Here is a 55,716-nt window from a genome sequence, read left to right on the forward strand (position 1 = left end):
GCCGATGGTACTGCAGGGGGGACCCTGTGGGAGAGTAGGACGCCGCCGAACAATCATTGTGGGAAAGCCCCGCACCAGCCCTTCACGGGCACGGTGCGGGGCTTTTCTGCGTTCCCGACCGGATACGAACGGCCGGCGGCGCCGGTACTCCGCCGCCTGAGTCTGTTGATCGTCTCATCGGGGGCGTCGCGGCGGTCAGGCCGGTGCGCGCTCGTAGTGTGGGGGTATGGGCTATGACCTCGTCATCTTCGACAACGACGGCGTACTGGTGGACAGTGAGCCACTCGCCAACAGCATCCTCGCCGGGTACCTGAGCGAGCTGGGGCACGCGACCTCCTACGAGGAGTCGCTCCGCGACTACATGGGGGCGGCCGTGCACCGGGTGCACGACCTCGTCCTCGAACGGACGGGGGAGAAGCTGCCGGCGGACTTCGACGAGAACCTGCACGCGCGGACCTTCGCCGCGTTCGAGCGGGAGCTCAAGCCGGTCGTCGGGGTGGAGGACGTACTCGGTGCGCTCACCGCGAGCGGTGTGGGCTACTGCCTGGCCTCCTCCGGCACCCATCAGCGGATCCGCGTCGGCCACCTGGCGGCCGGGCTCGACGGATGGTTCGAAGAGGAGTGGATCTTCAGCGCGGACGACGTGGGCCGGGGCAAGCCGGCTCCCGACCTGTTCCTGCACGCCGCCCGGCAGATGGGGGTGGAGCCCTCGCGCTGCGTCGTCATCGAGGACAGCCCCCTCGGCATCCAGGCCGCCACGGCCGCCGGCATGGACGTGTACGCGTTCACCGCGATGCTGCCCGCCGAGCGGCTCCCCGGAGCGACCGGGTACTTCGGGGACATGATGCAGCTGCCGGGGCTCCTGCAACTGCCCGTGTGATCGCTCTACCCACGGGTAGCCCCGGGGCCTACGCTGACCCGCCATGACGGATGATGTGCGGCTGCGCCGGGGGCGCGGCGCTCTGGGGCTCAGTTTCTTCGTACAGGGAGTCGCCTTCGCGCTGCTCGTGACCCGCATCCCGGCCATCCAGGACCGGTACGGGATATCCGACGGCCTGCTGCCCGCCTTCCTGGCGGCCGTGCCCGTGCTTGCAGGGGCGTCCAGCGTCGCCACCGAGCACCTGGTGAAGCGGGTACCGCCCAGCGTCGTCCTGCGGTGGGCGCAGCCGCTGGTGCTGCTGTCCCTGCTGGGGGTCGGGGCCGGGAGCCGGATGTGGCACGTGGCCGTGGCGCTGGGGGCGTTCGGGCTGGCCGTGGGTGCGCTGGACGCCTCGATGAACATGCTCGGGGTGAGTCTGCAGCACGCGTACGGGCGCAGCATCATGCTGGGCTTCCACGCTGCGTACAGCCTCGGCGGGATCGTCGGGGCGTCGGCGGCCTGGGCCGGGGCGCACTGGCACCTCGACCTGTTCGTGAGCTACCTGCCCGCGGTGGCGGTGCTGCTGCCGTCGGCGCTGTTCGGGAGCCGGTCGTACGTGGACCGGATGGACCGCGGCGGCGGACCCGGCGACGCGGCGAAGGGGCTCGGGCCCGGCGGCTTCTCGCTGCTGCTGCCGCTGTGCCTGGTGATGGCGTGCGCGTACATCGGGGACTCGACGGTGGCGAACTGGAGTGCCAAGTACCTCCAGGACGTGCTCGGGAGTTCCGAGCAGCTGGCGACCGTGCCCTACAACGTCTACATGGTGACCACCCTCCTCGGGCGGGCCGTGGGGGACCTGGGGGTGCGCCGGTTCGGGGCGGCGGCCGTGGTGCGCGGCGGGGCGGTGGTCGCCGCGGCGGGGTTCGCGGTGGTGGCGGCAGCGCCCGGGCCGTGGGTGGGGATGCTCGGGTTCACGCTGCTGGGGATCGGGCTGTGCGTGATCGTGCCCCAGACCTTCGCCGCTGCCGGGCGGCTGTTCCCGGGGGCTTCGGACACCGCGATAGCCCGGCTGAACATCTTCAACTACGTGGGGTTCCTGATCGGGTCGCCGCTCGTCGGCGGGATCGGCGACGCCTGGAGCTACCGGGGGGCGATGCTCGTACCGATGGTCCTGGTGCTGGTCACGCTGTTCCATGCCCGCTCGTTCGGTGCGGGGGAGGCCCGATACGGTGTCGGGCATGAGCGGGCGCGGGCTGTTGATGTGGGACGAGGCGGTCACGGGGTATGACTTCGGGCCGAGCCATCCGATGGACCCGGTGCGCCTGGCGCTGACCATGGGGCTGGTGCGGGCCTTCGGCCTGGACCGGGCCGTGGAGGTGCGGGCGGCGCGAGCGGCCGGTGACTCGACGCTGCGGCTCGTCCACCGGGAGGACTACGTGGCCGCGGTCCGCGAGGTGTCGGCCGACCCGGGGGCGGCGGACGGTTCGTACGGGCTCGGGACGCTCGACGACCCGGCCTTCCCCGGGATGCACGAGGCGTCGGCGCTGATCGCCGGGCAGTCCGTGGCCGGTGCGGAGGCGCTGTGGCGCGGGGAGGCCGAGCACGCGGTGAACTTCGCCGGCGGGCTGCACCACGCCATGCCGGGCTCGGCCGCCGGGTTTTGCGTGTACAACGACGCGGCCCTCGCCATCGCGCGGTTGCTGGAGCTCGGCGCGGAGCGGGTCGCGTACGTGGACGTGGACGTGCACCACGGGGACGGGGTGCAGGCGGCGTTCTGGGACGATCCGCGGGTGCTGACGGTGTCCGTGCACGAGCATCCCCGGACGCTGTTCCCGCAGACCGGCTGGCCCGAGGAGACGGGCGGCCCGGCGGCGGAGGGATCGGCGGTCAACATCGCGCTGCCGGCGGGTACCGGCGACGAGGGGTGGCTGCGGGCCTTCCATGCGACGGTGCCCGAGCTGCTGGCGGACTTCCGGCCCCAGGTCCTGGTGACCCAGCACGGGGCCGACACGCACTTCGAGGACCCGCTGGCCCACCTGGCGGTCTCCCTGGACGCCCAGCGGGCCGTGCAGGAGGCCTGCCACGAGCTGGCGCATGCGCATGCGGACGGGCGGTGGCTGGCGCTGGGCGGCGGCGGGTACGCGGTCGTCGACGTCGTGCCGCGGTCGTGGACCCACCTGGTGGGGATCGCGGCGCACCGGCCGGTGGACCCGGAGTCGGCGGTCCCGGCCTCGTGGCGGCAGGAGGCGTATGCACGGACCCGGCAGGTGGCGCCGGCCCGGATGACGGACGGGCGGACGCCGTCATGGCGGGATTGGGACGCCGGCTACGACCCTGCGGACCGTACGGATCAGGCCGTTCTGGCGACCCGGCGGGCCGTCTTCCCGTTGCGCGGAATGCTGACCTGACGGCGGGGTGTTACGCCAACTGTGGGGCGGTCGGCGTGAACTGATGATCCGCCAGGTGGGGTGGGGGAGCATCGGAGGGTGTTGAGCACCGGCGCGCTGCGTGCGCATCTGCTGGCCGCCCGGTTGGCCGGGCCCGTCGCCACCTCCCGGGAGGAGAGCCTGCGCAGCTACCGCCTGTTCGCGGCGCGGGACCCGCGGGTGCTGCTGGGGCTGGAACCCGAGCGGAACTGGGGCGAAGGTGATCTGCTGGGGCTGATGGCGCGCAAGTGCGGGGTGTCGGCGGATCCGGCGCACGTCAGCGGCCCGGACGAGATCGATCCGGAACGGACGGTGGCCGCGCTGGACGCCTTCGCCCGGCGGTTGCGCGCGGCGGCCGGGGCGCGCTCGCCGGTGCTGTTCGGGACGGGGCACCCGCATCGGCTCCTGGGGTTCTACGCCTGCTTGGCGGGTGCGCTGTCGGCGGCGGGATGTGTTGTCCTCACCCCGGCACGGGGGGCCGCTGTCGACATCGTGACCCGGTTCGGCGTACGCACGCACACCATCGATTACGTACGGGGGGTCGCACTGGTGCGTGAACCCGGCGTGCGGCGGCCCGGGAGTGCCACCGGCGTGCACACCCATTCGCCGCTGCCGGTGCGGGTCGCGCTGGGGGCTCTGGCGGAGGCCGGGGGGCCGCTGCCGGAGCTGGTGGTGGGGGACCACGGGTGGGTCTGCGGCGCAGGTCAGCTGGGTGTGGAGACGATCGGGCTGGCGGACACCGACGATCCTGCGCTGTTCGTCGCGGAGGCCGAGGGTCTGGTCTCGGTGACCGTCCCGCTGGATGACGCGGTACGTGCGGCCTTCTACAGACCGCTCACACGCTATGTACTCAATCGGGCCAGTCTGTCGGCCGGCCAGGAGTGGCTGTAGCTCCTCTTCCCCACTCGTATCACGCGCCCCTACTCTGGGGAGTGAGCGTGCGACGACGAGGAGTAACCGGAGGGGAAGCCGGTGCCCGTCATGCGCGGAAGGTCAAGGTGTGTCATGGCTGCAGGCGAGAGGCCTCTCAACGAGGTCGTGTTCCTTACCGTGGCGGAGGTCGCCTCGGTGATGCGAGTGTCGAAGATGACCGTGTACCGCCTGGTGCACAGCGGTCATCTGCCCGCGATCCGGGTGGGCCGGTCCTTCCGGGTGCCCGAGCAGGCGGTCCACGAGTACCTCCGAGAGTCCTATGTGGGGGTGGAGACGGCCTGAGACTGAAGCCCGGGGCACCCTGAAAGGGCTCGGATTACAAGCTCAGAGCTTGGGCGGGTAGGCTAGGCCGACGTAGGTCGTGTGGGCCCAGACGCCCCGCACCAGTGAAGAGAAGTGAGCGAGGGTAGTCGTGGGCTCTGTTATCAAGAAGCGGCGCAAGCGGATGGCTAAGAAGAAGCACCGCAAGCTGCTCAAGCGCACCCGCGTCCAGCGCCGTAACAAGAAGTAAACGGCAGCTGTACGTGTTCTCCGCAGCCCCTTCACCATCCTGGTGGAGGGGCTGCGGTGCAGCCTGGGGACTTCTTCTAGGGAGGCGCTGAGCTCGTGGGGAAGGTCGTGCTCGTCACCGGGGCCGCCCGGCAGCTGGGAGGGCGCTTCGTGCGCCGGATCCAGCGTGATCCCGACGTGGAGCGGGTGATCGCGGTCGACGCGGTGACGCCGCCGCACCGGCTGGGGTCGGCGGAGTTCGTCCGTACGGACATCCGGCAGTCGTCCATCGCCCGCGTGCTGGCCGAGCACGCCGTGGACACGGTGGTCCATCTGGCGGTCACCGGGGGCGGTGCGGGCACCGGCGGTGCGCACAGCACGGTGAAGGAAACGAACGTCATCGGGACGATGCAGCTCCTCGGGGCGTGCCAGAAGTCGCCGACGATACGGCGGCTCGTGGTGAAGTCCAGTACCAGCGTGTACGGGGGCACCTCCCGGGATCCGGCCGTCTTCACGGAGAACACGGAGCCCAAGTCCCTGCCCGCGGGCGGTTTCGCCAAGGACGCCGCCGAGGTCGAGGGGTACGTACGGGGCTTTGCGCGCAGGCGGCCGGACGTGGCGGTGTGCGTGCTGCGGTTCGCGAACATCCTGGGTCCCTACGCCGATTCGGCGCTCGCCGAGTACTTCTCCATCCCCGTCCTGCCGACCGTGCTGGGGTACGATCCGCGGCTGCAGTTCGTGCACGAGGACGATGTGCTGGACGTGCTGCGGCTGGCGGCCCAGGAGCCGCGGCGCGGGACGCTGAACAGCGGGACCTTCAACATCGCGGGGGACGGCGTCCTGCTGCTGTCGCAGTGCTCGCGGCGGTTGGGGCGGCCGACGCTGCCGCTGCTGCTGCCCGCGGTGACGTGGGCGGGATCGGCGCTGCGGACGATCGGGGTCACCGACTTCTCGCCGGAGCAGATAAGGCTTCTGACGCACGGCCGGGTCGTGGAGACCTCGCAGATGCGCGAGGTGCTCGGGTTCGAGCCGATGTACACGACCGCGGAGACCTTCGCCGACTTCGCGCGGAGCCGGGGCAGGGGACTGCTGCCGCCGGAGCGGGCGGGGCGGGCCGTGGAGCGGCTGGCCGCGGTGCTGAAGGCGGCCGGGGCGGGCGGGCTGGACAGGGGGGACGGGGTGGATCCGGACGTGGACGCGGTGGAAGGAGCGAAGCGCTAGTGGCGGACGCCAAGGTCATTCCCTTCGACGAGGACCGGCCGCGCAGGCGGCCCGCGGGGCGCCGGGTGCGGCCCGCACCGGCGCCCGACCCGGTGGCTCCGGCCGAGCCGGCCGAGCCGGCCGCGGAAGCTGCTGCGGCGGGCACGGCAGGCGCGGGCGCCGACGGCGGCGGCTGGGACCGGCGGATCGCCGGCGGTCTGGCCTTCCTGCGGCGCCGGGTCACCGGGGAGTACGAGGTCGACGACTTCGGCTACGACAAGGAGCTGACGGACCAGGTCCTGATGTCCCTGATGCGGCCGCTGTTCGAGAAGTACTTCCGGGTCGAGGTCAAGGGCATCGAGAACATCCCCAAGGAGGGTGGCGCCCTGATCGTGGCGAACCACTCGGGGACCCTGCCGCTGGACGGCCTGATGCTCCAGGTGGCCGTCCACGACCACCACCCGGCGCAGCGGCACCTGCGGCTGCTGGCGGCGGACCTGGTGTTCATGCTGCCGGTGGTGAACGAGCTGGCGCGCAAGGCCGGCCACACCCTGGCGTGCGCGGAGGACGCGCAGCGGCTGCTGGAGGCCGGGGAGCTGGTCGGTGTGATGCCGGAGGGCTTCAAGGGGATAGGGAAGCCGTTCGGTGACCGGTACAAGCTGCAGCGCTTCGGGCGGGGCGGTTTCGTGTCGACGGCGCTGAAGGCGGGCACGCCGATCGTGCCGTGCTCCATCGTGGGTGCGGAGGAGATCTACCCCATGGTCGGCAATGCGAAGACGCTGGCCCGGCTGCTGGGGATCCCGTACTTCCCGATCACTCCGACGTTCCCGTGGCTGGGCCCGCTCGGGGTGCTGCCGCTGCCGACGAAGTGGACGATCCAGTTCGGGGAGCCGATCTCCACCGCGGGGTACGCGGCGGAGGCGGCCGAGGACCCCATGCTGATGTTCAACCTGACGGACCAGGTGCGGGAGCAGATCCAGCACACCCTCTACAAGTTGCTGGTGCAGCGGCGCTCCGTCTTCTTCTGACCGTCCTCTTCTGACCGTCCTCGCGGGGCGTACGGATGCGGGCGTACGAAAGCGGGCGTATGGAAGCGGGCGTACGAAAGCGCCGGCGGGGCGTTCTGCCCGGCCGGCGCTTCCGTATGTGCTACTCGGTGTCCTCCGCCTTCAGACCCAGGCCCGGAAGCAGGCCGGGGAGCAGGGGCGGGAGGGTGATCTCCGGCTTGGGCGGGTCCGGGGTCACCGAGGGCGGCGGGGCCGACTGCCCCGCGGGCGGGTTCAGCAGGTCGCCCGTACCGCCCAGGAGGCCACCGGACGCCGGGGGCGTGGTGCTGCCCGAGGGGGACGGGGCGCTGCTGGTGCCCGACGGGGTGCCCGAACCCGAGGCCGGCGCGGAGTGCTGCTTGCCGCCGGGGGTGCTGGGCTTGGCCGGGGCCGCCGGGGTGCCCGACCCCGAGCCGCGGGTCTGTTCCGGGGGCTTGGGAAGCAGACCCTGGAGCGGCGCCACGTCATGGTCTATGGCCTGGAAGACCGATTCGACTTCCCCGCTCACGTCGGTGAGCTGCGCCGGGAGCTTCTCCCGGAGCCTGCCCCATGCGTCGCGGTGGGACTGGGCGAACGACGACAGCGTCTGGATCGGGCCGAGCGAGCCGTCCCGTTCGTACGCCGCCTGGAGGAGCCGGTGGCCCTCCGAGGCGTCGTGCCGCATGCCCGCCAGTGCGCGGCGGATCTCGCCCAGGGACTCGTGGTCCAGTACGCCCGTGCGGCCGCGCTCCATCAGCCGGCGGGCTTCCGAGAGGCGGTTCGAGGCCTGGTCGAGGAAGAGCTCGCCCCGGTCCGAATCGTCCTCGGCGAACCCGAGCTTCAGGTCCTCCATGCCCCGCTTCACGGGGTAGAGGTGGTCACCGGGCAGGGCGTCCGAACTGGCAGCGGCCACTCCGCTGAAGGCCCCTGCGGCCACACCCACGGTGAGGCCGCCCGCTGCGATGCCCTTGGACCAGCGGGAGCGGGGCCGCAATTTCCGGAGCGAGGTCGCCCGGTGGGCGCCGCGGCCGGTCCGCTGTTCGGGCACCAGAGGGTCCGAGGCGGCACCGCCCCCGGACCTCTCCTCCAGCACCATGGCTTCCATGGCTGCAACGAGCTGGGCTCGCTGCACCACTTTGACGTCTGCGTCCAGTACCGGGCGCGGCATTTCGCCGAGTGCGCTCGCCAAGGCCAACAGCCGGTCGTGGTCGGCAGGTTCGGCAGGTGCCTCGGACTGCTCGGCCGCCGGGTCCGGTTCCGGAAGATCGGACGGGGTCCGATCCTCCAGGGCCTGGGCGAAGGCGTTCGCCCGCCGGTGCGGAGTCACGTTCGCGATCACTGGCGGCACCTCCTCTCGTCATGACGATCGACTCCCCAGGGTGTCCGGAAGGTTGCCCTCCTTGAGCACATCCACCCGTTCGGGTGAGCGGCTTGGGGCAGGGCTTGTCCACAGGGAGCCTGCATTCCGCACAACGAGCGTCGCGGCACTTGGGTTACGGACGAAGGATGATCGGACCACAGCGTCATCGAGGGGTCACCGAGTGTGAGGTTGTGTTGTCGTGTCGGAGGGGTCAGCGGGCGTCTTCGGGGAGGAGGCGGGCCAGCGTGCGGACCGCCCGGTACTGGAGCGTCTTGATGGCGCCCTCGTTCTTCCCCATCACCCTGGCCGTCTCGGCGACCGAGAGGCCCTGCAGGAAGCGCAGGGTCACGCATTCCTGCTGCTGCGGGTTGAGCTTGCGCACGGCCTCCAGCAGGGCCGCGTTGGAGAGGGACTCCAGGACGGAGTCCTCGGGACTGCGCTCGACCTCGTTGGCGTCGAGCATCTCGCCGGTGGTGACCTCCAGCCGGAAGCGGCTGGACTTGAAGTGGTCCGCCACCAGGTTGCGGGCGATCGTCACCAGCCAGGCGCCGAAGTCGCGGCCCTGCCAGGTGAAGGTGGAGATGCGGCGCAGCGCCCGCAGGAAGGTCTCACTGGTGAGGTCCTCCGCGGTCGCCTTGCCGCCGACGCGGTAGTAGATGTAGCGGTAGACCGTGTCGCTGTACTGGTCGTAGAGCCGGCCGAAGGCGTCCGCCTCGCCGGCCTGGGCGCGTTCGACCAGGTCCATCATGCGGGCCTGGTCGCTGTCGGCCGTGGGGCGGCGGGGGGTGGTCTGCGTGCTCGTGCCGGCGGCCGCGCCCGAGCGGCCGCGTCTGCCCACCGTCGCGCCGCCGTCGGTCAGGGCATAGCAGGGACCGGCCGGGCCGAGGCCGGCAGGCACCGCGGCGGCGAAAGCGGGGACGGCGTACGCGGTGGGGACGAAGCCACGCAGGTGGTCGAGGACCGTTGCGCGCAGCGTAGCCAGGCCCGAGGCGTCAACCCCGACAGGTGGGTACACGGGACTCCCAGAGGCAGAGCTTCCATCACGTGCAGTGCGGGACCGTTCACCCGTCGTGGCGACAGATGACCGGTGGCATGCGTTTGAGGAGAATAACGCTTCGTACAGGCAGCGCTACACCCAGTTGCTCAAATCACCGGTTCCGACACTTCTGTTTCGTGTCGAGGGCATATTCGGTCGCAGTTGGTGATCGGTTCGTGATCACTTGGGTGCACGGAATGGAAGCTTCCACCGAGGGCCGCGACCGGGTCGGGCAGGCCGGAGTGCCGCGCCGGGAGGGCGGGTATGGCTGTGGGAATGCTTGGCCCCCGGCCGGGCGGGCCCGGGTGGCCCGTTCCGGGCCGTACGGGGCCTGCCGGGGCTACTTGCGGCGGCGGTGCAGGGCGACGGCGGCGGCCGCGCCGCCCGCGATCGCGCCGACGCCGGCGGCGGCCGGGACGCCGACCTTCACGGCCTTGCGGCCGGTCCGATAGTCGCGCAGCCGCCAGTCGTTGGTACGGGCATGCTTGCGCAGTTTTGTGTCGGGATTGATCGCGTACGGATGTCCGACCAGGGACAGCATCGGGATGTCGTTGTGCGAATCGCTGTAGGCGGCGCAGCGGGTGAGGTCGAGACCTTCCGCGGCGGCCAGCGCGCGGACCGCCTCGGCCTTGGCGGGGCCGTGCAGCGGCTCGCCGACCAGGCGGCCGGTGTAGATCCCGTCCACGGACTCCGCGACGGTGCCGAGCGCCCCGGTCAGGCCCAGCCGGCGGGCGATGATCGTGGCGGTCTCCACGGGGGCGGCCGTCACCAGCCACACCTTCTGCCCGGCGTCCAGGTGGGCCTGGGCCAGGGCGCGGGTGCCGGGCCAGATCCGCTCGGCCATGTACTCGTCGTAGATCTCCTCGCCGATGTCCATCAGCTCGCAGACCTTGTGGCCCTTGACGATGGACAGGGCGCTGTCGCGGGCGTCCTGCATGTGCTCGGGGTCCTCGACCCCGGCGAGCCGGAACCAGGCCTGCTGCCAGGCGAAGCGGGCGAGCTCGCGGCGCTGGAAGAACGCGCGCTTGTACAGGCCGCGGCCGAAGTGGAAGATCGCGGCGCCCTGCATGACGGTGTTGTCGAGGTCGAAGAACGCGGCGGCGAGGTCGTCGCCGGCGACGGGGAATGCGGGCTCGGCCGGTGCCTCGGGTGCTTCCGGTTCCGCTGCCTGCGCCGTCCCGGTGAGGGGTGGCGACTCGGCCAGCGCGGTCTTGCGGGCGGCCTCGGCCGAGGCCTCGCCTGCCAGAACGCTGCGCGCGGTGGCGGAGCGCCTACGGGGGGTGAGCCATCCCAGAGCGGCCATGACGCGAGCATAGCCACTGTGTTCGGGAGTTCCCGAACCGATGGGATGCGGGGGCGTGAACTCTGCACGGCACGGCCGTGACGCTCGGGCGCGCGAGAATGGGGCCATGACTCCTCTGTTGCGCCGCAAGGAAAAGAAGCGCCCCGAAGAGCGGCTGGTGACGCTGATCGGGAAGCCGGGCTGCCATCTGTGCGACGACGCCCAGGCCGTGGTGGAGGCGGTCTGCGCCGAGACCGGTGCGCAGTGGGAGAAGAAGGACATCTCACAGGACGAGGAGCTCTACCGGGCGCACTGGGAGCAGATTCCGGTGGTGCTGGTCGACGGCGAGCAGCACACCTTCTGGCGGGTGGACCCGGACCGGCTGCGACGGGCCGTGCAGGGCTGACCCGGGGCCGCGATGACCGTCGTGGGTGATTTGCGGGGCCTCGGGGGCGTTTCTGTGAGGAGTGTGTACGGTTTTGCCCCCTTCGGGATTTGAACGGGTTCGGCGGGTCGTCGGTTCCGGCGATCGGCGCCGGAGTTGCGTGACCCCGGTCACTTTGCGCGGACAAAACGGACACAATCTTTGTGCACGCGTTCACAAAGGCATAGCCTGCTGTCGACGGGGCGGTCCTGGGACAAGTGGCCGCCTGCAGCCCCGCTCATCCCGCAGGAGCATCGTGGCAACTGGCCGAACTCACCGACCGGCGACCCGCAGCCGAGGTATTCCCGAGGCCACTGTCGCCCGGCTTCCGCTGTACCTGCGCGCCCTCACCGCGCTCTCCGAGCGATCGGTGCCGACGGTGTCCTCCGAGGAGCTCGCGGCCGCCGCCGGAGTCAACTCCGCGAAGCTGCGCAAGGACTTCTCCTACCTGGGCTCCTACGGCACCCGGGGCGTCGGCTACGACGTCGAGTACCTCGTCTACCAGATCTCCCGCGAACTCGGCCTGACCCAGGACTGGCCGGTCGTCATCGTCGGCATCGGCAACCTCGGCGCCGCGCTCGCCAACTACGGCGGCTTCGCCTCGCGCGGTTTCCGCGTCGCCGCGCTGATCGACGCCGACCCCGCGATGGCCGGCAAGCCGGTCGCCGGGATGCCCGTGCAGCACACCGACGAACTCGAGAAGATCATCGAGGAGAACGGTGTCTCGATCGGCGTCATCGCCACCCCGGCCGGCGCCGCACAGCAGGTCAGCGAGCGGCTGATCGCCGCCGGGGTCACCTCCATCCTCAACTTCGCGCCGACGGTGCTCTCCGTGCCGGACGGCGTCGACGTGCGCAAGGTCGACCTCTCCATCGAGCTGCAGATCCTCGCCTTCCACGAGCAGCGCAAGGCCGGCGAGGAAGCCGCCGCTGCCGCGGCCGCCGGCGGTTCCTCCATGGGCGGCGCCGCGCCCGCCGCGGCCGTGGTCCCGCCCGCCGGGCGGGCCGCCGCCGAGGCGCGCAAGGGCGGTCCCGAGGGAGACGTGCCGGCGGTGATGCCGGCATGAGTCTGCTCGTCGTGGGACTGAGCCACCGCAGTGCACCCGTCAGCGTCCTGGAGCGCGCCTCGCTCTCCGCGGACGCCAAGGCGAAGCTGCTGCACGACACCCTCGCCGCCGAACCGGCGGCGGAGGCGGCGGTGCTCGCCACCTGCAACCGGATCGAGCTGTACGCCGACGTGGACAAGTTCCACGCCGGTGTCGCCGAGCTGTCGACCCTGCTGGCGCAGCACAGCGGTGTCGCGCTGGAAGAGCTCACCCCCTACCTGTACGTGCACTACGAGGACCGGGCGGTGCACCACCTGTTCTCGGTGGCGTGCGGCCTGGACTCGATGGTGGTCGGCGAGGGCCAGATCCTCGGCCAGATCAAGGACGCCCTGGCGCTCGGCCAGGAACTCCACACCGCGGGCCGGCTGATCAACGACCTGTTCCAGCAGGCGCTGCGCGTCGGCAAGCGGGCGCACTCGGAGACCGGGATCGACCGGGCGGGCCAGTCGCTGGTCACCTTCGGGCTGGAGCAGCTCGGCGGCGGGCGGCTGCCGGTGCCGGAATGGGCCGCGGGCAAGCGGGCGCTGGTCATCGGCGCCGGCTCGATGTCCTCGCTGGCCGCGGCCACGCTGGCGCGGGTCGGGGTGGCCGAGATCGTGGTGGCCAACCGGACCGCGGAGCGCGCCGCGCGTCTCGCTGAAATTCTGGTTGCCTCGGGCACCGGGGTGAAGGCTTCGGCCGTCGCCATGTCCGAGGTCGCGCACGAGCTGACACGAGTCGACGTGGTGGTGTCCTGTACGGGCGCGACCGGGCTGGTCCTGACCGCCGACGACGTGGCTGCCGCGGTCGCCCTGCCCTCGCCCGAGGACGCCGCCGCTGCGGTGCAGGGCGCCGGCCGGGACGTCGCCCCGGACCCCGCGCCGCAGGCACCCCCGGCTGCTGCCGGGCGGGCCCCCGGGGCGGGGCTGGACGCCGCCGTCGTGGCCCGGCTGGCGGCCGCGGCCAAGGACGGCGGGCGGATCCCCGACGCCGGAGCCGTGCGGACCCTGACGGCGGTGTCCGGGGCGGACGCCTGCCCCGTCGGCCCCGACGCACCCGCCGGCGACGGCCGCGCCGCGCTGACCGGGGTCGACGCCGACTCGCTGGAGCTGCACGGCACCTGGGCCGACCAGGGCGAGGCCGCCGCGCACCGCCAGCCCCGGCGCAGCGCCCGCGCCCACGGCGACGGCAGCGCGGTCCGCCTGGCGCTGCTGGACCTGGCCATGCCCCGGGACATCGACGCGGCCGTGCACCGCATCCCCGGGGTGCGGCTCGTGGACATCGAGTCGCTCGCGGAGGCGTCCGCCGACGCACCGATGGCGGCCGACGTCGACGCCGTGCGCGCCATAGTCGCCGGGGAGGTGGCCGCCTTCGGTGCGGCCCAGCGGGCCGCGCACATCACGCCCACCGTCGTCGCCCTGCGGGCGATGGCCGCCGAGGTCGTGGCCATGGAAGTGGCCCGCCTCGACGGACGGGTCCCCGATCTCGACGAGCGGCAGCGGGCCGAGGTCACCCAGACCGTGCGCCGCGTCGTCGACAAGCTCCTCCACGCGCCGACCGTGCGCGTCAAGCAGCTCGCGAGCGAACCCGGCGGCGCCGGGTACGCGGACGCACTGCGCGAACTCTTCGATCTCGACCCCCTGACGGTGGCCTCCGTCAGCCGGGCCGACGCGGCCGACAAGAACGACGACTCAGGACGGGCATCATGAATCCACGTCTCGACCAGCCCCTCCGGCTCGGCACGCGGCGCAGCAAGCTGGCCATGTCCCAGTCAGGCCATGTCGCCGACGCGGTCCGGGCGGTCACCGGCCGCCCGGTCGAACTCGTGGAGATCACGACGTACGGGGACGTCTCGCGGGAGAACCTCGCCCAGATCGGCGGGACCGGCGTGTTCGTCACCGCCCTGCGCGAGGCGCTGCTGCGCGGCGAGGTGGATTTCGCCGTGCACTCGCTGAAGGACCTGCCGACCGCCCAGCCCGGGGACCTCGTGGTCGCGGCCATGCCGCAGCGCGAGGACCCCCGGGACGCGCTCGTCGCGCGGGACGGCCTGACCTTCGAGCAGCTGCCCGACGGCGCCCGCATCGGCACCGGTTCGCCGCGCCGCATGGCGCAGCTCAACCACCTGGCGCTGTCCCTCGGCAAGCGGGTCGAGACGGTCGCGATCCGCGGCAACGTGGACACCCGCATCGGCTTCGTACGGGACGGCGTGCTCGACGCGGTGGTCCTGGCCGCGGCCGGGCTCAACCGCATCGGGCGCAGTGCGGAGGCGACCGAGCTGCTGCCGGTCGACAGCGTGCTGCCCGCTCCCGGCCAGGGCGCCCTGGCCGTGGAGTGCCTGGCGTCCGACGCGGACCTGATCGCCGCGCTCGGCGAACTCGACGACCCCTACACCCGGGCCGCCGTGACTGCCGAGCGCTCCCTGCTCGCCGCTCTGGAGGCCGGTTGCAGCGCACCTGTGGGTGCGTTCGCCGACCTCTTGGCCGACGGTCAGATCGTCAATGAAATGCGCCTGCGCGGCGTCGTCGGCACGCTCGACGGCTCGACGCTGGTGCAGCTGTCCACCACCGGTCCCGTGCCCCAGTCGTACGACGAGGCCATGGCGCTCGGCCGCGAACTCGCGGACGAGATGCTGGCCAAGGGCGCGGCCGGTCTGATGGGGGAGCGATCGCTTTGAACCCCACACGTCCGACCACCTCCGCTTTTCCGGGCGTCACCGCCCACGGACACGTCACCTTCCTCGGTGCCGGCCCCGGCGACCCGGGTCTGCTGACGCTGCGCGCCGTGGAGGCGCTCGCGGCAGCGGACGTGCTGATCGCGGAGCCCGAAGTGCTCGACGTCGTGCGCACGCATGCGCGCGCAGGCGTCGACACGCCGCAGCTGACGGTCGCTGACGAAGCGTCAGCAGCCGCCGGTGTCCCGGTGATCCGGGACGCCGCCAATCTTGTCATGGAGGCCGCACGGTCCGGCAGGCGGGTCGTCCGTGCCGTCACCGGCGACCCCGGGCTCGACGGGAACACGGCCGAGGAGATGCTCGTCTGCGCCGCGGAGGGCATCCCCTTCGAGGTGGTCCCGGGCATCCCGACCGCCGTGGGCGTGCCCGCGTACGCCGGGGTGCCGCTGCGCGACAAGCGGGGCGACGACAACGGCGTGCGCTTCGTGGACGCGCGGGGCGCCTCGGCGCGCTGCTGGAGCGAGGCGGGGGCGAGCGACGGGATGCTCGTCGTCTCCGCGACGCTGGAGACCGTGTCGAGTGCCGCCGCCGAACTGGTGGCCGCCGGGCGCAAGCCCGACACCCCGCTGACCGTCACGGTCGCCGGCACGACCACGCGCCAGCGCACCTGGTCCGCGACGCTGGGCACGATCGCCCAGGTCTTCAAGCAGGGCAAGGTGCTGCCCTCGCCCGAGGGCGCCCGCCCGGTGATAGCCGTGGTCGGCGAGCACAGCGCCGCCGCGCGGCGCGAGGACCTGGCCTGGTTCGAGTCGAAGCCGCTGTTCGGCTGGAGGGTGCTCGTACCGCGCACCAAGGAGCAGGCTGCCTCGCTCTCCGACCAGCTGCGTTCCTACGGTGCGGTGCCGCACGAGGTGCCGACCATCGCTGTGGAGCCGCCGCGCACCCCGCAGCAGATGGAGCGGGCCGTGAAGGGCCTGGTCACCGGCCGCTACGAGTGGATCGCCTTCACCTCGGTCAACGCCGTGAAGGCCGTCCGCGAGAAGTTCGAGGAGTACGGGCTCGACGCGCGGGCCTTCGCGGGCATCAAGGTCGCCGCCGTCGGCGAGCAGACCGCCGCCTCGCTCGTGGAGTTCGGTGTGAAGCCGGACCTGGTGCCGAGCGGGGAGCAGTCCGCGGCCGGGCTGCTGGAGGACTGGCCGCCGTACGACCCGGTCTTCGACCCGATCGACCGGGTGTTCCTGCCGCGGGCCGACATCGCGACGGAGACGCTGGTCGCCGGGCTGATCGAGCTCGGGTGGGAGGTCGACGACGTCACGGCCTACCGGACCGTGCGGGCGTCGCCGCCGCCGGCGGACACCCGTGAGGCGATCAAGGGCGGCGGCTTCGACGCCGTCATGTTCACCTCGTCGAGCACCGTGCGGAACCTGGTGGGCATCGCCGGGAAGCCGCACAACGTGACCGTCATCGCCTGCATCGGACCGGCGACGGCCAAGACGGCGGAGGAGCACGGGCTGCGCGTGGACGTGCTGTCGCCGGAGCCCTCGGTGTCGAAGCTGGCGGAGGCGCTGGCCGAGTACGGCGCGGCCCGCCGCGAGGCCGCCAAGGAGGCCGGCGAAACGGTGTTCCGGCCGAGCGAGCGGCGGCCGGGGGCGCGGCGGCGTCGTACGACGTGAGCGGCTTAGCAGGCCGGACGCGGTCCGGTGGAGCGGTCGAGGGGCCCGGGTGCACACGCACCCGGGCCCCTCTGTCCGTAATCCCGTTGTGCGGCGAACCCCTGCCCGGAAAGGATCATCGCCGGACGGGACGGGGAGACGGGGAGCGGATGACGGAGCGGGACGCCGCACTCGCGGCGGCGGTACGGGCGGGCGACGCCGAGCGGGTACGCGGCCTCCTCGCAGCGGGCGCGGCCCCCTATGCGGCCGCGGAGGACGGCCTGCCGGTGCTGTGCGCGGCGGTGGCGGCCTGCGACGCGGCCGTGGTCGAAGCCTTGGTCGAGGCCGGGGCCGACCCGGACCGGCGGCTTCCCGACGGGACGACCCCGCTGCTGCGGGCGATCGGGGGCGGCTCCCCGGCGGTGTTCGAGGCCACCCTCGGCAGCGAGCCACGGCTGCGGCTCGCCCCGGAGCGGCGCGAGGAACTGCTGACGGCGGCCCGCGCCTGGTACGAGGAGGGCCCGCAGGCCCGGCTCCGCTACCTGACGGGCGACCCGGGCCCGGTGCGCACGCGGCCCGTCCCGGAGGGCGAGTACCGCACCCTCACCGAGTTCACCCTGGGCGGCCGGCGCGTCCGCGACGGCCACGGCGGGATCCTGACCGGCCTGGAATGGGCCTTCCGGATCATGACCCAGCCTGGGGAACTGGTGGCCCGCGCGGTTCGGCACGGGGACCCGGAGCACGCCGACTGGTGGGCGTCCGAGTGGATCCTGACGGAGCGGCGCAGCGCCGAGACCTGGGCGGAGGTGGTGGCCTTCCACCGGCACCCCGACCCGCTGCCCCGCCTCTTCGTCGCCGACGTGCTCAGCCTGCAGACCCTGACGGAGGGGCTCACGCAGCACGCCCGCTGGTACGCACGCGAACGTCTGACGCTGCTGGGTACCTGGGTGGAGGTGGAGGACGACGGCGTCGTCCTGGCCCGCCTGCTGCGGGCCCTGTCCGACGAGGGCTTCCCCGGAGCCGAGGCCCTCGGGCTGCGCCACGCCGGGCACGCTGACGCGCGCGTACGCCGCGAGGTGCCGAACCTGTTCGCCCGGCCCCTGACCCCGCGGACGGCCGAAGCGGTACGGGACCTGTGCCACGACCCCGACGCCGGCGTCCGGGCGGCTGCCGCCGAGGCACTGGGCGGCGAGGCCTTGTCGGCCGAGGACCGGCCGCTGCTCCTGGCCCTGCTCGAAGACGCCGACCCGCAGGTGGCGTCCCAGGCCGCCTACGCCACCGCCCGGGGCGCGGACCGTTCACCGCAGATCACCGAGGCACTGGCGCGCCTCCTAGGCGCCGACGACCAGGACGTCCGGCTCAGCGCCGCCTACGGCCTGGCCCTGCGCGACGACCCGCGCACACCGGACGCGTACGCCCGGGTCGGCCCGCTGGGCCGCACCGAGCGCGAGTGCGACAGCCGGGTGGACGGCCTGTGGCGCTGGAAGCTCAGGAACGAACCCAGCGGGTGAGGCCGTTCCAGGCGGCGGGGGCGAGGGTGAGGACGGGCCCGTCGGCGACCTTGGAGTCGCGAACGTGCACCTGCTCGGCAGGGCAGGCGGCGACCTCGACGCAGGCGCCGCCTTCATCGCCGCTGTAGCTGGACTTGAACCACTTCAGTGGGGTGCTCATGTCTCTCCTGGCAACCGGTCCAACAGACCTGTCCCTGACGAGGAAGCTGCCGCGCTGGGTTTCGGAGTAGGCGAGGTGCTGGAACTCGGGTGTCTCAAGCACGATGAAGGCACCGTTGAGGCCCGCGTGGGCGGTGAGCCCGAGGGGCAGCACCTGGATCGAGATGGCCGGGCGCTCGGCGCAGGTGCGCAGGTGCCGGACCTGCTCCCGGTAGACCTCGTCGCCGCCGATGCGGTCTTGCAGAGCCGCCTCCCAGATGACGAAGCTGAGGGTGGGCGGGACGGCTCGGTGCAGGATCTCCTGCCGCTTCATCCGGTGAGCGGTCTGCCGGGAAAGGTGGCGTGGTGCGAGTTCGACGTCGGGGTGCCCGGGACGGTCGGCGCGGGCGAGCCGTGGGGTGGGCTTTAGGCTGGACGCGACTGCTGTCGATGCTCGAAGAGGCGACTGGAACATGAGCACCTACGGATCCTTCCCCGGCTCGCGGCCCCGGCGGCTGCGCACCACCCCGGCGATGCGGCGGATGGTCGCCGAGAACCGGCTGCACCCCTCGGACCTGATCCTCCCGGCGTTCGTACGGGAAGGCATCAGCGAGCCCGTGCCGGTGGCCGCCATGCCGGGCGTGGTCCAGCACACCCGGGACACGCTGCGCAAAGCCGCCGCCGAGGCGGTGGCGGCGGGGGTCTCCGGGATCATGCTCTTCGGGGTTCCGGCCGACGAGAACAAGGACGCGCTGGGCACGGCGGGCACCGAGCCCGACGGAATCCTCCAGCTCGCGATCCGCGACGTGAAGGCCGAGGTCGGGGACGACCTGGTGATCATGTCGGACCTGTGCCTGGACGAGTACACCGACCACGGGCACTGCGGGGTCCTCGACGAGCACGGCCGGGTCGACAACGACGCCACGCTGGAGCGGTACGCGGAGATGGCGCAGGTCCAGGCCGACGCGGGCGTCCACGTGGTGGGGCCGAGCGGCATGATGGACGGCCAGGTCGGCGTGATCCGCGATGCGCTGGACGAGACCGGGCACGAGGACGTCGCCGTCCTCGCCTACACGGCCAAGTACACCTCGGCCTTCTACGGCCCCTTCCGCGAGGCCGTCGGCTCCTCCCTCCAGGGCGACCGCAAGACCTACCAGCAGGACCCGGCGAACTCCCGCGAGTCCCTGCGGGAGCTGGCCCTGGACCTGGAGGAGGGCGCCGACATGGTCATGGTCAAGCCCGCCGGCCCCTACCTCGACATCCTGTACCGGGTCGCGCAGTCCGTGGACGTGCCGGTGGCCGCCTACCAGATCAGCGGCGAGTACGCGATGGTCGAGGCGGCCGCCGAGAAGGGCTGGATCGAGCGGGAACGGGCCGTGCTGGAGACCCTGCTGGGCATCAAGCGGGCCGGCGCCGACACCATCCTCACCTACTGGGCGACCGAAGCGGCGGGCTGGCTGCGCGAAGCCCGCTGAGGCCTCCGCCGCGGCGTACGCGCCGGGACGGATCCGGGCGCGCGGGCGGGGCCGGGTTCCCCCCGGCCCCGCCCGCGCGCCCTGTTTCCTGAGCCCGAGGTGCCCTCAGCCCTTGCTGACCGCCGCGAGGATCTCCGGCAGCCTGCGCACCACCGTCGGCGCGGCCAGCCGCAGGCCCGCCCACGAGGCGAGCAGGCCCCAGCCCACGCCCAGCGGGACGAGCAGCCAGTAGGCGTCCTGGTGGTCCGCGAGGCCGAGCCACACGGTCAGCGCGATGACCGGCGCGCACAACAGCGCCGAGGCCAGCATGCCGCCGAAGATGCTGATCCAGGCCAGCCCGGCCTGGCCGGGGGCCACGTTCTTGAAGGCGCCGTCCGTCGGGATCGAGTACGGGAAGCGGGCCGAGGCGACCGCGCCCGTGCACAGCATCGATCCCAGCAGGGCCAGGGACAGGCCCAGCGCGGCGGGGAAGCCCCGCCAGTCGCCGACGAGCGCGGCCGTGACGGTCGCGACGAGGACCGTGTACGGGACCGTGACCAGGGCCAGCGCACAGGCCCGGGCGCGCAGTTCCACGTACGCGTCGCGCGGGGTCGACAGGGTCTGCGCGACCATCCAGAACGCCGAGGTGTCCTGCCCGAACTGGTTGTACATCTGGATGCCGAGCATGCCCGCGCCGAAACAGGCCAGGTAGACGGAGCCGGTGCCCTGGAGGGCGTTGAAGACCGGCACGATCATGCCGATCGCCAGCGCGGACACCCACGAAGCCTTGGTCTTCGGGTCGCGGACCGCGTAGCGCAGGGTGCGCTGCATGGCCGCCCCCGTCCGGCCGCCGGGCAGCAGCGCCCAGAAGCCGCCCGCGCCGCGGCCCTTCGCGGGCTCGGCCGCGGTGAGGGTCGAGCCGTCCGGGGTGACCATCAGCCGGGTCAGGCCGCGCTCCCAGAACCACAGGAGCCCGGCCAGCGCGGCGAGGGTCAGCAGCAGCTGCGCCGCGGCCCGGGCGTAGGCGCCCTCGCTCGCCGAGTCCACCATGCCGACGGCGGTCGCGGGCGGCAGCCACCGCAGGACCTCCTCCACCGGTTCGAGCCGGGCCAACCCGCCCGTCTCGAACAGGCGCTGACTCGCGAAGTTGGCCACCTGCGCGCCCACCGCGATCAGCAGGCCGCTCAGCAGGGCGAGGTCGCGGCCCTTGCGGCTGGTCAGCAGCCGTACGTTGGCGGTGGCCACGGCCCGGGCCAGGGCCACGCAGACCAGCAGGAGCAGCGGGACCGACAGGATTCCCGCCACCACGCCCGCGGCGTTGCGCGCGACCGCGATCACCGAGCCCACGGCGAGGCACAGCGTGAACAGCGGGCCGATGCCGACGAGCGAGGAGACGAGCAGGGCCCGGACCAGTGGCCGCGGCCGCAGCGGCAGCATCACCAGGCGGCTCGGGTCGAGCGTCTCGTCGCCGGTGGGGAAGAACAGCGGCATGAAGGCCCAGCCGAGGGCCAGGATCGCGGCCAGGACCACGACGACCGTGCCGGCGTGTGCCCGGCCGTGCAGCAGGGCCAGGCCGAGCGTCACGAGGAAGCCCACGACGAGGGCGAAGGCCAGCGACGTGACGTAGGCGGCCTTGCGCTTCGAGGAGCCCTTGAGGCCGTTGCGCAGCAGCGACAGCTTCAGCCGGACGAAGACCGGGGTGAGCGCCACCGCAGCCGTGCGGTGCGGTGCGGCGGCCGTGGCGGTGGCGTCGGCGGTGGTGGTCATGACTGCGCCGCCCCGCCCAGCCACTCCAGGGAGTCCCCGGCGGTGTCGCGCCCGTGCGCGCCGACCAGTTCGAGGAAGGCGGCCTGCAGGGAGGGCGCGCTGCCCCGTACGTCGGCCAGCGGGCCCGCGGCGCGGATCCGCCCGGCGGCCATCACGGCCACCCAGTCGCACAGCGACTCGACGAGTTCCATCACGTGGGAGGAGAAGACGACGGTGGCGCCGGACGCGGTGTAGCGTTCCAGCACTCCGCGGATGGTCTGCGCCGACACCGGGTCGACCCCCTCGAACGGCTCGTCCAGGAAGAGGACTTCGGGGTTGTGCAGGAGGGCGGCGGCCAGACCGATCTTCTTCCGCATGCCCGTCGAGTAGTCCACGACCAGCTTGTGCTGCGAGCCCGCCAGGTCGAGGACCTGGAGCAGCTGCGCGGCCCGCTTGTCGGTCTCCTCACCGGACAGGCCCCGCAGGCGGCCCATGTAGCCGAGGAGTTCGCGGCCCGAGAGCCGCTCGAAGAGCCGCAGGCCCTCCGGCAGTACGCCGATCCGGGACTTGACCGCGACCGGGTCCGCCCACACGTCATGGCCGGCGACCGTGATCCGCCCCATGTCCGGGCGCAGCAGGCCCGTCACCATCGACAGGGTCGTCGTCTTGCCCGCGCCGTTCGGCCCCACCAGGCCGATGAACCGGCCCGCGGGCAGTTCGAGATCGACGCCGGCGACGGCGACCTGCTCCCCGAAGCGCTTCCACAGGCCTTCCACCCGCACGGCGGCCGGCGCGGATCGCGCACCACCCGCATCCTGTGCCCCACCCGTCGCATCGCCCTGGTCCGGCATGCGCCCGCCTCCCGTTCACGTCCCCGTTGGTCGTTCTCTCCTCACCATAGGAGGACGGGGAAGGGCCGGGCCGTTACGTATGTCATGAACTTCCGGGCACGAACCTCACGGTCAGGCCCCGGTGCGGGCGCGGGCCGCCGCCGCCTCCCGGCCGCAGGCGTACGCGAGGGCGTCGATCAGCTCCTCGGTGTCCGGCAGCCACCGGTTCGCCGGCGTGGGGCGCCGCGCCCACTGCACCGAACCCCGGCCGCCGAAGCGGGTGGGCGGGGCGGCCACGTACTCGCCCTCGCCGCGCGCGGCCAGGTCGAGGGAGGCGGGCGACCAGCCGAGCTTGCGGACCAGGTCGGGGACCTTCGCCCCGGCGCCCGGCAGGACGAAGAACAGCATCCGGTGGTCGGGGGTGAGGGCCACCGGGCCGAGCGTGCGCTGCATCCTCTCCAGCCGCGCCAGGGCCAGGAAGCCCGCGGAGTCGGGTACGTCCAGCGCGTCGAAGGTCCGGCCGGTGGGCATCAGGATCGAGGCCTGCGGGTGCTTCGCCCACACCCGCCGGACCTGCACGGCGCTGCCGGTCGCGTGGGCGGCCCAGTCCTTCACCGCCGGGTGCGCGCCCGGCGCCGGGCAGTCCGCCGCCCCGCAGGAGCACAGCTCGCGCCCTTCGGCCACCTCCAGCCAGGTGCCGGCGAAGACGTCCCAGTGCCGTTCTTCCGCGTACCGCACGGCATGGTCCAGCAGCTGCTCGCCGCGCTGCTGGGGGACGGGTGCGGTCTCCGTGACTGCGATGGTCTCTTCCACGCCCATCACAACTCCCGGGGTCACCGGGGGTTACGGGCGTAAACCGGCCGGTGGGCGGAGCATCGATCCTGCATGCGGGGCGCATCGGTGCATGGACGGGGGCGCGTGGGAGGCCGGGGCGCGGTCGTTGGGTACCGACAAGACGCAGAGCGGAAGATTCTCCGCACATCAGGCGGGAAGTGATCATTCCAACGGATCACCCGCGGTCAGCAGGGGGTTTTCATGGCAGCCAGGCCTCTCGTCGCCCGCCAGCCGAACGAACGGCTGCAGGCGCTCATCCAGGAAGCCGGGTGCTCCAACGCCGGGCTAGCCCGGCGGGTCAACATGTGCGGGGCCGAGCACGGCCTCGACCTCCGCTACGACAAGACCTCCGTGGCCCGTTGGCTGCGCGGCCAGCAGCCGCGCGGACGGGCGCCCGGGATCATCGCCGAGGCGCTCGGGCGCAAACTCGGCCGCACCGTCACCATCGACGAGATCGGCATGGCCAACGGCAAGAACCTCGCCTCCGGGGTCGGCCTGCAGTTCTCCCCGACCGTCGTCGGCGCGATCGAGCAGGTCTGCGAGCTGTGGCGCAGCGACGTGGGCCGCCGCGACTTCCTGGCCGGTTCCAGCGTGGCCGCCTCGGCCCTGGTCGAGCCGAGCCGCGACTGGCTGATCACCGGCGCGGACGTGCAGGTGGCCCGCAGCGGCGGCTCCCGGGTCGGCATGTCCGACGTGGAAGCGGTACGGGCGACCACCCAGGCCCTGACCGGACTCGACCACCGCTTCGGCAGCGGGCACGTGCGGCCCGTGGTCGTGCACTACCTCAACTCCGTGGTGTCCGGGCTGATCGGCGGTTCCTACCGGGAACCGGTGGGCCGGGCACTGTTCGGGGCGGTGGCCCGGCTGACCGAACTCGCCGGGTACATGGCCGTGGACACCGGCCAGCCGGGACTGGCGCAGCGGTACTACATCCAGGCGCTGCGGCTGGCGCAGGCGGCCGGGGACCGGGCGTACGGGGGCTACGTGCTCGCGGCGTCGATGAGCCACCTCGCCGCGGAGCTGGGCAATCCGCGGGAGATCGCGCAGTTGGCGCGGGCCGCGCAGGAGGGCACCCGGGGGCAGGTGACCCCGCGGGTGGAGGCGATGTTCTACGCCGCCGAGGCGCGGGGCCACGCGCTGCTCGGCGACGCCCGGGCCACGGCGGTGCTGTCCTCGCGGGCGCTGACGGCGCTGGAGCGGGCGGAGCCGGAGTCGGGGGACGACCCGGTGTGGATCCGGCACTTCGACGAGGCGTACCTCGCGGACGAACTGGCGCACTGCCACCGGGACCTGGGGCAGGCGCAGGAGGCGGCGCGGCGTGCGGAGGAGGCCCTGCGGGGTCTGCCGGAGGAGAAGGCGCGGCGCCGGGCGATCGGGATGCTGCTGCTCGCGGCGGCGCAGGTCCAGCAGCGGGAGGTGGAACAGGCCTGCCGGACGGCGGCGCAGGCGGCCGATCTGCTGGAGGGGCTCCGCTCGAACCGCGGTGCGGAGTACCTGGCGGACTTCCGGGTGCGGCTGGAGCCGTACCGCGAGGAGGCGGCGGTCAGGGAGTTCGGGGCGCGGCTGGAGGCGCGGGCGGCCGCGTGAGACCGCGGACGGAATCGGGGGCGGGGCTGACGGGGGAGGCGGGTGACCGGGTAGCGTTACCCGACGGTTCCGTAGGTTCGGACAGGTCGGAGAGGGAGTCCCGGTGACGGAGAGCGGACAGGGGGGTGCCCCCCAGTCGGGTGCGTCGTGGGGTCCGGACCCGGCCTACCCGGGACAGCCGGAGCCGGAGTCCGGCCACCCGGGCGGGCAGCAGCCGGGACAGCAGGGGCAGGCGCCCGCGTACGGGTACCCGGCGCAGGGCGGGCCCGCGTACGGCTACCCGCAGACCCAGCCTGCGCCCGGGCCCGCGCCTGCGCCCGGGCAGGGGCCCGGGCATGTGGTGGGGCCCGGGTACGAGGGCCCCGGGCAGCCGCACGGCTACGGGTACCCGCCGCTGCCGGAGGCCGTCACCCAGTACATCCCGCCCGTTCCGGCGGCTCCGGGGCATGGTGAGGCGGCGACGCAGTACATTCCGCCGGTTCCGGCGGCTCCGGGGCATGGTGAGGCGGCGACGCAGTACATACCGCCCGTTCCGGCGGCTCCCGGCCACGGGGAGGCGGCGACGCAGTACATCCCGCCGGTGCCGGCGGCTCCGGGGCACGGTGAGGCGGCGACGCAGTACATCCCGCCGGTTCCGGCGGCCCCGGGGCATGGTGAGGCGGCGACGCAGTACATACCGCCCGTTCCGGCGGCTCCGGGGCACGGGGAGGCGGCAACGCAGTACATCCCGCCGGTGCCTGCGGCTCCCGGCCACGGGGAGGCGGCGACGCAGTACATTCCGCCGGTGCCGGCCGCCGAGTTCGACGGGCTGTTCCGCGACAGCAGCGGTGACGGTGTCGCCGGGCACACCCAGCAGTTGCCGCCGGTCCAGGAGCCGGTGCTGCGCCGGCCGCCTCGGCCCCGCCCGCCGCGCGGCCCGGCCCCCGTACCGCCGCCGCCGCAGCACCAGCAGCAGCGCCCGTACCCGCAGCAGCAGGCCCAGCAGTACCCGCCGCCGCAGCAGTACGCGCCCCCGCCCGCCCCGCCGGAGGGCCCGCGCAGGGTCTCGCCCGCCATCATCGTGGCGGTCGTCGTCGGCCTGATCGTCGTCGGACTCGGCGTCGGCTCGCTGCTCGGCGGCGGCAAGCCGCAGAACAACGACCCGGGCGCGGTGTCCTCCGCCCCCAGCGCCAGCGGCTCCGCGGCGGCCGGGGAGGCCCCCGTCGACCCGGCCCGCCCGCAGGCCGTGCAGCTCGACAAGCTCCTCGCGGACAGCAACGACAGCCGGGCCTCGGTGATCAAGGCCGTGGAGGACATCAAGAGCTGCAAGAACCTCGACCAGGCGGCCGGCGACCTGCGGGACGCCGCCCGCCAGCGCGAGGAGCTCGTCACCCGGCTCCAGGAGCTGAAGGTGGACAAGCTGCCCGACCACGCGAAGCTCTCCGCGTCCCTCACGAAGGCGTGGAAGTCCTCGGCGAACGCCGACAACAGCTACGCGGCGTGGGCCGAGGACGCGAAGGACGAGAAGAACTGCAAGGACGGCAAAGCCAAGTCCACCGACAACGCCTCCGCCGGCAACAAGGCGAGCGGCGAGGCCACGAAGGCCAAGGAGTCGGCGGCGGCGCTGTGGAACTCGATCGCCGCCAAGTACGGCCTCACCAAGCGGGACAAGACCCAGCTGTGACCGGCGGGGCCGGCGGGGGTCAGGCGGCGCGCGGGGCCTGCTCCAGGGCGGGCGTCATGTCCAGCGGCTGCTCGCCCGGCTGCGCCACGAGCCGGCCGGCCTGCACGATCTGGAAGGTGACCCGGCCGTTGACGATGCGGGGGAAGCCGGCCACGGCGCGCATGTCCTGGTAGCGCCAGCTCAGGTCGGGGGTCAGGCCGCCGGTGGTGACCGACTCCGACTGGTTGAGCATGCGGCCGACCTTGCGGGCGGTGACCTCCTCGCCCGGCTTGAAGCGCTTCACGATCTCGCCGAGGACGGTGTAGCCGATCCAGGTGGTCTGCGCCCCGCTGTCGTCGGGGTCGACGCTGTCGTCGCCGAAGGCGTGCTCGGAGATCACCTTCCGCATCGGCTCCCACAGCGGATCGCCGGACACCGGGTACCAACTGGTCAGGTACGCGCCTTCGAACGGGCTCTCCCGGCCTCCGGTGCGGTCGACCAGGGACTGGCTGACGCTGCCCAGGACCGAGGAGATCTGCGGGGTCCGCTGCTGGGCGTCCAGGCGGCGGAAGGCGTCGAAGAAGGTCTCGGTGCGCTCGCCGAGCACGGCCGTCACGCAGCCGCGCCCCTTGTCCTTGTCCTTGTCCTTCTCCTTGCCGTCCTTGCCGTCGTTGGCGTCCTTGCCGCCCGAGGTGGTGGCAAGGGCCTCGCGGGCCTGCGGGGTGAAGTCCGCGGAGTCCTCGGCGGCCCGGATGTCGCTGGCCTCGGCGACCTTGTTGGCCTTCAGCCCGGCATTGAGCAGCACCGGCAGCGAATCGCCCGCAAGGGTGTCGGGACGGACCAGGGCCACCTGGCTGCACGCCTTCCCCAGTTGGTGCCCGGCGCCGGCGAGGAGCACGGGCTGGCCGCCGTTGACCGGGTAGGACAGCGTCGACTGGAACTCCTCGGGGGAGACCCCGTACCCGCCGATGAAGGGGATGCCCTCGGCTTCCAGCGGGGCCATGAAGGCGCGTCCGTGCTGGCTGTAGGAGCCGACGACGGCGACGGCCTTCGCGGCTGTCGCCTTGCGCGCGCAGTCGGCGGCGCCCGTCGGGGTGTTCTTCTCGTTGCAGGTCAGCACGCGCAGCCTGTGGCCGTTGATGCCGCCCTTGGAGTTGACCCACCGCTCGTACGCCCTGGCCATGCCCGGCATGCCCGGCATGTTGGTGGCTCCCGTGTCCTCCGGGGCGAAGGTCATCACGGTGACGGTGCCCGCGGAACCGTCGGAGCCGCCGGGCACCACCCCGCATCCGGCGACGAGACAGGCACCCACTGCCGTGGCCACCAGGGTGCGGGAGAAGGAGGCTGCGCGGCGCGACATGGTCATGTCCATGCACCATTCCGCTCCGGAGGTAACTCAGGAGTGAGACGGGCACAACATCGGGTGACGCCCAGGTGAATTGCGGGAGCACCGCCGGATGCGGGCGCCTCAAGATCGCTGCCGACGGGAACGTACGATCGCGAGCGTGACATTCGCCCAAGGTTCGAAGAACTCTTCCCGTCGCGGTGGCCGCTCCTCCACCATGGGCGGCATGCCCCTCAACGACATGCCGTGGTGGCGCTGGCGCAGCAACGTGCGCTCGGCGCTGCACATGCTCTCCGATCCGGTCTTCCACGAGGACACCTGGCTGGCCGGGGCCGAAGGGTACGGCGACGTCACCGACGCCGTGTACCGGCTCGTCGAGGACACCTGGCTCGACAGCTGGTCGGCCGAGAAGTACGTCGGCACGGTCCTGCGCGATGCGCAGGAGGCGGCCCTGGTGGACCTCGCCGTGCTCCGGGTGCTGCGGATCCTGCATCAGGTCGGGCCGGACGCCCCCGTCTCCGCCTACCTGGAGCACCACGCCTGGCCCGAGGCGGTACGGGCGGCACGCGAGGCGCACGTACGGCTGGCGACGGCCGACGGGGAGGACCCGGACGCGCGGCCGCGCTCGCTGGAAGTCCTGAGGATCCTGACGCGCACGGTGTGAAAGGCTGTGCGGTCATGAGCGACGACCCACAGCCCCAGTCCCAGTACGTCCTGACCATGTCCTGCCCCGACAAGCAGGGCATCGTGCACGCCGTGTCGAGCTACCTCTTCATGACCGGCTGCAACATCGAGGACAGCCAGCAGTTCGGAGACCGGGAGACCGGCCTGTTCTTCATGCGGGTGCACTTCGAGGCCGAGCCCGCGGTGACCCTGGAGAAGCTGCGAGCGAGCTTCGCCGCGATCGGCGAATCGTTCAGGATGGACTGGCAGATCCACCGCTCCGAGGAGCGCATGCGGATCGTCCTGATGGTGTCGAAGTTCGGCCACTGCCTCAACGACCTGCTGTTCCGCACGAGCATCGGGGCCCTGCCGGTCGAGATCGCGGCGGTGGTCTCCAACCACACCGACTTCGCCGAGCTCGTCGGCTCGTACGACATCCCCTTCGTGCACATCCCGGTGACCAAGGACACGAAGGCGGCGGCGGAGAACGAGCTGCTCGAACTCGTACGCACCGAGAACGTCGAGCTGGTGGTCCTGGCGCGGTACATGCAGGTGCTGTCCGACAACCTGTGCCAGGCGCTGAGCGGGCGGATCATCAACATCCACCACTCGTTCCTGCCGAGCTTCAAGGGTGCGAAGCCGTACCACCAGGCGCACGCGCGCGGGGTGAAGCTGATCGGTGCGACCGCGCACTACGTCACGGCGGACCTCGACGAGGGCCCGATCATCGAGCAGGAGGTCGAGCGGGTCGGCCACGAGGTGACCCCGGACCAGCTGGTGGCGGTCGGGCGGGACGTGGAGTGCCAGGCGCTGGCGCGGGCCGTGAAGTGGCACAGCGAGCACCGGGTGCTGCTGAACGGGTCGCGGACGGTCGTCTTCGCCTGATCCCCTGCGGGGTTGCTGCGCGGGGGCCGGGTGCGGAGCCGTTGCACGGGGCTCCGCCCCGGACCCCGCGCCTCGGTCGCCGGCGGGGCGGAGGCTGTGCGTCGGGGGTCAGAGGCGGCTGAGGGAGGCTGCCGCGAACAGGACGTCGCGGATGGCCTCGCGGTCGCCGTGCTGGCCGACCGCGGCTTCCTCGGGGGCGATGTGACCCGCGGCGAGCTGGCAGAACTCGACGCCGTCCAGGGCGATCTCCGCGACCGTGCGGTCCGGTGAGGGCTTCGCCCCGGGTGAGTCCAGGGCGATGTCCCAGCCGCCGCCGCCCGCGCCCTCGATCTCCAGGTGCAGGGTCCGTCCCGGTGCGCCGGCCGCGACCAGGCCGCGGGCCGGGGCCGCCAGGCCCGCACGGCGGCGCTGGGCCAGCGCACTCGGCAGCAGCCGGGCCGCCAGGTCGATCATCCCGTGCAGATGGGGGCCGGACGGCGCCTCGTACGGGTAGTCCACCGCCTCCGCGATGTCCCCCGCGTGGACCCAGCACTCGAAGGCCCGCTCCAGCAGGGCGTCCCCGAGCGGCAGCGCGAAGTTGCCGTAGTCCACCGCCAGTTCCGCGACGCCGCGTCCGGCGAAGGACACCGTCCGGACCAGGGTGTGGCCCTGTTCCCGCCAGGGTGTGCGGACCTGCCGGGTCGGAGGGTACGCCGAGGCGTTCCAGTAGTGCTCGGTGCGTACGGACGGGCCGCCGGGCGGTGCGTCGGAACCCAGCGGGTCGTCGAGGCCGAGCGCGGTGGCGACCAGGCCGTCCACCGTCATCAGGTGCCCGATCACCCCCGCCACGGTGGTGCGGCGGGACCGGCGCTGCTCCTCCTCGAACCACTTCAGGCGCACCGGGGTGTGCCACTCCGAGTCCCCGAAGTCCTGGAGCAGCGCGTCGAGCCGTGCCGTCTCGGTGTCGTACGGGTTCGCCCACACCGGAACCGGGATGCGGGCCGGCCGCTTGCCCAGGCAGTCCTCCAACACCCGGGAGCGCAACAGCGGCTTGAGGTCGAGGGTCTCCTCCGGGTGCAGCAGGCCGACCGCGTCGCGCAGCCGCAGCGCCTCCTCGGCGCAGGGTGCGCATTCGGTGAGGTGGTCCTCCACCGCCTGCGTCTCCTCGGCGGAGCACGCTGCCAGCGCCCACGCGCCGAGCAGCGACTTCAGCACGGCGTGCGTGGGCGGCGGTGCGGGCACGGCCGCGGGTTCGGGGTCCGGCAGGAGCCGGGGCGCGCGCTGCGGGTCCAGGTCGTCGGCGGCTCCGCGCGGGCCCGGTATCCGGGGCCGGCCGCCGGGACGTTCGTATCCGTCGTCGGGCGACTGGGCGGGGCCGTTCATCGGGGCGTTCCGTATTCGCGAGGGCCGTGTCCGGGCCGGGAGGCGTCCTCCTGCGGGAGGGCGTTGGCGGTCGACAGGAGCTGGAGTCCGAGCCGCAGCCGGCGGCGTGCCTCGTCCTCGCTGATCTGGAGGTCGGCGGCGGCCTGGCGGTAGTCGCGCCGCTTGAAGTAGGCCAGTTCGAGCGCGGCGCGCAGCGGCGCGGGCATGGAGGTGACGATGTAGTCCGCGCGGGCGGCGGCGTTGGCGCTGCGCACCTTCTGCTCCAGTTCCTCGCGCGAGCCCCGGCCCAGCTCCGCCTGGCGCAGCCGGGCCACGGCCTGGCCCTGGGTGATCCGGGCGACCCAGGAGCGCAGGGAGCCCTGCTTGGGGTCGTAGGCGTCCGGGTTCTCCCAGATGTAGCCGAAGACTTCACGGGTGATCCGGTCCGCGGCCTTCTCGTCTCCCAGCACCCGGTGCGCCAGGCTGTGCACCAGCGAGGCGAAGCGGTCGTACAGCTCCCCGAGCGCGGCGGCCTCGCCGCGGGCGAGCCGCTGCTGCATGCGGCGGTCCCAGCGCGGTGGTACGTCCTTCGGCATCAGTGCCCCCAGCCGTGTGTCGACACGACGAATGTAACGGGCACATGGGGCAGCGCGCCTGTTTTGGGCGAAGCCCGTCCCCGGAGAGTGCCCTCCGTGGTACGAGCCTTCCTCGCCGTGCCCGGCCGCAACCGCGCGGCTGGAGGCGGCACATGGGTACTGGTGTGCGCGCCCCGCCGCGCTTCCCGTGCGCGGGTTCGATGCGGCCGCCTCTGTGACCGCTTCGCTTAACGTGCAGGCCACGGAGGACGTACGCTCCTGCCTTGTCTTGAAACCGAACCCACCGCACATGTGAAGGCGGAACGCCGCATATGGACAGCGCAGAGTACGAGCGCAAGATCGCCGCCCGGTTCGCCACCTTCGACCAGGACGGCTCCGGCTACATCGACCGGGAGGACTTCAGCATCGCGGCGAAGGCGGTGCTGGCCGAATTCGGCACCGCGGCCCGGTCGGACCGCGGCCAGGCCGTCTTCGCGGGCGCCGAGGCCTTCTGGCAGGGCATGGCCGGGATCGCCGACGTCGACGGCGACCAGCGGGTGTCCCGCGAGGAGTTCATCACCGGCGCGGCCAAGCGGCTGCGCGACAGCCCGGACCGGTTCGCGGAGATCGCGCGGCCCTTCCTGCGGGCCGTGATCGCGGTGGCGGACGAGGACGGCGCCGGGGCGACGCCGCCGGCTGCCGCCCGGGTGCTGCGGGTGCTGGGCACCGCCCCCGAGGTGGCCACCCGGGTGGCGGCCGCCCTGGACACCGACGGCGACGGCCGGATCTCCGAGGAGGAGATCCTGGCGGCCTTCGCGGGCTACTGCGGGGTGGAGGCCCCGGACGCGTAGCGCCGCCGTCCGCTGTGCCCCCTGCGGGGGGCCGCGGGTCCGTGCCGCGCCGTGAGCCCTGCCGGGAGGGCCTGCGGGGTCATCCGGCGGGGGCGGCGTAGCGTTCGCGGAGCCGGTACTTCAGGACCTTGCGCAGGGCCTCGTTGCGGGGCAGGGACTCCAGGAGCTCCAGCTGCTCCGGGAGCTTGTGCGTGGCCAGGCCTTGGGTGCGCAGGTACGCGGTCACCTGGGGCAGGGTCAGCGGGGCGGCCCCGGGGGGCTGTTCGACGACCGCGCAGACGCGTTCGCCGCGGTCGGGGTCGGGCAGGCCGATGACGGCCGCGTCGGCGACCCCGGGCAGCTGGTGGAGCAGGTCCTCGACCTCCTTCGCCGAGATGTTCTCGCCCTTGCGGATGATCACGTCCTTGCTGCGGCCGGTGAGGACCAGGTAGCCGTCCCCGGTCAGGTGGCCCAGGTCGCCGGTGACGAGGTAGCCGTCGGCGTCGAAGGCCTCGGTGGCCTCGTCCCGGTTCAGGTAGCCCTGGCAGACGGCCTCGCCGCGCAGCCGTACCTCGCCGTCGGCGCCGGCCGGCAGCTCGGACCCGTCGGGTCCCGTGATGCGGATCGACATGGAGGCCGGGGGGCGGCCCTCGGTGGTGGCGAGGTGCTCGGCGGTGTCGTCGGGGGCGCCCATCGTGATCATCGGGACCTCGGTCATGCCGTAGCCGTGGGTCAGCTGGCAGCCCAGCTCGCGGACGACGGCGTGGTAGATCTCGGGCGGTTTGGGGGCTCCGCCGCCCGCCAGGAGGCGCAGGCTCGGGACGACGGGCACGCCCGGGTCCTTGCGCTGCTCGGCCAGGAACATGGAGTAGAAGGCCGTGGAGCCGCCGGCGACGGTGACCTGGTGGCGGCGGTATCCGTCCAGCGCGTCCGGCATCGCGAACTTCTCGAAGAGGACCGCCGGGAATCCGTACAGGAGCAGCATCACGAGGTAGTCGGGGCCGCCTATGTGCGCGTACGGGAAGGCGATCGAGCCGACGTCGGCCGGGGTCGGGTGCAGGGCGTGGGCGAGGCAGGAGCCGCCGGCGATCAGTGAGCGGTCGGTGTGCAGGACGCCCTTGGGGTCGGAGGTCGTGCCGGAGGTCCAGTAGATCCAGCGGACGTCGGTGCCGTTGCCGGGGGGCGGGGGCAGAACGGCGGGGTCGCCTTCGGGGAGGTCGGCGTACGCCTGGAGGATGCCGCGCGCGCCGAGCCGGCGGGCCATCGCGGTGTGGTCGTGGCCGCGCCAGACGCCGGGGACGGCGAAGAACTCGGCCGCGGACTCGCGCAGCGCGAAGCCGACCTCGCGGTCCCGGTAGAAGGGGATCACGGGGGACTGGACGGCGCCGATGCGGGCGAGAGCGAGCGACAGCAGCACCGTCTCGATGCGGGTGGGGAGCTGCCAGGCCACGACCGTGCCGGGGCGTACGCCCGCGCCGTGGAGGCCGGCGGCGACGCGTTCGGCGCGGTCGTGCAGCTCCCCGAAGGACAGGCGGCGGTCGTTGGCGGGGTCCTCGGCGGCCTCGACGAGGACGGTGGCGTCCGGGGTCAGTGCGGCGCGGCGGGCGACCAGCTCCCACAGGGTCGCGGACCGGCCCAGTTCTGTGGCGGTGTCCGTCATGTCCGTCATCCCGGACCTCCCGTTCATCCCGGACCTCCCGTTGAGCGCAGTAGCTGACGGATAGTCAGATCAAGCGGAGAGCGTAGAGCGCCGGTGCTTGCCGGTCCAGAGGTGGCGGGGCTAGCTTGTTTCTGACGATCCATCAGATTGGGGAGACGGTCATGGAACTGGAATTGCCTCGGATCATCAGCGTCGACGACCACGTGATCGAACCCGCCCACCTCTTCGACGTCTGGCTGCCGGCCAAGTACCGCGACCGTGGCCCCCGCCCCCTGACCGCGGGCATCGGACAGCTGGAGTACACGGGAGGCAGGTACGTCATCTCCATGGACCCCGACGGCCCGCCGACCGACTGGTGGATCTACGAGGACCTGAAGTTCCCGTACAAGCGCAACATCGCCGCCGTCGGCTTCGACCGCGACGACATGACCCTGGAGGGCATCACCCGCGCGGAGATGCGACGCGGCTGCTGGGACCCCGCGGCGCGCCTCGCCGACATGGACCTCAACCACGTCGAGGCCTCGCTGTGCTTCCCGACCTTCCCGCGCTTCTGCGGCCAGACCTTCGCCGAGGCCCACGACAAGGAGGTCGCCCTGGCCTGCGTGCGCGCCTACAACGACTGGATGGTCGAGGAGTGGTGCGGCGACAGCGGCGGCCGGCTCATCCCCCTGTGCATCATCCCGCTGTGGGACATCGACCTGGCCGTCGCCGAGATCCGCCGCAACGCGGCCCGCGGGGTCCGGGCGGTCACCTTCTCCGAGATCCCCACCCACCTCGGGCTCCCCTCCATCCACTCCGGCTACTGGGACCCCTTCTTCGCGGTCTGCCAGGAGACCGGCACCGTGGTCAACATGCACATCGGGTCCAGCTCCCAGATGCCCGCGGCCTCCCCGGACGCGCCGCCCGCCGTGCAGGCCTCGCTCAGCTTCAACAACGCCATGGCCTCGATGATGGACTTCCTGTTCAGCGGGGTGCTGGTGCAGTTCCCGGCGCTCAAGCTGGCCTACAGCGAGGGCCAGATGGGCTGGATCCCGTACGCCCTGGAGCGGGCTGACGACGTGTGGCGCGAGCACCGCGCCTGGGGCGGGGTCAAGGACCTGATCCCCGAGCCGCCGTCCACCTACTACTACCGGCAGATCTTCTGCTGCTTCTTCCGCGACAAGCACGGCATCGCCGCACTCGACGTGATCGGCCGGGACAACGCCACCTTCGAGACGGACTACCCGCACGTGGACTCGACCTTTCCGCACACCAGGGAGGTCGCCCTGGACCACGTCAAGGGCCTCGACGACGAGACCGTCTACAAGCTGATGCGCGGCAACGCCATCCGCATGCTCGGCCTGCCCCTCGACCAGGACCGCCAGGGCCGCTGATGGACCTCACGTACACGCCGCAGGAGCAGGAGTTCCGCGCCGGGCTGCGGGCGTGGCTCGCCAAGGAGCTGCCCGGGCTGCCGGCCCGGCCCTCCCCGGACGACTGGCCGGGCCGGCGGGCCTACGACCTCGGCTGGCAGCGCCGGCTGTACGAGGCCGGGTACGCGGGCCTGCACTGGCCCGTCGACGCGGGCGGGCGGGGGGCCACCCCGACCCAGCACCTGATCTTCCTGGAGGAGACCGAGCGGGCCGGCGCCCCCTACGTCGGCGCGAACTTCGTCGGCCTGCTGCACGCCGGCCCCACCATCGCCGCCGAGGGCACCGCGGAGCAGCGGGCGCGCTGGCTGCCGCCGGTGCTGCGGGGCGACGAGGTGTGGTGCCAGGGCTTCAGCGAGCCGGACGCGGGCTCCGACCTCGCGGCCCTGCGCACGCGGGCGGTCCGCGACGGCGACGACTACGTGGTCACCGGCTCGAAGATCTGGACCTCGCACGCCGAGGTCGCCGACTGGTGCGAGCTCCTGGTGCGCACGGAGCCGGTCAGTGCCGCGGTCCCCAAGCACCGGGGCATCTCCTGGCTGGCCATGCCGATGGACGCGCCCGGGGTGACGGTCCGGCCGCTGCGCACCCTCGCCGGGTCCACCGAGTTCGCCGAGATGTTCCTCGACGAGGTGCGGGTCCCGGCCGCCAACCGGGTCGGGGCGGAGAACGACGGCTGGCGCGTCACCATGGTCACCCTGTCCTTCGAGCGGGGCACCGCCTTCGTCGGGGAGGTCGTTGCCTGCCGCCGCACCCTGGGCGCGCTGGCCCGCCTGGCGAAGGCGAACGGCCGCTGGGACGACCCGGTGCTGCGGCGCCGGCTGGGGCGCCTGCACGGGGAGTTCGGTGCGCTGTGGCGCCTGACCCAGTGGAACGTCAGCGAGGCGGAGGGCTCCGGCGGGGTCCCCGGCACCGGCGGTTCCGTCTTCAAGCTGGCCTACTCGCACGCCCGCCAGGAGCTGTACGAGGCCGCGGCGCAGGTCCTGGGGGCCGCTTCCCTCTCGCTGGAGGAGGAATGGGTGCGCGACCGGCTCTCCTCGCTCTCCTACACCATCGCGGCGGGCACCTCGCAGATCCAGCGGAACATCGTCGCCGAGCGCATCCTCGGCCTCCCGAAGGGCCGGTGAGGGGCGTGCACTTCCAGCCCACCGAAGAGCAGCGGGACCTGCGGGCGGGTGTACGGAGCCTGCTGGCGGGCCGGTACGGGCGGGCGGCCCTGCGGCAGTCGGTGGACACCGGGGCCGCGGTCGACCGGGCCCTGTGGCGCGAACTCGGCGCGGCGGGCTTCTTCGCGCTGCGGCTGCCGGAGTCCGCCGGGGGCGTGGGGCTCGGCCTGCCGGAGGCGGTCCTCGTCTTCGAGGAGGCCGGACGGGCGCTGCTGCCGGGCCCGCTGGTGGCCACGCACCTGGCGGCGGGGCTGGTGCCGGGGGCTGCGGAGGGCGCGGCCGTGGTGACGGCCTTCGACCTCGGGGGGCGGCTGGTGGCGTACCTGGGAGAGGCGGACGCGGTGCTGGGGGCCGACCGGGTGCCCGCCGGGGAGCCGGTGGCCGGCGCGGACCCGCTGACGCCGCTGCACCGGGTGCCCTCGGCCGGGGAGGCTGACCCGTACCGGGAGGCGGGGCCGTACCGGGCCACCGGGGCGCTGCTGACGGCCGCGCTCCAGCTCGGCAGCGCGCTGCGGACGGTGGAGCTGGCGGTGGGGTACGCGGGCGGCCGCGAGCAGTTCGGGCAGCCCATCGGGGCCTTCCAGGCGGTCAAGCACCTGTGCGCACGGATGCTGGTGCGGGCCGAGGTCGCCCGTACGGCGGTCTACGCGGCAGCGGTGACCGGGGACGCGGGCGAGGGGGCCGCGGCGAAGCTGCTGGCGGACGAGGCGGCGGTGGGCAACGCCCGGGACTGCCTCCAGGTGCACGGCGGAATGGGCTTCACCTGGGAAGCCGATGTGCACCTGCACCTGAAACGGGCCTGGGTGCGGTCCGAGCAGTGGCGGACCGGGGCGCAGGCGGAGGAGCTGCTCGCGGCCGAGCTGCTGGGGCAGGCGGAGGCGGAGGCGGAGCGGGAGCCGGCCGGAGGTTCGTAGCGCGCTGTGACGACGGAGCGGGCCGAGGTGCGGGCGGGGCACGGCGGGGACGACGCGGGACGCATGTCCGATTACAGAGAGTTGATATCCGTTTGTGTCCTTCGTCCGCCGCATTACGGACCGGAGCGAGGGGTCGGCTCCGGTACGCTCCCACGAATGCGAGCGGTTGAGCGGCGCAGGCGTCGCACAGTATGCACCACGCCCAGTCCTTCGCGCGCGAATATGCCCGAAGCGCTTGTTGTCGTGACTGTATGTCAACCAAGCTGCTCCGCAAGGGGATCACACTGGGTGATCCCGTCCTGTCGCGAGGCGAAGTGTCCGCCGGTTCGGATGGTGTGAGCGGTGCAGGTGCTTCAGGTTCAGCTGGAGGTAGGACCGGATCCCGCCGAGGTCGGCCGGGCCCGCCGATGGGCGCGGTCGCGGCTGGCGGGTTCCGGCATAGGGGACGACGAACCGCTCGCCGAGACGCTGATCCTGCTGATCTCCGAGCTGGTCACCAACGCGGTGGTGCACACGGGCTGCCCCGCGGTGCTGCGGATGCTGTTCGGCGGACCGGGCGTCCGGGTGGAGGTGGCCGACGCGAGCGACCGTGCGCCGGCCCCGCGCCAGGCGTCCGGGGAGGACACCGGGGGCCGCGGCCTGGAACTGGTCGACGGTCTGGCGGACCGCTGGGGCTGGCAGCGCGAGGGTGCGGGCAAGCGGATCTGGTGCGAGGTCGACCGGGCGCGGAAGGCGGCGTCGGACTGTGCGGTGGACGCGCCCGGTGGAGCGTCGCAGAAATCCGGCCCGATCCGGGAACCGCGCGTGTACCTCTAACGAGGTGTTGACGTTCCGTCACATTTTGATCACCCTGGTGGGGAGCGATTCGACGCGAGGGGACGCCAAGGCAGGCCTTGACGAGTGCGGGTCGCGGGGTGGCGGCCGCCGTGCCGCGCTCGGGGCGTGCATGCGCGCCGCCGCCACCCGCAGGTCTTCCGGCCGGGGCGGCCGCGTGTCGGCCGTCCCGGCTGCTGCCGGGGCCGCCGGGCCGGTGGGGAGGCCGGCGCCGGCGGCGGGCGGGTCAGGCGACCGGCTGGCCGGTGAGCAGGCCCAGCAGCTGGTCCATCTCGGAGCGCCAGGTGCGGTGGACGTTCATCCGCACCGGGGCCTCGCGGCCCGGGAGCTGCATCCGGAAGTTGCTCCACAGCGCATTGCGGTTGACCTGCGAGACGAGGCCCACCGCCTGGGCGGAGGGGATCGCGAAGGCTATCTCCTGCGGGCGGTTGCTCAGCCGGGCGGCCCTGTGGACGACCACGGCCTGCTCGGTGACGGTGATGAAGTAGTACGTGAGGAAGGCCTGGCCGATCAGGCCGAGCATGCTCATCAGCCAGACGCTGGGGCCGGCGATGGCCTGGATCGTGACGAGGGGGCGGTCGGCCGGGTTGGCCTGCGCGATGGCTTCTGCCACCTGCTGCTGGATCGTGGCCTTCTTGAGGGCCATGGGGGACTCCTGAGCGGGAAGAACGAGCCCCCGGCGGTCGGGGGCAACGCAGGGTACCGGGGCCCGGGAAGGGTCCTGGCGGCGGGGGGATCAGACCGTGCCGGTGCAGATCACGTCGTACGGGCGGCCGACGGCGAGGGTCAGTTTCATGGGCTCGGTGGTCCCGGCCGGGCACTCCTCCTCGGTTTTGACGAGGCCGAGCACCTTGGCCGTGCCGGGGCCGCCGGTGGCGCAGGCGACCTCCTGGGCCCGGTCGGTGACGCAGTCCCCCTTGACCAGCTGTCCGCCGCCGGCGCCCGCGTCACCGGGGTGGCCGCCGGAGAGGTTGCGGCCGCAGACGGTGTTGGTGGGGATGCCACCGCCCTTCTTGCTGCCGCCGTAGGAAATGCTGACCTGGATCATCAGGTCGGTGCCGGGCGGGCACTGGATGGTCCCCGGCAGGATGCCGGCGTCCTTGATGTCGACGGCCTTGAAGGTGGCGCCGGAGGCGGAGCATTTCTGGGGGCGGTACCCGTCGGGCTGGTTGTCCGGGTCGGGTCCGCCGCAGTCGCCGACCTTCCACGAACTGGACGTGTCGGAGGAGGACTCGGCGGAGCCGGGGTCCGCGGCCGAGGGCTTGGCGGAGGGGGACGCCGAGGCGGCGGCCGAGGGCTTGCCGTCGTCCTTGCCGTCGTCCTTGCCGAGCCAATGGGAGGCGCCGTAGATCCCGCCGGCGATCAGGGCGACGGTCAGGAACCCGGCGAGCCGGCCGCCGGAGCGCCGCCGGGGCGGCTGGGGCTGCTGGGGCTGCGGCGGGTTGACCTGGTACGGGTTGGCCATGGGTTTCCTCCAGGGGTGGGGCGGTGGGGGCCGGGTGGTGGCGCCCCGGGAGTGACGCGTCATGGACACCTCACGGTTCCCGCGTCCGGCCCCGTGCCCGGTCCCGGGAGGTCAGAGCACGGCCACCGGGGCCACCGGGGTGCCCACCGCGCCGACGAAGGGCTCGGGCATCGCGGAGAGCAGGAAGGAGTAGCGCCCTTCTTCTGCACAGGCTGTGGACAACTTTTCGAGATTCCAGTTCTGGCCCTGGTGCATGCCCATCTCCACCAGGTCGAGCGCGTGCACCGGCAGCCACAGGTTCTCGATCTCCGGCGGGAAGATCTCGAAGGTCAGCGTGTCATTGGCCACCGCCGCGACGTCCCGGGCGTGGAACCACTGGGGGGTGCGCACGGACAGGCCCGGGGACGGGAAGCCGTAGCCGTGCTTGTCGCCCGCCAGGTAGACCTGCACCTGTCCCGTGCGGACCAGGACGATGTCACCGGGACGGACGGCGGTCCCGCCGAACTCCTCGGCCTCGGCCAGGTCTTCCGGGGTCACGGCGTGGCCGCCCCCCAGCCGGTCCAGGCCCTTGGCGCGTGCCACGTCGAGCAGTACCCCGCGGGACACGATGTGCCCGGCCTTGTCGATGCCGCTGTACTCGGCCCGGGAGTGGGCGGTGATCGAGGAGGCCGGCCGGCCGTTGTAGATCTTCCCTGAGTGCGAGACGTGCGTGAGGGCGTCCCAGTGGGTGGCCGACTGGAGTCCCATGGTCACGGCGTCGTCGCTGCACGCCACCGTGCCGGGGCCGAAGAGCTCCTGGTTGATCTGCACCATCGTGTGCAGGGGGTTGACCCGGCCGGGGATCAGGCCGGCCTGGACCCCGTCCTCCTTCAGGGGGAGCGCCAGGGGGATCCGGCGGCCGCTGCGGACCTCCCGCGCGGCCGTCCGTACGACCTCGTCGGTGATCAGGTTGAGCGTGCCGATCTCGTCGTCGGCTCCCCAGCGACCCCAGTTGTTGACGCGCTTGGCGATGTCGTGAAACTCCTCGGGCAGGGCCATGACTCCATCAGCTCCTCGGGAAGGTGGCGGGCAACCGGGTCTTGTGCAGGGGCATCTGACTGGTCATAGAATCTAACGGTCCGTCAGAAAACGCGGGAAGGGGCCGGACGTGGGGAACTTCTTGGCAGGCAAGGTCGTCGCCGTCACCGGCGCCGGCCGGGGCATCGGGCGGGCCGTGGCACTCGCCGCGGCCGCCGAGGGCGCCCGGGTCGTCGTCAACGACTACGGCGTGGGGATCGAGGGGGCGCAGCCCACCAGCGAGATCGCCGAGGCGGTGGCGAAGGAGATCACCGCCGCGGGCGGTGAGGCCGCCGCCGTGGCGGACGACGTCTCCACCATGGAGGGCGGCCAGCGCATCGTCGACACCGCCCTGGCCCGGTACGGACGCATCGACGGCGTCGTCTGCACGGCCGGCATCCTGCGCGAGCGGATGCTCTTCAACATGTCCGAGGAGGAGTGGGACCCGGTGCTGGCCACCCACCTCAAGGGCACGTTCACCGTCTTCCGCGCGGCCTCCGCCGTCATGCGCCGTCAGGGCGGCGGGACCCTCATCGGCTTCACCAGCGGCAACCACCAGGGCTCGGTGGCCCAGGCGAACTACAGCGCCGCCAAGGGCGGAGTCATCTCCCTGGTCCGCTCCGCCGCGCTCGGCCTCGCCAAATACGGGGTCACGGCCAACGCCGTCGCACCGGTCGCCCGCACCCGCATGTCCGCGAACGTGCCCATGGAGCTCAAGGAGATCGGCGAGCCCGAGGACGTCGCGGCGCTGGTGACCTACCTGCTCAGCGACCGGGCCGTGGCCACCGGCGGCGAGCGGATCACCGGGCAGGTCTACACGGTCGCGGGCCCGAAGATCGCCGTCTGGGCCCAGCCGCGCGAGCTGCGCGCCGGGTACGCCGAAGGCGGCTGGACCCCGGAGAAGATCGCCGACTTCCTGCCCGGGACGGTCGGCACCGACCCCATGCCGATGCTGGCGCAGCTGGAGGCCATGGCCAAGGCCGCGGCCGCCAAGGACCGCCCCAACGCCTGACGCCGGACCCGACGACAGGAGGAACGGCGTGGACTTCAGTTTCGGGGCCGAGGAGCAGGAGCTGCGGGGCCGGGCAGCCGCCTGGCTGGCGGAGCACCTGGTGGGCCCGTACGCGCAGGCCCGGGGGCGGGGCGGGCCGGGCAGCGAGCACGAGGGGGTCGGCGTACGGCGCGCCTGGGAGCGCGAGCTGGGCAGCGGCGGCTGGATCGGGCAGGGCTGGGACATCCCGGCCGGGACCTACGGGCAGCAGCGCCTCTCCCTGACGGGGCAGGTCGTGTGGGCGGAGGAGTACGCGGCGCAGCGCGCGCCCGGCCGGGTCGGCCACATCGGTGAGAACCTCCTCGCCCCCACCCTGATCGCCTACGGCACCCGCGAGCAGCAGGACCGCTTCCTGCCGGGCATCGCCGCCGGTGAGGAGCTGTGGTGCCAGGGCTACAGCGAACCGGACGCGGGCTCCGACCTGGCCGCCGTCCGCACGAGTGCCGTCCGGGACCCGGCGGACGGGCGGCTGCGCGTCACCGGGCAGAAGATCTGGACCTCACTGGCCCGCGACGCCGACTGGTGCTTCGTGCTGGCCCGCACCGAGCCCGGCTCCCGGCGCCACCGTGGGCTGTCCTTCCTCCTGGTCGGGATGGACCAGCCGGGCCGGATCGAGGTCCGGCCGATCCGCCAGCTGTCGGGCACCTCCGAGTTCAACGAGGTGTTCTTCGACGGGGCGGTGGCCGAGGACGTCGTCGGCGGTGAAGGCGCCGGCTGGACCGTGGCCATGGGGCTGCTCGCCCTGGAGCGGGGGGTCTCGACCCTGGTCCAGCAGATCGGGTTCGCCGCCGAACTGGAGCGGGTGCTGGCCGTGTACGGGGCCTCGGCCGCGGCGGCCACCGCTGCCGGGCCCGCTCGACCGGGCGCCGCCGGGTCCGCACCGGCCGGTGACCCGGTGCTGCGCGCCCGCCTCGTACGGCAGTGGGCCGAGCTGCGCACCATGCGGTGGAACGCCCTGCGCACGCTGGGTGCGGCGGACGACCCGGGAGCCCCGAGCGTGGCGAAGCTGCTGTGGGGCGGCTGGCACAAGCGGCTCGGTGAACTCGCGGTGGAGGTCCGCGGGGCGGCGGCGGCGGCCGGACCGCTGCCCTGGGCCCCGGACCTCCCGTACGAGCTCGGACTCGACGAGGAGCAACGGCTGTTCCTGTTCACCCGCGCCGACACCGTCTACGGCGGCTCGGATGAGATCCAGCGCAACATCATCGCCGAGCGCGTGCTCGGCCTGCCGAAGGAGTCCAGGTGAGAGGCGTCGTGTTCGACGGCAAGCAGGCCCGGGTGGTCGACGACCTGGAGCTGCGGGACCCGGGCCCGGGGGAGGTGCTGGTGGCCGTCCGGGCGGCCGGGCTGTGCCACAGCGACCTGTCGGTGATCGACGGGACGATACCGTTCCCGGCGCCGGTGGTGCTGGGGCACGAGGGCGCCGGAGTGGTCGAGGCCGTGGGGGCGGGCGTCACGCACGTCGTGCCCGGCGACCACGTGTCGCTGTCCACCCTCGCCAACTGCGGTGCGTGCGCCGACTGCGACCGGGGCCGGCCCACGATGTGCCGCAAGGCGATCGGGATGCCCGGCCGGCCCTTCTCGCGGGGCGGGAAACCGTTGTTCCAGTTCGCCTCCAACTCCGCCTTCGCCGAGCGCACGATCGTTCGGGCCGTCCAGGCCGTGAAGATCCACGAGGAGATCCCCTTCACCTCGGCGGCGCTGATCGGCTGCGGGGTCCTGACGGGCGTGGGGGCCGTGCTCAACCGGGCGAGGGTGGACCGGGGCGAGTCGGTGGTCGTCATCGGTACCGGCGGGATCGGGCTGAACGTGCTCCAGGGGGCCCGGATCGCGGGTGCCACGACCATCGTGGCGGTGGACGCGAACCCGGCGAAGGAGGCGGTGGCCCGGCAGTTCGGCGCCACGCACTTCGTCGACGCCTCCGCCGTCGCGGACTCCTCGGCAGCGGTCCGGGAGGTCCTGCCGACGGGCGCCGACCACGCCTTCGAGTGCGTGGGCAACGTCCGGCTGATACGCCAGGCCGTCGACCTGCTGGACCGCCACGGGCAGGCGGTGCTGCTGGGCGTGCCCGGGTTCACGGAGGAGGCGTCCTTCCTGGTCTCGTCCCTCTACCTGGACAAGACGATCATGGGCTGCCGGTACGGGTCCTCCCGCCCGCAGCGGGACATCGCCCTCTACGCCGAGCTCTACCGGCAGGGCCGGCTGCTGCTGGACGAGCTGGTGACGGAGGTCTACCCGGTGGAGGACTTCGCCAAGGCCGCCGACGACGCCCACCACGGACGGGTGGCGCGGGGCGTGCTGGCCTTCTGACGGCGCGAGCCGGGCCCTGCGGCGACCGGGCCCCTTCGTCGGGGCGCGGCGCCGCCGGGGCGCCGGGTCAGTCGCTGAAGCGGCCGAAGCGGCCCTTGTGGAAGAGCAACGGCTCGCCCTCGCCGGCCGCGCCCATGGCCGCCACCCGGCCCACCACGATGAGGTGGTCCCCACCGGTGTGGACCGCGTGGATCCGGCAGTCGATCCAGGCGGGCACGGCGTCCAGGAGGGGCGACCCGGTGACGGGCGCCGGGCGGTGGACGACCCCGGCGAACTTGTCGGCGCCGCTGACGGCGAAGGACCGGCACAGCAGGCCCTGCTCGGCGCCGAGGATGTTGACGCAGAACACCCCGGCGCGGGCGATCCGCGGCCAGGTGGTCGACGTACGGGCCACCATGAACGTGACCAGCGGCGGGTCCAGGGACAGCGCGGCGAAGGACTGGCAGGCGAAGCCGGCCGGCCCGTCCTCGTCCTCGCCGGGTGGCGCGGTGATGACGGTGACCCCGCTGGCGAAGTTCCCGAGGACGGCCCGGAACTCGGCGGCGCCGACCGGCGTGCGCTCGTCCTCACCGACGGCCCGCAGGTCGGGGCGCGGCAGAGCATCGACGGGTTCCGGCTCCGGTGCGGCGGCGGAGGTGGGGGAGCCCACTGATCTGAGGTATCGGACGACGGTGGCCGCCATCCCTGCGTGTCCCATCACGCCCCGATTGAACCTGACGCACCGTCAGATAGGAAGGGGCGGTACGGGGCGGCCGGGGCCGCCACCGGCCCGGCAGAGCGCGCCCCCGTGCCCCCGGCGGGCGGCCGGACGGGTGAAACCCCCGCTGCCCGGTGGCCCGTGCGCAGCCCCGCCCGCGGGGGCTCGGCATCGTGGCCCGGGACCCGTACCCGCCGCACCCCCTCCCGGAGGACCCCATGCTCGGCACCGACTTCCGCACCGGATCGCCCAACTGGCTCGACCTCGGCAGTCCCGACACGGACGCCGCCGTGCGGTTCTACGGGGCCCTCTTCGGCTGGGAGTTCGCCTCCGCGGGCCCCGAGGCGGGCGGATACGGCTTCTTCCAGCTGCAGGGCAGGACCGTCGCCGCTCTCGGCCCGCTCACCGAGGAGGGCGCGGCGTCGGCCTGGATGGTCCACTTCATGAGCCCGGACATCCAGGCCACCACCCGGGCCGTCCGGGACGGTGGCGGCGCCGTCCGGATGGAGCCCATGGACGTCATGGGCCAGGGCTGGCTCGCGCAGTACACCGACCCGCAGGGGGCGCAGTTCGCGAGCTGGCAGCCCGGCGGGAACGGGGGACTGGACCTGGCCTCCGCCGAGAACACCCTGGTGTGGGCCGAGCTCCACGTGCCCGATCCCGTCAGGGACATCGCCTTCTACCACGGGGTGTTCGGCTGGCGCCACGCCGAGATGCAGGCACCCGGGATGACCTACCGGGTGCTGAGCATCGCCGACGGGGACCAGGAGGACGGGTCCTTCGGCGGGGTCGCACCCCTGGAACAGGGCCCGGGTGACGGGACGCGGGAGGCGGCGCGCTGGGTCCCGTACTTCCATGCGCCGGACGTCGACGCCACCACCGCAGCCGCCGAGCGGAGCGGCGGCTCCGTGCTGATGCCGGGCGCGGACGTGCCCGAGGTCGGGCGGGTGGCGTGGCTCGCCGACCCGGCGGGTGCGGTGTTCGCCCTGCTCAAGCCCGACCCGCGGGCGTAGCGGGGCCGCCGTCAGCGGCCGAGGTAGGTGGGCGTGCGGCGCTCCACGAAGCTCGCCACTCCCTCGTTCGCGTCGGCCGTGCCCATGTTGAGCTCCTGCGCGGTGGCCTCGGCGGCCAGCGCGGCCGCCCGGCCGCCGTCCAGGGAGGCGTTGACCAGCTGCTTGGTCATCGCCAGGGCCCGGGTCGGCCCCTGGGCGAGCCGCTCCGCCCAGGCGCGGGCCGTCTCCTCCAGGGCTTCGGCGGGCACCACCGTGTTGACCAGGCCCAGGCGTTCGGCCTCGGCCGCGGGGACGGCGTCACCGAAGAACATCAGCTCCTTCGCCTTCTGCGGGCCGACCAGCCGGGGCAGCAGGTAGGCGCCTGCGCCGTCGGGGACCAGCCCGCGACGGACGAACACCTCGATGAACCGCGCCGGTTCGGCAGCGATCACCAGGTCGCAGGCGAACGCGAGGTGGGCGCCGATGCCGGCCGCCGTGCCGTTGACGGCGGCCAGGACCGGCTTCTCGCAGTCGAGTACGGCCGTGATGAGCCGCTGCGCGCCGAGCCGGATCATGCGGGCCACGTCCCCGGCGACCCGCTCCCCGGCGGCCGGTGTCCCGCGCAGGTCGGCGCCCGCGCAGAAGCCCTTGCCGGTGGCGGTGACGACCACGGCGCGGACCGCCGGGTCGGCGGAGGCCTCGGCGAGGAGGGCGATGACCCGTTCCCGCTGGTCCCAGGTGACCGCGTTCATGGCCTCGGGCCGGTTGAGGGTGATCCAGGAGACGCCGTTCTCCGTGCGGTGGAGGACGTCGTCCTCGGGGGCGCTGGGCATGCGGGGCTCCCGTTCGGGATGGGTGCTGGAGCGGTGGGTGCCGGAGCGATGGGTGCCGGAGCGGGTGGGTGTACGGGCCGGGGTGCGGGTGCCCCGCGGAGCCCGCGTGCCCCGGGTCAGCGGCACACGGCCAGGGCGTCCAGGGCCACGGCGCCCTGGCCGCGGGGGAGGACCATCAGCGGGTTGACGTCCAGTTCGCGGAGCGAGTCGCCCAGTTCCAGTGCCATCCGCTGGACCCGCAGGACCACCTCCACCAGGGCGTCGACATCGGCCGGGGGCGCGCCCCGGACTCCTTCCAGCAGGGCGTGGCCGCGCAGTTCGGCCAGCATGGCCCGGGCCTGGTCCTCGCCGAAGGGCGGTACGCGGACCGCGGCGTCGTGCAGGACCTCCACGAGGACCCCGCCGAGGCCGACCGTCACCGTCGGCCCGAAGAGGTCGTCCTGGGTGACGCCGACGACCATCTCCACGCCGCGCTCGACCATCTGGCAGACCAGGATGCCGTCGAGCGGGACGTTCTCGTAGCGGGCGATGTCGGTCAGCTCCCGGTACGCGTCGCGGATCTGGCTCGCCGAGGTCAGCCCGATCTTCACCAGGCCCAGCTCCGTCTTGTGCCCGAGCTGCGGGCCCGAGGCCTTCATCACCACCGGGTAGCCGACCAGGCCCGCCGCGCGGACGGCCGCCGCCGCGCTGGTGACGAGCTGCTCGCGCGGTACCCGGATGCCGTAGGCGCGCAGCAGCTGCTTGGCGGCGTGTTCGCTGAGCTGCTGTCCGGGCCGCATCAGGGCCTGCGCCTTGCGGTACGAGGGCGAAGGCGTACGGGGCGCGTCCTCGAAGGGGGAGCGGTAGCCGGTGGTGAAGCGGTGGTGGCCGAGGTAGGCGCGGACGGCGGTGATGCAGTTGCCGAAGGTGCGGAAGGTCGCCACCCGGGAGGAGCCGAGGAGGGTGGTGCGGTAGGCCTCCTCGGTGCCGACGGGGGAGCCCCAGATCACGCAGACCAGTTTGTCGCTGGCCTCGGCGGCGTCGACCAGGTCCTGGGCGAGGCGGTCGCTCATCGGGGGGAAGGGGCCGGTGATGGGACAGATCAGCACCCCGACGGACGGGTCGGCCAGCAGGGCGTCGATGATCTTGCGGCCGCGCCAGTCGCCGACGGGGTGGCCGCCGTTGTCCACGGGGTTGGCGACATTGAGGTAGCCGGGTATCCACTGGTGGAGTTCCTGCTGCTTGGCCGGGGACAGGGTGGGCAGGGTGAGGCCCGCCTCGGTGGCCAGGTCGGAGAAGTGTGCACCGGTGCCGCCGGAGATGGAGTAGACGACCACGCCCTCGGCCTGGGGCCTGCGGGCCCGGGCGAGCAGGGCGGCGGTGTCCTGGAGTTCGTCGAGGCCGTCGACGCGGATGACGCCGAACTGCCGCATCGCGGCGTCCACGACGGTGTCGGCGCCGGTCAGCTTCCCGGTGTGGGAGGCGGCCATCCGGGCGCCGGTCTCGGTGCGGCCGACCTTGACGGCGACGACGGGGACCCCGGCCCGGGCCGCCCGGTCGGCGGCCAGCAGGAAGGACCGGCCGTCCTTGAGGCCCTCCACGTAGCAGGCGATCGCGCCGACCTCGGGCTGCTCGGCGAAGTAGGAAATGAAGTCGGCGGTCTCCAGGTCGGCCTCGTTGCCGGTCGGCGCCCAGTGGGAGAGCCGGATGCCGAGTTCCTGGAGGGTGTACACGGGCCGGCCCTGGTGGCCGGACTGGGTGATCAGCGCGATCGACGGGCCGTCGAGGTCCTCCCGGAAGGCCTCGAAGGCGTTGAGGTTGGTGTTCGGGCCCAGCAGGCGCAGGCCCGAGCGGCGGACGGCCGCGCTCAGCCGGGCCTGGGCGGCGGCGCCCTCGTCGCCGGTCTCGGCGAAGCCGGAGGCGAAGGCGACGGCGAACTTCACCTTGGTCTCGGCGAGTTCCTCGACGACGGGGAGCGGGTCGGCGACGAGGAGGACGGCGAGGTCCACCTGCTCGGGCAGGTCCGCCACGCTCGGCGCGCAGGGCAGGCCGAAGACGGACGCGCGGGTCGGGTGCACGGGGTGGATCCGGGCGCCGACGCGTTCGGCCCAGGCGATGAGCTGGCGGGTGATGCCGGTGTTCGGTCTGCCCTCGGTGTCCGAGGCGCCGACGACGGCCACCGACTCGGGCCGGAAGAACCGGTCCAGGTCGGGCACATCGGAGTGCAGGGGCCGTCCGCTGACGTCCAGCGGAACGGCGTCCTCGGCGGACGGCGCCGCCGTCGAGTGGACGGCCGTCCTGGGGGTCTCCCCGCAGGCCTCGACACGTGCGCGGAAGTCGGTGGTGAGGGTGCCGTGAGTAGATCCAAGCATCGTTCCGCCCGCTCCTGCTCGATGAACCTCGATGGAACCGCAATAACTGACGTGCAGTCAGATTACTGAACTGACGTGCCGTCAGGAACAGGGCTGCGCAGGAAAGCTGGTGGAGGAGATGTGGTGAACGGTGCCAGACCTCCTCCGTACGGGTCCAGAGCGCCGTTCAGGCCACCGGCCGCACCCGGCGGGACACCACCGCGGCGATCTTCTCGGCGTCGCGGGCCAGCTCCCGCAGCATGCCGCTGATGGGGTTGGTGAAGCCGGTGAAGTACAGGCCGGGGGCCTGGGCCGGGGTCCGGGCGCCGTGCGTGCACGGCCGCCCGCGCTCGTCCAGCACCCCGAGGTCCCCGACCAGGCCCTCCAGGGCGCGCCGGTACCCGGTGGCCGCGACCACCACGCCCGGGGTGATCCGCGAACCGTCCGCGAGCACCACCTCGGCCCCGTCGAAGGATTCGACGGCGGCGACCGGCTCCACCCGCCCGCCGCGGACCGCGTCGATCAGTCCGACGTCCTGCACCGGGATGGCTCCCTGCCGGACCCGGCTGTACAGGCCGGTCGCCGGGCGCGGGAGCCCGTACGCCGACAGGTCCGGGACCGAGGCCTTCGCGACCAGCGCGCCCAACCGGTCCACGAGCCGTACGGGCAGCCGCCGCACCAGGATCCCGGTGCGCTGCGCCGGCCAGCCGGCGGTGGAGCGGCGCACGATGTGCGGGGCGGTGCGCACGGCGAGGCGGACCCGGGCGGCGCCGCCCTCGACGAGGTCCACGGCGATCTCCGCGCCGGTGTTGCCCACGCCGACGACCAGCACGTCCCGGCCCTCGTACGGGCGGGGGTTGCGGTAGTCGGCGGCGTGCAGCAGCGTGCCGGTGAACCCCTCCCGGCCCGGCCAGTCGGGCAGGGCGGGGGTGTGGTTGAAGCCGGTGGCGACGACCACGGCGGCCGCGGTCAGCACCCGTCCGCCGCTGGCGTGCAGGGTCCAGCCGCCGCTGTCGCCGCCGTCCCCGGATGCGGCCGCGGGTTCGATGCGGGTCACCTCGACACCGGTGACGATCTCCAGTTCGTGGAACTCGGCGTACTTCTCCAGGTACCGCACCACGTCGTCGCGCGAGACCCAGCGGCCGAAGCGCCGCGGTACGGCCAGGCCCGGGAGGGCGGAGAGCCGGCGCGTGGTGTGCAGGTGGAGCCGGTCGTAGTGGCGCCGCCAGGAGGCGCCGACCGTGTCGGCCTTCTCCACGACCACCGCACGGACCCCTCGGGCGCGCAGCGCGGCGGCGACGGCGAGGCCGCCGGGGCCCGCGCCGATCACGTACACGGGGCGGGGCTGGGTGCTGATCTCAAGTGCTGTGGGGGCTCCGGACATGAGGTGTGAGCGTATCGCCACGCAGCGTTGATGGGTCTCGGTCAAGGAGGGAATCGATTGCGGATCGATCACGGTGGGCGCCGGCGGCGGTCCGCAGGCCGGTCGGCGGCCGGTCCGTGGCCGGTCCGCGACCGTCCGCCGCCGCTCCGGAGGGCTCCCGGGCCGGTCCGGAGGGCCCCGGGGCCTTGCGCCGGGGCCGCGGATCGGTTGAACTGACGTACCGTCAGATCAGTGCGAGGGGTGGAGGCTGCCGATGCAGACCGTCTGGCTCAGCGGGGCCGAATGGCTCGCCGTACTCCGGATAGGCCTCGGCCTGTGGTGGCTGGAGAGCTGGCGCCACAAGGACAAGAAGGGCTGGTTCGAGCGCGGCACCGGCATCGCCTGGGCGGCGGACGTCGCGGGCCGACACCGCTGGACCTTCGTCCGGGACGGCTTCGCCCGGATCGTCCAGCCCCGGCCCAAGGCGATGGCATACCTCGTGGTCTACGCCGAACTCGCCCTCGGGCTCGGACTGGTCCTCGGCTTCCTCACCCCGGTCGCCCTGATCGGAGGGCTGCTGCTGAACCTGCTCTACCTGGTGCTGATGATCCACGACTGGGCCGAACAGGGCCAGAACGCGATGATGGCCCTCATCTCCCTCGTGGCGCTGCTCGCCATGAGCTGGCAGACCTGGTCCCTCGACGCGGCGATCGGACTCTTCCGGTGACCGCCGCGCGGTACGACCTCCCGGAGGCCGACGCCTTCACCCGCCCCTACTGGGAGGCGGCCGCGCAGGGGCGGCTGCTGCTGCGCCGCTGCGCGGACTGCGGACGGGCCCACCACTACCCCAGGGAGTTCTGCCCGTTCTGCTGGGCCGGCGAGGAACGCGTCGGCTGGGAGACGGCCACCGGCCGAGCCACCCTCTACACGTGGTCGGTGGTCCACCGCAACGACCTCCCGCCCTTCGCCACCCGCGTCCCGTACACGGCGGCGGTGGTCGACCTGGCGGAGGGCCCGCGGATGATGACGGAAGTCGTCGACTGCGCACCGCAGGACCTGCGGATCGGGATGCCGCTGGAAGCCGTCTTCCGCGAGGCCGCCGACGCGGTGGCGGTCGCGGTGTTCCGCCCCGCCCCCTGACGGGCGGCGCAGCCCGCCCAACTCCCCCTCTTCGATCCGGACCTGGGCGTACGCGCCCGCGCCGCTGAACTAGTCTGCGCGTGTTCGATTCGATCGGTGGACCGGTTCGGGGGGACGGGCGGGCGCCTCGCGCCCTCCGGAGCCGTGCGGAGGGGAAGCAGTACAGATGAAGTTCACGCGCATGGCCGTCGTGGCCGCCGCCGCAGTGGTCGGCCCCGGTGTGCTGATGGCCACGCCCGCGATGGCCGACGAGGCCAAGGGCCCCGCGGTCACCGCCCCCGACGCCGGTCCGCAGAGCGGGGCGCCGGCCGCGGAGCAGCCTTACAGCGGCCCCGTACTGGCCCTCGACGGCCTGCCGAAGGACGGCTTCGAGGCCGGGGGCGAGTGGACCGAACTCACCCTGCGCATGGACAACAGCGCCGGCAAAGCCCTGACGAGCTATGACATCGCGCTGCACATCGCCGGCAGCGGCGCCCCCGTGAAGGCCTCGATGATCGAGGTCGAGCACCGCTACGCCGGCGTGTGGCAGGCCGCCGAGCGGGTGGGGCCGAGCCCGGACTCCGCCGTGTTCGACCTGCTGGCCGGGATACCCGTCGCCCAGGACAAGTCCATCCAGATCCCGGTGCGCGTCCGCGTGGCGGCCGACGCTCCCGCCGCGCCCCTCGACATCGTCCTGACCGGCAGCAACCACCTCGAGGTCGACTCCAAGGACGTCAGGTACACCTCGAAGACCACCCGCCGGCAGCAGGCCCCCGCCGACGCCCCCAGGATCAGGCTCGGCGGACTGCCGCCGGCCGGCTTCACGGCGGGCGACCCCAACGGGCGCGTGCTCACCCTGGGCGTGGACAACTCCGGGCGCCCGGGCACCGGCGAGTTCCGTGTCGGGGTCGACCTCGTGACCGAGGGCGCGGAGATCCGGCCCGACCAGGTGCAGGTGGAGTTCCTCGCCACGACCGTCCACGGCGAGTCGTACTGGCACCCCGTCGAGGTCCGCATGGAGGACGGCAAGCTCCGGATCTTCGACCACGGCGGCGAGTACGGCGCGGGCGAGAAGCGGGACCTCGTCTTCCAGGTCAGATTCGCCCAGGGCACCCCCGCGACCTCCTTCTCGCTGCGGCTCTCCGGGACGGGCAGCGCGCAGCACGGCGGCGCTGCCGCCGACCCCGTCGCGTACTCCTCCCACATCGGCTCCCCGTCGGAGAGCGCCGACGTCGAGGGGCCGCGGATGGCGGTGGACGGCTTCCCCTCGGGGGGCTTCCGGGCCGGCGGGGACTGGCATGAGCTGCAACTCCAGCTCGACAACACGGGCAAGGCCGACCTCGCGGACTTCCTGGTCGCCGCGCACATGGGCCGAGGCGCCGGCGAGGGACCCTGGGTGACGGCCTCGCAGGTCCGGCTCCAGGCGCAGGGCGCCGCCGGCTGGTACGACATCGCGATCGACGGGTCCGAGGAGACCCTGGGCGGCGACATCGGCGCGGTGCCGCTGAGGGCGGGCGAGCAGACCACCCTGAAGCTGCGCGTGCGCTTCACCGGGGACACCGTCCCGGGGGACTTCCACGTCCTGTTCGACGGGTACGCGCACGCGCCGAGCGGGCAGTTCGTCTCCTCCGGCACCGTGTCCGTCCCCACCCGGATCCTCGCACCGGCCACCGGCACCGGCACCGGCATCGGCACCGGCACCGGTACCGGCGACGGCAGCGGCGGGGCCCGGGCCGGTGGCGGCGCCGACCAGCCGCAGCCCCACGGCGCCGCCCGGCCGGCCGCCGGCCCCGGGGGCGGCGTGGCTGCCGCGACCGTCGGCGGCAGGCTCGCCACCGCCGGCGCCGACCCGGCCGCCGCCTGGGCCCTCGGCGGCGCCGGCCTGGCCGTCGCCATGGGCGCCGCGTTCGTCGCGGGCACCGGCAAGCGCCGCCGCCCCGCCCGGTGATCCGCCGGCCCGTCCGGGCCCGCACGCCGCGGCGCCGGGACCCGGACGGGCCTCACGGCCAGAGCAACTAGGCCGCAGGGACCCGGACGGGCGTCACGGCCAGGGCAACTAGGCCGCAGGGACCCGGACGGGCGTCACGTCCAGGGCAACTAGGCCGCAGGGACCCGGACGGGCGTCACGGCCAGAGCAGTTCGGCCGCCGGGACCCGGACGGGCCTCCCGGCCGCAGCAGTCAGGCCGCCCGGGCCCGGACGGGCTTCACGGTCAGGGCAGTCAGGCCGCCCGGGCCCGGACGGGCCTTACGGCCACGGCAGTCAGGCCGCCCGGGCCCGGACGGGCCTCACGGCCAGAGCAGTTCGGCCGTCCAGCTGCCGCCCGCCGGGCGGCGGTAGCGCAGCCGGATGTGCCGGCGGGCGGCGTCGCCCTGGAAGAACTCGACCTCGCGCGGCTCCAGGACGTACCGCGTCCAGGTCGGAGCCGGCGCATCCGGCTCCGTCCCGGCCCGGTCCCAGGCGGCCTCCGAGGCCCTGACCAGCTCCTGTGGGGAGCCGAGCACCTCGCTCTGCCGTCCCGTCAGGGCGGCGGCCAGCGCCCCGCGCGAGCGCACGGCCAGGTCCTCCCGGCTCTCCTGCGGTCCGCAGGCGGTGACGGAGCCCCGTACGCGCACCTGCCGGCCCACGGCAGGCCAGTAGAACGCGAGGGCCGCCTCGGGCTGCTCGGCCAGCTGCCGGCCCTTGGCACTGGTGGCGTGCGAGGCGAAGTGCCAGCCGCGGGCATCCGCCTCGTGGAGCATCAGGATGCGCACGTCGGGCCGGCCCGCCCCGTCCACCGTGGCCAGGCTCATGGTGTGCGGCTCCGGCTGCCCCGCCCGGGCGGCGTGCACGAGCCACTCCCGGAACAGCGGCAGCGGTTCGGCCGGGGCGGCCTGCGCGTCGAAGGAGGGGAGCGGGTGCGCCCAGACGCGCAGGGAGTGCAGGGTGGCGTGGAACTCTTCGTCGCCGGTCTCGGCCGGCCTGCCGGTCTCGCTCGTCATGGCGCCAGGCTAGGGTGCGGCCCCATGGACGTGCACAGAGGCGTGGCGCGGGGACTGTTCGCCCTGGCAGGGGTACTCGCCGGGGCGGCGGCCCTCGCCCCGCCGTTCCATCGGCCCGGCGGCCTCGCCGTCGTGGCCGAACTCGACGAACCGGTGGCCCTCGGCTCCCTCGCGGCCCTCGTCCTCGCCGGCGCGGTCCTGCTCTCCTCCCGCCGCCCGGTGCTGCGTACGGTCGGGGCGCACGGCCTCGTCTGGGCCCTCGTGCTGGGCGCCTCGTGCGTTCCCGTCTACCTGATCGCCGCCGACCCCTTCCCCGGCGTGGAGTACGACATCCCGGCCCCCGGGGGCGCCGGGCGCAGGCTGGTGGTGGAGCGCACCTCGCCGCTGACCGACCCGGTCTGGGAGGTGTACGTGGACGAGGGCGGCTTCCCGACGGCCCGCCGCTGGCCGGTGGGCCGCTACCCGGAGTCGCTGCCCTGGCCCCAGGGGGTCGTCAAGGCGCAGTGGCTGTCCCGGGACGTGGTCCGCCTGTACGACTTCGAGCGCACCGCCCACGACGTCGTGCTGTCCCCCGAGGGGCGCCCGCTGACCGCACCGGCCTGGTAGCGGGCCCCTACGGGTCAGTCCCGGCCGAGGAGCACCGTCCCCGAGGAGCAGAACCAGCCTCCGGTGCCGGACGCCAGCGCCACCTGCGGCAGCCGGCCGCCCGCCCGGGTGACCTGCCCGGCACCCGCCTCGCCGCGGAGCTGGCGGACGGCCTCGACGAGGAGGAACAGTCCGCGCATGCCGGGGTGGCAGGCCGAGAGGCCCCCTCCGTCGGTGTTCACCGGGAGCTCCCCCTCGCGCAGCAGCCGGCCCTTCTCCACGAAGGCGCCGCCCTCGCCCTTGGCGCAGAAGCCGAGGTCCTCCAGGGTCACCAGGGTCATGTAGGTGAAGGCGTCGTAGATCTCCGCCAGGTCCACGTCCGCCGGGGTGAGGCCGGCCCGTTCGAAGGCGAGGCGCCCGGAGGCCGCCGCCGGGGACACGGTGAAGTCCTCCCACTCCGACATGGCGGTGTGGGAGACGGAGGTGCCGGCGCCCAGGACCCAGACCGGCGCCTTCGCGGTGTCCGGTACGTAGTCCTCCGCGGCCAGCAGCACCGCGCAGCCGCCGTCGGAGCGGATGCAGCAGTGCAGTTTGGTGAAGGGGTCGGCGATCATCTCCCCGGCCAGCACCTCCTCGACCGTGATCGGTGCGCGGAACATCGCGTCCGGGTTGGTGGCCGCGTTGGCACGGGCCTGGACGGCCACGGAGGCCAGCTGCTCCAGGGTGGTGCCGTACTCGTGCATGTGGCGGCGGGCGGCCATCGCGTACTTCGAGACCAGGGTGTGGCCGTACGGCACCTCGAACTGCAGCGGGCCCCGGGCCCCGAAGGAGAGGTCGGAGGTGCGCCGGCGGGCCTTGATGTCGGCGCGGGCGGTGGATCCGTAGACGAGCAGCACGGCGTTGGCGTGCCCCGCGGCGATGGCGTCCGCGGCGTGCGCGGCCATCACCTCCCAGGTGGAGCCGCCCACGGAGGTGGAGTCCACCCAGGTGGGGCGCAGGCCCAGGTACTCGGCCACCTCGACCGGAGCCAGGACGCCGAGGCCGGCGGAGGCGAAGCCGTCGATGACGGAGCGGTCGAGACCGGAGTCGGCCAGCGCCCGGCGGGCGGCCTGGGCGTGCAGGGCGTACGGGGT

Annotated in this window: 52 protein-coding genes (1 of these 52 only partly in view); 32 read left to right on the forward strand and 20 right to left on the reverse strand. The window is 73.3% G+C overall.

Features of this window, described 5'->3' with window-relative positions:
* Positions 1-226 precede the first annotated feature (226 nt).
* The 8 genes from ACLJTM_RS28680 (at position 227) to ACLJTM_RS28715 (ending at position 6,935) form a co-directional block, all read left to right on the forward strand.
* Entirely contained in the window at positions 227-880 is a 654-nt protein-coding gene (locus tag ACLJTM_RS28680; RefSeq protein WP_411106657.1) for an HAD family hydrolase, read from the forward strand.
* A gap of 43 nt (positions 881-923) precedes the next feature.
* The gene (locus ACLJTM_RS28685; protein WP_411106658.1) at positions 924-2,147 is read left to right on the forward strand and encodes an MFS transporter; all 1,224 of its coding nucleotides are present in this window, start codon (positions 924-926) and stop codon (positions 2,145-2,147) included.
* Positions 2,098-3,267 (forward strand): acetoin utilization protein AcuC, encoded by a 1,170-nt coding sequence (locus ACLJTM_RS28690; RefSeq protein WP_411106659.1) that lies wholly within the window; start codon positions 2,098-2,100, stop codon positions 3,265-3,267. Before ACLJTM_RS28685 ends, ACLJTM_RS28690 begins: the two co-directional genes overlap by 50 nt.
* 78 nt (positions 3,268-3,345) lie before the next feature.
* Positions 3,346-4,176: a phosphatase gene (locus ACLJTM_RS28695; RefSeq protein WP_411106660.1), complete on the forward strand. Its 831-nt coding sequence runs from the start codon at positions 3,346-3,348 to the stop codon at positions 4,174-4,176.
* Between the two features lie 114 nt (positions 4,177-4,290).
* Positions 4,291-4,500, forward strand: a complete 210-nt coding sequence (locus tag ACLJTM_RS28700) for a helix-turn-helix domain-containing protein (protein ID WP_031145511.1) — start codon at positions 4,291-4,293, stop codon at positions 4,498-4,500.
* 130 nt (positions 4,501-4,630) lie between these two features.
* Positions 4,631-4,729: a 30S ribosomal protein bS22 gene (locus tag ACLJTM_RS28705; RefSeq protein ID WP_003948845.1), complete on the forward strand. Its 99-nt coding sequence runs from the start codon at positions 4,631-4,633 to the stop codon at positions 4,727-4,729.
* 95 nt (positions 4,730-4,824) lie between these two features.
* The gene (locus ACLJTM_RS28710; protein WP_411106661.1) at positions 4,825-5,928 is read left to right on the forward strand and encodes an NAD-dependent epimerase/dehydratase family protein; all 1,104 of its coding nucleotides are present in this window, start codon (positions 4,825-4,827) and stop codon (positions 5,926-5,928) included.
* A complete protein-coding gene (locus tag ACLJTM_RS28715; RefSeq protein ID WP_411106662.1) occupies positions 5,928-6,935 on the forward strand; it encodes a lysophospholipid acyltransferase family protein in 1,008 nt (335 codons plus the stop codon). Before ACLJTM_RS28710 ends, ACLJTM_RS28715 begins: the two co-directional genes overlap by 1 nt.
* A 121-nt stretch (positions 6,936-7,056) precedes the next feature.
* Here the strand turns inward: ACLJTM_RS28715 and ACLJTM_RS28720 are convergent, their stop codons facing one another.
* The 3 genes from ACLJTM_RS28720 to ACLJTM_RS28730 all read right to left on the reverse strand — a co-directional run bounded on the left by ACLJTM_RS28720 (position 7,057) and on the right by ACLJTM_RS28730 (position 10,631).
* Positions 7,057-8,271: a DUF5667 domain-containing protein gene (locus tag ACLJTM_RS28720; RefSeq protein ID WP_411106663.1), complete on the reverse strand. Its 1,215-nt coding sequence runs from the start codon at positions 8,269-8,271 to the stop codon at positions 7,057-7,059.
* A gap of 232 nt (positions 8,272-8,503) precedes the next feature.
* A complete protein-coding gene (locus ACLJTM_RS28725; protein ID WP_411106664.1) occupies positions 8,504-9,307 on the reverse strand; it encodes an ECF subfamily RNA polymerase sigma factor, BldN family in 804 nt (267 codons plus the stop codon).
* A gap of 361 nt (positions 9,308-9,668) precedes the next feature.
* A complete protein-coding gene (locus ACLJTM_RS28730; RefSeq protein ID WP_411106665.1) occupies positions 9,669-10,631 on the reverse strand; it encodes an HAD family hydrolase in 963 nt (320 codons plus the stop codon).
* Between the two features lie 106 nt (positions 10,632-10,737).
* On the opposite strand from ACLJTM_RS28730, the gene ACLJTM_RS28735 reads away from it, so the two are divergent.
* From ACLJTM_RS28735 to ACLJTM_RS28760, 6 genes are all read left to right on the forward strand, one after another.
* On the forward strand, positions 10,738-11,016 hold the full coding sequence (locus tag ACLJTM_RS28735; RefSeq protein WP_411106666.1) for a glutaredoxin family protein: 279 nt from the start codon (positions 10,738-10,740) through the stop codon (positions 11,014-11,016).
* A gap of 274 nt (positions 11,017-11,290) precedes the next feature.
* Positions 11,291-12,100 (forward strand): redox-sensing transcriptional repressor Rex, encoded by an 810-nt coding sequence (locus ACLJTM_RS28740; protein ID WP_411106667.1) that lies wholly within the window; start codon positions 11,291-11,293, stop codon positions 12,098-12,100.
* Positions 12,097-13,827, forward strand: coding sequence for a glutamyl-tRNA reductase (locus ACLJTM_RS28745; RefSeq protein WP_411106668.1), 1,731 nt, complete (start codon positions 12,097-12,099; stop codon positions 13,825-13,827). The genes ACLJTM_RS28740 and ACLJTM_RS28745 overlap by 4 nt, the downstream gene beginning before the upstream one ends.
* Positions 13,824-14,792 carry a hydroxymethylbilane synthase gene (gene hemC, locus ACLJTM_RS28750; RefSeq protein WP_411106669.1) on the forward strand — a complete coding sequence of 323 codons (969 nt, stop codon included), beginning with the start codon at positions 13,824-13,826 and terminating at the stop codon, positions 14,790-14,792. Before ACLJTM_RS28745 ends, hemC begins: the two co-directional genes overlap by 4 nt.
* Positions 14,789-16,462, forward strand: coding sequence for a uroporphyrinogen-III synthase (locus ACLJTM_RS28755; protein ID WP_411106670.1), 1,674 nt, complete (start codon positions 14,789-14,791; stop codon positions 16,460-16,462). The genes hemC and ACLJTM_RS28755 overlap by 4 nt, the downstream gene beginning before the upstream one ends.
* A 149-nt stretch (positions 16,463-16,611) precedes the next feature.
* Positions 16,612-17,952, forward strand: a complete 1,341-nt coding sequence (locus ACLJTM_RS28760) for a HEAT repeat domain-containing protein (RefSeq protein WP_411106671.1) — start codon at positions 16,612-16,614, stop codon at positions 17,950-17,952.
* On the opposite strand, the gene ACLJTM_RS28765 is transcribed toward ACLJTM_RS28760, so the two are convergent.
* A complete protein-coding gene (locus ACLJTM_RS28765) occupies positions 17,930-18,565 on the reverse strand; it encodes a DUF397 domain-containing protein (protein ID WP_411106944.1) in 636 nt (211 codons plus the stop codon). The genes ACLJTM_RS28760 and ACLJTM_RS28765 overlap by 23 nt on opposite strands.
* Here ACLJTM_RS28765 and hemB point away from each other — a divergent pair.
* Positions 18,564-19,565, forward strand: a complete 1,002-nt coding sequence (gene hemB / locus ACLJTM_RS28770; protein WP_411106672.1) for a porphobilinogen synthase — start codon at positions 18,564-18,566, stop codon at positions 19,563-19,565. The genes ACLJTM_RS28765 and hemB overlap by 2 nt on opposite strands.
* A 105-nt stretch (positions 19,566-19,670) precedes the next feature.
* Here hemB and ACLJTM_RS28775 read toward each other — a convergent pair whose 3' ends face one another.
* The 3 genes from ACLJTM_RS28775 to ACLJTM_RS28785 all read right to left on the reverse strand — a co-directional run bounded on the left by ACLJTM_RS28775 (position 19,671) and on the right by ACLJTM_RS28785 (position 22,933).
* Positions 19,671-21,311, reverse strand: a complete 1,641-nt coding sequence (locus tag ACLJTM_RS28775) for a transporter (protein ID WP_411106673.1) — start codon at positions 21,309-21,311, stop codon at positions 19,671-19,673.
* Positions 21,308-22,141: an ABC transporter ATP-binding protein gene (locus ACLJTM_RS28780; protein WP_411106674.1), complete on the reverse strand. Its 834-nt coding sequence runs from the start codon at positions 22,139-22,141 to the stop codon at positions 21,308-21,310. The genes ACLJTM_RS28775 and ACLJTM_RS28780 overlap by 4 nt, the downstream gene beginning before the upstream one ends.
* A gap of 111 nt (positions 22,142-22,252) precedes the next feature.
* Positions 22,253-22,933 carry a bifunctional DNA primase/polymerase gene (locus ACLJTM_RS28785; RefSeq protein WP_411106675.1) on the reverse strand — a complete coding sequence of 227 codons (681 nt, stop codon included), beginning with the start codon at positions 22,931-22,933 and terminating at the stop codon, positions 22,253-22,255.
* 222 nt (positions 22,934-23,155) lie between these two features.
* On the opposite strand from ACLJTM_RS28785, the gene ACLJTM_RS28790 reads away from it, so the two are divergent.
* Together ACLJTM_RS28790 and ACLJTM_RS28795 are read left to right on the forward strand one after the other, a co-directional pair.
* Positions 23,156-24,541: a transcriptional regulator gene (locus tag ACLJTM_RS28790; protein WP_411106676.1), complete on the forward strand. Its 1,386-nt coding sequence runs from the start codon at positions 23,156-23,158 to the stop codon at positions 24,539-24,541.
* Between the two features lie 784 nt (positions 24,542-25,325).
* A complete protein-coding gene (locus tag ACLJTM_RS28795) occupies positions 25,326-26,204 on the forward strand; it encodes a hypothetical protein (RefSeq protein WP_411106677.1) in 879 nt (292 codons plus the stop codon).
* Between the two features lie 19 nt (positions 26,205-26,223).
* Here ACLJTM_RS28795 and ACLJTM_RS28800 read toward each other — a convergent pair whose 3' ends face one another.
* A complete protein-coding gene (locus tag ACLJTM_RS28800; protein ID WP_411106678.1) occupies positions 26,224-27,549 on the reverse strand; it encodes an ABC transporter substrate-binding protein in 1,326 nt (441 codons plus the stop codon).
* A 91-nt stretch (positions 27,550-27,640) separates the two neighbouring features.
* Here ACLJTM_RS28800 and ACLJTM_RS28805 point away from each other — a divergent pair, with 91 nt between their 5' ends.
* Entirely contained in the window at positions 27,641-28,192 is a 552-nt protein-coding gene (locus ACLJTM_RS28805; RefSeq protein ID WP_411106679.1) for an SCO4402 family protein, read from the forward strand.
* A 14-nt stretch (positions 28,193-28,206) separates the two neighbouring features.
* Complete coding sequence (purU, locus tag ACLJTM_RS28810; RefSeq protein ID WP_411106680.1) at positions 28,207-29,076, forward strand: formyltetrahydrofolate deformylase; 870 nt, start codon at positions 28,207-28,209, stop codon at positions 29,074-29,076.
* A 108-nt stretch (positions 29,077-29,184) separates the two neighbouring features.
* Here the strand turns inward: purU and ACLJTM_RS28815 are convergent, their stop codons facing one another.
* Both ACLJTM_RS28815 and ACLJTM_RS28820 read right to left on the reverse strand, forming a co-directional pair.
* Positions 29,185-30,438, reverse strand: coding sequence for a zf-HC2 domain-containing protein (locus ACLJTM_RS28815; protein WP_411106681.1), 1,254 nt, complete (start codon positions 30,436-30,438; stop codon positions 29,185-29,187).
* Positions 30,435-31,013 carry a sigma-70 family RNA polymerase sigma factor gene (locus ACLJTM_RS28820; RefSeq protein WP_411106682.1) on the reverse strand — a complete coding sequence of 193 codons (579 nt, stop codon included), beginning with the start codon at positions 31,011-31,013 and terminating at the stop codon, positions 30,435-30,437. Before ACLJTM_RS28820 ends, ACLJTM_RS28815 begins: the two co-directional genes overlap by 4 nt.
* A 311-nt stretch (positions 31,014-31,324) precedes the next feature.
* Here ACLJTM_RS28820 and ACLJTM_RS28825 point away from each other — a divergent pair, with 311 nt between their 5' ends.
* The gene (locus ACLJTM_RS28825) at positions 31,325-31,843 is read left to right on the forward strand and encodes an EF-hand domain-containing protein (RefSeq protein ID WP_411106683.1); all 519 of its coding nucleotides are present in this window, start codon (positions 31,325-31,327) and stop codon (positions 31,841-31,843) included.
* Between the two features lie 79 nt (positions 31,844-31,922).
* Here ACLJTM_RS28825 and ACLJTM_RS28830 read toward each other — a convergent pair whose 3' ends face one another.
* Entirely contained in the window at positions 31,923-33,482 is a 1,560-nt protein-coding gene (locus ACLJTM_RS28830; protein WP_411106945.1) for a class I adenylate-forming enzyme family protein, read from the reverse strand.
* Between the two features lie 161 nt (positions 33,483-33,643).
* Here ACLJTM_RS28830 and ACLJTM_RS28835 point away from each other — a divergent pair, with 161 nt between their 5' ends.
* The 4 genes from ACLJTM_RS28835 to ACLJTM_RS28850 all read left to right on the forward strand — a co-directional run bounded on the left by ACLJTM_RS28835 (position 33,644) and on the right by ACLJTM_RS28850 (position 37,787).
* Positions 33,644-34,855 (forward strand): amidohydrolase family protein, encoded by a 1,212-nt coding sequence (locus ACLJTM_RS28835; protein WP_411106684.1) that lies wholly within the window; start codon positions 33,644-33,646, stop codon positions 34,853-34,855.
* A complete protein-coding gene (locus ACLJTM_RS28840; RefSeq protein ID WP_411106685.1) occupies positions 34,855-36,018 on the forward strand; it encodes an acyl-CoA dehydrogenase family protein in 1,164 nt (387 codons plus the stop codon). Before ACLJTM_RS28835 ends, ACLJTM_RS28840 begins: the two co-directional genes overlap by 1 nt.
* Positions 36,019-36,023: 5 nt before the next feature.
* Positions 36,024-36,971 carry an acyl-CoA dehydrogenase family protein gene (locus tag ACLJTM_RS28845; protein ID WP_411106686.1) on the forward strand — a complete coding sequence of 316 codons (948 nt, stop codon included), beginning with the start codon at positions 36,024-36,026 and terminating at the stop codon, positions 36,969-36,971.
* A 342-nt stretch (positions 36,972-37,313) separates the two neighbouring features.
* Positions 37,314-37,787 carry an ATP-binding protein gene (locus tag ACLJTM_RS28850; protein WP_411106687.1) on the forward strand — a complete coding sequence of 158 codons (474 nt, stop codon included), beginning with the start codon at positions 37,314-37,316 and terminating at the stop codon, positions 37,785-37,787.
* A gap of 244 nt (positions 37,788-38,031) precedes the next feature.
* On the opposite strand, the gene ACLJTM_RS28855 is transcribed toward ACLJTM_RS28850, so the two are convergent.
* From ACLJTM_RS28855 to ACLJTM_RS28865, 3 genes are all read right to left on the reverse strand, one after another.
* Entirely contained in the window at positions 38,032-38,451 is a 420-nt protein-coding gene (locus ACLJTM_RS28855) for a hypothetical protein (protein WP_411106688.1), read from the reverse strand.
* Positions 38,452-38,541: 90 nt separating this feature from the next.
* Positions 38,542-39,270, reverse strand: a complete 729-nt coding sequence (locus ACLJTM_RS28860) for a hypothetical protein (protein ID WP_411106689.1) — start codon at positions 39,268-39,270, stop codon at positions 38,542-38,544.
* A 111-nt stretch (positions 39,271-39,381) separates the two neighbouring features.
* A complete protein-coding gene (locus ACLJTM_RS28865) occupies positions 39,382-40,308 on the reverse strand; it encodes a cyclase family protein (protein ID WP_411106690.1) in 927 nt (308 codons plus the stop codon).
* 109 nt (positions 40,309-40,417) lie between these two features.
* Here ACLJTM_RS28865 and ACLJTM_RS28870 point away from each other — a divergent pair, with 109 nt between their 5' ends.
* The 3 genes from ACLJTM_RS28870 to ACLJTM_RS28880 are packed head-to-tail and all read left to right on the forward strand — an operon-like array spanning position 40,418 to position 43,684.
* Positions 40,418-41,338, forward strand: coding sequence for an SDR family NAD(P)-dependent oxidoreductase (locus ACLJTM_RS28870; protein WP_411106691.1), 921 nt, complete (start codon positions 40,418-40,420; stop codon positions 41,336-41,338).
* A gap of 28 nt (positions 41,339-41,366) precedes the next feature.
* Positions 41,367-42,620 (forward strand): acyl-CoA dehydrogenase family protein, encoded by a 1,254-nt coding sequence (locus tag ACLJTM_RS28875; RefSeq protein WP_411106692.1) that lies wholly within the window; start codon positions 41,367-41,369, stop codon positions 42,618-42,620.
* Positions 42,617-43,684 (forward strand): Zn-dependent alcohol dehydrogenase, encoded by a 1,068-nt coding sequence (locus ACLJTM_RS28880; protein ID WP_411106693.1) that lies wholly within the window; start codon positions 42,617-42,619, stop codon positions 43,682-43,684. The genes ACLJTM_RS28875 and ACLJTM_RS28880 overlap by 4 nt, the downstream gene beginning before the upstream one ends.
* A 67-nt stretch (positions 43,685-43,751) precedes the next feature.
* On the opposite strand, the gene ACLJTM_RS28885 is transcribed toward ACLJTM_RS28880, so the two are convergent.
* A complete protein-coding gene (locus ACLJTM_RS28885) occupies positions 43,752-44,366 on the reverse strand; it encodes a flavin reductase family protein (protein ID WP_411106946.1) in 615 nt (204 codons plus the stop codon).
* 233 nt (positions 44,367-44,599) lie between these two features.
* On the opposite strand from ACLJTM_RS28885, the gene ACLJTM_RS28890 reads away from it, so the two are divergent.
* A complete protein-coding gene (locus ACLJTM_RS28890; protein ID WP_411106694.1) occupies positions 44,600-45,394 on the forward strand; it encodes a VOC family protein in 795 nt (264 codons plus the stop codon).
* Positions 45,395-45,405: 11 nt separating this feature from the next.
* On the opposite strand, the gene ACLJTM_RS28895 is transcribed toward ACLJTM_RS28890, so the two are convergent.
* The 3 genes from ACLJTM_RS28895 to ACLJTM_RS28905 all read right to left on the reverse strand — a co-directional run bounded on the left by ACLJTM_RS28895 (position 45,406) and on the right by ACLJTM_RS28905 (position 49,920).
* Positions 45,406-46,206 carry an enoyl-CoA hydratase/isomerase family protein gene (locus ACLJTM_RS28895; RefSeq protein ID WP_411106695.1) on the reverse strand — a complete coding sequence of 267 codons (801 nt, stop codon included), beginning with the start codon at positions 46,204-46,206 and terminating at the stop codon, positions 45,406-45,408.
* Positions 46,207-46,322: 116 nt separating this feature from the next.
* The gene (locus ACLJTM_RS28900) at positions 46,323-48,557 is read right to left on the reverse strand and encodes an acetate--CoA ligase family protein (protein WP_411106696.1); all 2,235 of its coding nucleotides are present in this window, start codon (positions 48,555-48,557) and stop codon (positions 46,323-46,325) included.
* A 166-nt stretch (positions 48,558-48,723) separates the two neighbouring features.
* Positions 48,724-49,920: a flavin-containing monooxygenase gene (locus ACLJTM_RS28905; RefSeq protein WP_411106697.1), complete on the reverse strand. Its 1,197-nt coding sequence runs from the start codon at positions 49,918-49,920 to the stop codon at positions 48,724-48,726.
* Positions 49,921-50,173: 253 nt separating this feature from the next.
* Here ACLJTM_RS28905 and ACLJTM_RS28910 point away from each other — a divergent pair, with 253 nt between their 5' ends.
* From ACLJTM_RS28910 to ACLJTM_RS28920, 3 genes are all read left to right on the forward strand, one after another.
* Complete coding sequence (locus ACLJTM_RS28910) at positions 50,174-50,626, forward strand: DoxX family protein (RefSeq protein WP_411106698.1); 453 nt, start codon at positions 50,174-50,176, stop codon at positions 50,624-50,626.
* Positions 50,623-51,039, forward strand: coding sequence for a Zn-ribbon domain-containing OB-fold protein (locus ACLJTM_RS28915; RefSeq protein ID WP_411106699.1), 417 nt, complete (start codon positions 50,623-50,625; stop codon positions 51,037-51,039). Before ACLJTM_RS28910 ends, ACLJTM_RS28915 begins: the two co-directional genes overlap by 4 nt.
* 166 nt (positions 51,040-51,205) lie before the next feature.
* A complete protein-coding gene (locus ACLJTM_RS28920) occupies positions 51,206-52,966 on the forward strand; it encodes a hypothetical protein (protein WP_411106700.1) in 1,761 nt (586 codons plus the stop codon).
* Between the two features lie 339 nt (positions 52,967-53,305).
* Here the strand turns inward: ACLJTM_RS28920 and ACLJTM_RS28925 are convergent, their stop codons facing one another.
* Complete coding sequence (locus ACLJTM_RS28925; protein ID WP_411106701.1) at positions 53,306-53,998, reverse strand: pyridoxal 5'-phosphate synthase; 693 nt, start codon at positions 53,996-53,998, stop codon at positions 53,306-53,308.
* A 24-nt stretch (positions 53,999-54,022) separates the two neighbouring features.
* On the opposite strand from ACLJTM_RS28925, the gene ACLJTM_RS28930 reads away from it, so the two are divergent.
* On the forward strand, positions 54,023-54,604 hold the full coding sequence (locus tag ACLJTM_RS28930; protein WP_411106702.1) for a hypothetical protein: 582 nt from the start codon (positions 54,023-54,025) through the stop codon (positions 54,602-54,604).
* Between the two features lie 14 nt (positions 54,605-54,618).
* Here ACLJTM_RS28930 and ACLJTM_RS28935 read toward each other — a convergent pair whose 3' ends face one another.
* Positions 54,619-55,716, reverse strand: partial view of a thiolase C-terminal domain-containing protein gene (locus ACLJTM_RS28935; RefSeq protein ID WP_411106703.1) — the 3' portion only. Its footprint extends 126 nt past the window's final position; the window shows 1,098 of its 1,224 coding nt (coding positions 127-1,224); its start codon lies beyond the right edge, outside the window — the gene reads right to left on this strand; the stop codon is at positions 54,619-54,621.

It is taken from the genome of Streptomyces sp. cmx-4-9 (assembly GCF_046548835.1).
In the GTDB taxonomy this organism is placed as follows: domain Bacteria; phylum Actinomycetota; class Actinomycetes; order Streptomycetales; family Streptomycetaceae; genus Streptomyces.

Bases quoted from the DNA above. Each gene is read 5' to 3' on its own strand.
- ACLJTM_RS28840 (WP_411106685.1), top strand. From the start codon at position 34,855: ATGGACCTCACGTACACGCCGCAGGAGCAGGAGTTCCGCGCCGGGCTG.
- ACLJTM_RS28745 (WP_411106668.1), top strand. From the start codon at position 12,097: ATGAGTCTGCTCGTCGTGGGACTGAGCCACCGCAGTGCACCCGTCAGC.
- ACLJTM_RS28765 (WP_411106944.1), bottom strand. From the start codon at position 18,565: ATGTTCCAGTCGCCTCTTCGAGCATCGACAGCAGTCGCGTCCAGCCTA.
- ACLJTM_RS28920 (WP_411106700.1), top strand. From the start codon at position 51,206: ATGAAGTTCACGCGCATGGCCGTCGTGGCCGCCGCCGCAGTGGTCGGC.
- ACLJTM_RS28895 (WP_411106695.1), bottom strand. From the start codon at position 46,206: ATGCCCAGCGCCCCCGAGGACGACGTCCTCCACCGCACGGAGAACGGC.
- ACLJTM_RS28890 (WP_411106694.1), top strand. From the start codon at position 44,600: ATGCTCGGCACCGACTTCCGCACCGGATCGCCCAACTGGCTCGACCTC.
- ACLJTM_RS28790 (WP_411106676.1), top strand. From the start codon at position 23,156: ATGGCAGCCAGGCCTCTCGTCGCCCGCCAGCCGAACGAACGGCTGCAG.
- ACLJTM_RS28800 (WP_411106678.1), bottom strand. From the start codon at position 27,549: ATGACCATGTCGCGCCGCGCAGCCTCCTTCTCCCGCACCCTGGTGGCC.
- ACLJTM_RS28685 (WP_411106658.1), top strand. From the start codon at position 924: ATGACGGATGATGTGCGGCTGCGCCGGGGGCGCGGCGCTCTGGGGCTC.
- ACLJTM_RS28680 (WP_411106657.1), top strand. From the start codon at position 227: ATGGGCTATGACCTCGTCATCTTCGACAACGACGGCGTACTGGTGGAC.
- ACLJTM_RS28825 (WP_411106683.1), top strand. From the start codon at position 31,325: ATGGACAGCGCAGAGTACGAGCGCAAGATCGCCGCCCGGTTCGCCACC.
- ACLJTM_RS28730 (WP_411106665.1), bottom strand. From the start codon at position 10,631: ATGGCCGCTCTGGGATGGCTCACCCCCCGTAGGCGCTCCGCCACCGCG.
- hemB (WP_411106672.1), top strand. From the start codon at position 18,564: ATGAGCACCTACGGATCCTTCCCCGGCTCGCGGCCCCGGCGGCTGCGC.
- ACLJTM_RS28865 (WP_411106690.1), bottom strand. From the start codon at position 40,308: ATGGCCCTGCCCGAGGAGTTTCACGACATCGCCAAGCGCGTCAACAAC.
- ACLJTM_RS28780 (WP_411106674.1), bottom strand. From the start codon at position 22,141: ATGCCGGACCAGGGCGATGCGACGGGTGGGGCACAGGATGCGGGTGGT.
- ACLJTM_RS28700 (WP_031145511.1), top strand. From the start codon at position 4,291: ATGGCTGCAGGCGAGAGGCCTCTCAACGAGGTCGTGTTCCTTACCGTG.
- ACLJTM_RS28910 (WP_411106698.1), top strand. From the start codon at position 50,174: ATGCAGACCGTCTGGCTCAGCGGGGCCGAATGGCTCGCCGTACTCCGG.
- ACLJTM_RS28735 (WP_411106666.1), top strand. From the start codon at position 10,738: ATGACTCCTCTGTTGCGCCGCAAGGAAAAGAAGCGCCCCGAAGAGCGG.
- ACLJTM_RS28820 (WP_411106682.1), bottom strand. From the start codon at position 31,013: ATGCCGAAGGACGTACCACCGCGCTGGGACCGCCGCATGCAGCAGCGG.
- ACLJTM_RS28830 (WP_411106945.1), bottom strand. From the start codon at position 33,482: ATGACGGACACCGCCACAGAACTGGGCCGGTCCGCGACCCTGTGGGAG.
- ACLJTM_RS28760 (WP_411106671.1), top strand. From the start codon at position 16,612: ATGACGGAGCGGGACGCCGCACTCGCGGCGGCGGTACGGGCGGGCGAC.
- hemC (WP_411106669.1), top strand. From the start codon at position 13,824: ATGAATCCACGTCTCGACCAGCCCCTCCGGCTCGGCACGCGGCGCAGC.
- purU (WP_411106680.1), top strand. From the start codon at position 28,207: ATGAGCGACGACCCACAGCCCCAGTCCCAGTACGTCCTGACCATGTCC.
- ACLJTM_RS28925 (WP_411106701.1), bottom strand. From the start codon at position 53,998: ATGACGAGCGAGACCGGCAGGCCGGCCGAGACCGGCGACGAAGAGTTC.
- ACLJTM_RS28855 (WP_411106688.1), bottom strand. From the start codon at position 38,451: ATGGCCCTCAAGAAGGCCACGATCCAGCAGCAGGTGGCAGAAGCCATC.
- ACLJTM_RS28860 (WP_411106689.1), bottom strand. From the start codon at position 39,270: ATGGCCAACCCGTACCAGGTCAACCCGCCGCAGCCCCAGCAGCCCCAG.
- ACLJTM_RS28775 (WP_411106673.1), bottom strand. From the start codon at position 21,311: ATGACCACCACCGCCGACGCCACCGCCACGGCCGCCGCACCGCACCGC.
- ACLJTM_RS28805 (WP_411106679.1), top strand. From the start codon at position 27,641: ATGCGGGCGCCTCAAGATCGCTGCCGACGGGAACGTACGATCGCGAGC.
- ACLJTM_RS28835 (WP_411106684.1), top strand. From the start codon at position 33,644: ATGGAACTGGAATTGCCTCGGATCATCAGCGTCGACGACCACGTGATC.
- ACLJTM_RS28930 (WP_411106702.1), top strand. From the start codon at position 54,023: ATGGACGTGCACAGAGGCGTGGCGCGGGGACTGTTCGCCCTGGCAGGG.
- ACLJTM_RS28815 (WP_411106681.1), bottom strand. From the start codon at position 30,438: ATGAACGGCCCCGCCCAGTCGCCCGACGACGGATACGAACGTCCCGGC.
- ACLJTM_RS28900 (WP_411106696.1), bottom strand. From the start codon at position 48,557: ATGCTTGGATCTACTCACGGCACCCTCACCACCGACTTCCGCGCACGT.
- ACLJTM_RS28905 (WP_411106697.1), bottom strand. From the start codon at position 49,920: ATGTCCGGAGCCCCCACAGCACTTGAGATCAGCACCCAGCCCCGCCCC.
- ACLJTM_RS28690 (WP_411106659.1), top strand. From the start codon at position 2,098: ATGAGCGGGCGCGGGCTGTTGATGTGGGACGAGGCGGTCACGGGGTAT.
- ACLJTM_RS28885 (WP_411106946.1), bottom strand. From the start codon at position 44,366: ATGGCGGCCACCGTCGTCCGATACCTCAGATCAGTGGGCTCCCCCACC.